The sequence below is a fragment of the Nonomuraea montanisoli genome, from assembly GCF_013363975.1.
Lineage (GTDB): Bacteria > Actinomycetota > Actinomycetes > Streptosporangiales > Streptosporangiaceae > Nonomuraea > Nonomuraea montanisoli.
The window spans coordinates 338,695-395,808 of sequence record NZ_JABWGN010000005.1; the positions used below are offsets into that span (position 1 = coordinate 338,695).

Here is a 57,114-nt window from a genome sequence, read left to right on the forward strand (position 1 = left end):
CAGGCCGAGCAGCACGGTCTCGGCCTGGTCGTCACGGGTGTGCCCGAGCAGCACGGCCCGCGCCCCGAGCCGGTCGGCCGCCTCGGCCAGCGCCCGGTAACGGGCGTCGCGGGCCGCCGCCTCCGGTCCCCCCTCGGTGCCCACCTCGACGGTCAGGACCTCGGCCATGTCCAGCCCCAGGGGCGCGGCCAGGGCGGCGACCTGCTCGGCCCGCTCGGCCGAACCGGGCTGGAGCTGGTGGTCGACCGTGAGCAGCCCCGCCTTCAGTCCGGCGCGGGGCGCCACGAAGCCGAGCGCCGCCGCCAGGGCCAGGGAGTCGGCGCCGCCGCTGCACGCGACGAGCACCGGCCCTTCCGGCGCGGGGCCGCCCGGCGCGGAGCCGCGTGGGGCAGGTTCACCAGGCGCGGGGCCGCCCGGCGCAGGTTCGCCCTGCGCCGGTTCTCGCTGCACCTGCTCGCTCGACGCCGCGGCGGCCAGCGCCTCGCGCACGGCCCGCCGGACGTCTGCCACGGCCGGATGCGGACCCACGGGCGGCGACTCCGATCAGGCCGGCAGCGCCGGGGCGCCGATGACGCGGCGGATCCAGGCGTCCGGGTCGGAGATCTCACCCGTCGTCGGCAGCGTCTCCGCCGACGTCCAGACCCGGTTGAACCCGTCCATGCCGACCTTGCCCACCACCGTGCGCACGAAGGCCGACCCCTCGGCGTACTGCTTCATCTTCAGCTCGATGCCGAGCAGGCGGCGGATGGTGCGGTCGAGCTTGGACCCGCCCTCGCGGCGCTGGGCGAACTTGGCCCGGATGTCGGCGACCGTGGGCACCACGGACGGGCCCACGGCGTCCATCACGTAGTCGCCGTGCCCCTCCACCAGCGTCATCACGGCCGTCAGGCGGTCGAGGATCTCCTTCTGGGCCGGCGTCTGGATGACGTCGATGAGGTTGCCCTCGCCGCCCCGCACCACGTCGGCCACGGTGTCGGCGGCGCCGCGCAGCCGTTCGATGATCGTGCCGAGGTCGAGGTCGGAGGCGAGCAGGAACTCGGTCATCTGCGAGCGGATGTACTCGCGCAGCCACGGCACGCCGGTGAACTGCACCCGGTGGGTCTCCTCGTGCAGGCACACCCACAGGCGGAAGTCGTGCGGGTCGACGTTCATCTCCCGCTCGGCGTGGACGATGTTGGGGGCCACCAGCGTCAGGCGGCCCGCCGGCTCGCGGCCCGACGGGTCCGGCGGCAGGAACAGCTCGTACTGGCCGAGCACGCGCGAGGCGAGGAAGGCGAGCACGGCGCCCACCTCGACGCCGGTGATGCGCGAGCCCACGGCGGTCACGATCGGCGGCGGCGGGTTGGCGCCGCTGCCGATGCGCTGGGTCAGCGGCTCCAGCACGACGCGGAAGCCCTCGACGTTGGCCCTGATCCAGCCGGGCCGGTCGACGACCGTCGCCGGCTGGGGCGCGGTGTCCGTGTGAATCTTGGTGAACTCGCGCACGTGGCCCTCGGCCTCGCGAGAGAGCGCGCGGAGCTCGGTGACGGCCTGTCTGGCCTCTTCACGGCTCACTTGGGGACCGGAGCGCACCAGGCGCGTGCCGGTCGAGACGGCCAGATCCCAGTCGATCACCTGCATACCGTCCACCGTACGTTGTTCGATCCGTACCCGCGAAGAAGCGCCGGTGTCTGGACTGAGGAGAGAGGGAGCGAAGCGACCGAACGACGAAGGAAGACACCGGACCCGAGCGACTGAGCCGCGATCCGCAGGATCGCCATCAAACACGCGAAGAAGCGCCGGTGCCTGGACTGAGGAGTGAGCTCAGGAGCGGGCGACCAGGGCGGCCAGTTTGTCGAGGACGGGTTCGGCGTTGAGGGGGACGCGGTCGGCCATGAAGGCGAACGTGACGAGGCGGCCGTCCTTGGTGGTGGCGAGCCCCGCCAGCGTGTTGACGTTGTTGAGCGTGCCGGTCTTGGCGCGGACCAGCCCCACCTGTCCCCTGCTGGCGGCGGAGGTGAAGCGGCGGCCGTTGCCGAGCGTGCCGGAGAAGCCGGCGACGGGCATGCCGGAGGCCACCGCCCTCAGCTCCGGGTGGGCGGCGCTGCTCGCGGTGGCGATGACGCGGGCCAGCGCGTCGGGGCTGATGCGGTTGAACGGCGACAGCCCGCTGCCGTCGCGGATCTGGACCCCGCCCGGGAAGCCGAGCCGCTTGAGCACCTGCAGGGTCGCCGCGGCGCCGCCCTCGAAGGAGGCGGGCTGCCCTTCCTTGACCGCCACCTGGCGGGCCAGCGCCTCGGCCAGGTCGTCGTCGCTGAACGTCAGCGTGTGCTCGACCAGGGCGTAGACGGGCGGCGACTCGACGCGGGCCAGCTCGGCCGCGCCCGCCGGGGCCTTGGCGGGCCGCGCGGAGCCCGACACGCCGATCCCCTGGCGGCCGAGGAGCCGGGCGAACGCGGCGGCGGCGAAGCGCGGCGGGTCGGTGACGCGCGGCGTGGACTGGCTGGGGTAGCGGCGCCCCTCGTCGATCACGAGCGAGGACACCGGGGCGACCTCGCCGTCGGGTATGTAGTTCGGCTTCCAGCAGGAGCACACCCGCTCGCCGGTGTAGAGGGTGGCGTCGTACGAGAGCGTGACCTTGGTGACGCCCTTGGCCTTCAGGGCCGCGGCGGTGCGCGAGGCGAGCGTGGCCAGCGACGCCGGCTTGGGATAGGCGCCGGGCTTGGCCGACGGGCCGGCCAGCGTGGGGTCACCGCCGCCGACCAGCACGACCGCGCCCGGCGTGGCGCCCTGGACGACGCGGGTGGCGAAGCGGGTGTCGGGGCCGAGCGAGGCCAGGGCGGCGGTGCTGGTGACCAGTTTCGTGGTGGAGGCGGGGGTGATGCCGGTGTCGGCGCCGGCGGCGAAGATCCGCTCTCCGGTGGCCGCGTCCAGGACGACGGCGCCCACCCGGGCCCCCAGCTCTTTGTCACCCAGGGCGTCGGTGAGCTGACGGGTCAAAGTACTCTTAGTCGGGAGAGGTCCGTCTCCGGCCCTCGCCGCAAGCCCGGGCAGAACCGGGCCGGCGGTGACCACGGGGGCCGCGGGAGACCCCTCGGGAGACGCCGTCGGCTCGTCCGGTGACGACTGCCTTGTCAGGGCGTCCAGGTCCAGGCCGCTCGTCACCACGTAGACGCCGGTGACGATCGTGAGGATCTGGAGCAGGGCGAGCGTGGTCAGCATCACCCACCGCTCGTGCCGCGCCACGTCCCTGACCTCTCTCCTGGTGTTCGCCTACGAGACATTAACGCCCACCCGGGGGTGCCGGGGGGTATGAGCGGAGGAACCGCGGTGGAGTTCGACGTTGTCGTTGAGATTCCCAAGGGACAACGGAACAAGTACGAAGTGGACCACGAGACCGGGAAGATCAGGCTTGACCGGCTCCTGTTCACCTCCACGCAGTACCCCGCCGACTACGGCTTCATCGAGAACACCCTCGGCGAGGACGGCGACCCCCTCGACGCGCTGGTGCTGCTCCAGGAGCCGACGTTCCCGGGCTGCTACATCACCTGCCGCGCGGTCGGCATGTTCCGGATGACCGACGAGAAGGGCGGTGACGACAAGGTCCTCTGCGTCCCGTCCACCGACCCGCGCATGGAGCACATCCGCGACATCCACCACGTGCCGGAGTTCGACCGGCTGGAGATCCAGCACTTCTTCGAGGTCTACAAGGACCTGGAGCCCGGCAAGTCCGTCGAGGGCGCCAACTGGGTGGGCCGCATGGAGGCCGAGGTCGAGATCAAGCGCTCCTTCGACCGGGCGCGCGAAGAGGGCCACGCCCACTGACCTCCCGGTCACCCTCACGACACACCTCTCAGGCCGGCCTGGTGGCGCCCACCAGGTCGGGCCGCCACATCGAGGCCACGCGCACCACGTCTCCGGTCTGGGGCGCGTGCACCATCATGCCGTCGCCCACGTAGATCCCCACGTGGTGGATGGTGCCGGGGTCCTCGCTCTCGTACCCGAAGAACAGCAGGTCGCCACGGCGTAGCTGGTCATACGGGATGTGCGGGCCGGAGGTCCACTGGGTGCCCGTCCAGTGGTCGAGCTGCACTCCCACCTGCTCCCAGGCCCGCATGGTCAGGCCGGAGCAGTCGTAGCTCGACGGCCCGGCCGCGGCCCACACGTACGGCTTGCCGAGCTGGGTGAGCGCCCAGTTGGCGGCCAGGTCGCCTCCGGCCGAGCCCTTGGCGACCAGGCCGGCGGCCCCGAGACCGGCGAGCCGGGCCTGACGGGCCGCCTCGCGCTCCCTGGCCAGCCGGTCGGCCCTGCTTCGCGCGGCGTTCACCCGGTGCTCCAGCGCGTGGAGCTCCCTGCGCAGGCCCCTGGTCTGCTCCCGCTGCCTGGCGACGGCCTGCTCGGCCGCGGCCTTGGCCCGCTCCGCCCGTTCCGACGCCTCCCGCTGCGCGGCGTAGGCGTCGGCCGCCTGCGCGCGCAGGATGCCGGCGACGGCCTGACTGTCGCGCATCTGGGAGAGGATGAGGGCGCGCTCGCCGCTCATGTGCTCCAGCACGCTCGCCCGGTGCAGGTAGCCGTCGGCGTCGCCGGTGTCGTTCATCATGAACAGGTACGGCTTGCTCAGGTCGAAGCCGCCGTAGCTCTCCACGACGAGCGCCGCGACCTTCGACCGCGCCGACTCGACCTGCGCGTCGGCCGACGCCAGCCGTGCCCGCGCCTGGTCGTACTCCTGGCTCGCCTGCCGCATCCGGACCATCTCGCCGTTGTACGCCTCGACCAGCCGCTCGACGCTGGCGGTGAGCTCGTCCAGACGGGCGCGTGCCTCGACCAGCGCGGCGCTGGCGACGCCGAGCTCCTTGGTGCGCTGCCGTACGGCGCGGCGGGCGCGCGAGACCTCACGTGTGGACGGCGGCCGCCTCGCGACGACCGACGGCGCACCGAAGGCGCTGAAAGCGTCCTGGCGGGGGGACGCGTGGACGGGGGCGGACGCGGAGTTGGCCGGCGGACACAGGGCGACGACCAGGCAGGCGGCGAGGCCCACCCTCACGGAGCGCATGCTTCCCCCTCCTCGATGGTGGCATTACGCACCACCTTTCCCAGAGGTCACTCTGCGCACACGTGAGGCTCACCGAGCGTGTTCACTCAAGGCGGAACAGGCGTTGGATCCAAGGTCGTACACCAAGGGGCGGCGGAAAGGCGTCGCGCGGATACGTGAAGACCGACGTCGGCGCCTGGTAGCGGGCGCGCAGGTCGGCGGCGTTGCACCAGTCGGCCCCCACCCGCGCGGCCGCCCAGGCCGCGGCGATGGCCGGGCGCGCCTCGGGATGCCGGTCGTAGGTCTGGTACAGCGTCATGGTCGCGTCGGCCGCCAGGAAGCCGTCGCCCCGGTACGCGGCCCCGGCCAGGTAGGACGCGGTGATCCGGCCGCCGTGGGGGCTGGCCAGGGCCCACGTCCAGTTGGCCACGACCAGCGCGAGCACCGGTTCGGGCACCGCGGCGGCCGCCGCGTACATGCGCGCCTGCCGCGGCCCGGTCAGCCGCAGCGGGATCCAGAACCAGTCGAGCTCGCCGGGCGGCAGGTCGGCGGCCAGCCAGTGCAGCAGGGCCAGGCCCCGGGCGGTGCGCAGGCGGCAGAGCTCCAGGACATGGCGGAACATGCGCGGCCCGCGGTCGATCCACGTGGGCCAGGTGATCCGGTGGCTCCTGGTCACGGCCTCGGCCAGCTCCGCGCGGACGGGCAGCGGGCACACCCGGCAGCCGAGGTGCGGGTCGTCGCGGAGCTGGTATGCCTGCATCGGCGGGGTCAGGCGGTCGCCGAGGAGGACGGCGTGGGGGGCTGCTCGGGGGTCGGGACGGGCGTGGCGGGCGGGGGCGGGGTGGGGGCGGGGACGGGAGTCGGGCGGGGATCGTCCGGCGGGCTGGACACGTGGCTCGGGGAGGGATGGCCGGAGGGGTCGCCGGTGGGCTTGCCCGTGGGTTTTCCGGTGGGCTTCCCGGTGGGCGCGGCGGTCGGCTTGCCGGTGGGGCAGGGCGTGGGGGCCGGGCCGTGGCTCTGGTGCTCCCTGCCGCCCGGGTCGGCCGGGGTGCCGGGGGGCGGCGGGGTGACGGGGCCGGGCGGCGTGACAGGAGCGCCCGGGTCGCGGGTCGGGCGGGCCGGCGACGACGAGGGCGCCGCGGGAGCGCCGGTGGCGCCCGTGCTGGCCGGCAGGGAGCCCTGGGTGGGGACGATCCCCGCGGTCGGCGGCGGCTCGACCGGCGTGATCGAGTGGAACATCCCGTACGGGAACGTCGCCCGGGAGTCCACGATCGGCTCGACGATGGGCTTGACGTCGACGGGCTGACCGTCCGGCGCGGGGGGCCACGGCATGCGGGCGCCGGGCGGCCCGGCCGTCGCGGGGAACGCCGCCGGGGTGCCGCCTCCCTTGTGCAGGTCGCCTTGGAACTGGTGGAAGACGGTCGCTATCGCCACCATGGACGCGACCGCCGCCAGTGTGCCCGCCAGCGCCTGAGGCCAGCGACGAGGCCGCCTGTCACCCGGTTCGGGAAACCCGTCGTGACCGAGCGCCCCCGATCGTCTCGCGACGTAACGCCGGTACGGCAGCAGCTCGGGGTCGGCGAAGCAGCTCAGCACCCTGACCCGCAGCGCGGCGGGCAGCGGGACCGGCGGCACCAGGTCGAAGACCTTGGACTCCGACACCGGCCGGTCGCGGTGCGGCGCGCAGGTCTCGCACCGGGACAGGTGCCGGACGAGCTCCTCGCGCATCAGCGGTGTCAGCTCTCCGGCGAAGCCGCTCAGGATGCGGGCCCTCGTGGGGCAGTCGTAGGGCCCCTTGCGGGCCAGCACCTCGGCCGTGATCGCGTCGCGCAGGCGCTCGCGGGCCTGCGCGCGGGCCGCCTCGACCTGGCGCGGGCGGGCGCCGAGCACCGCCGCCACCTCCGGGACGGTCAGTCCGTGCCGGGTCGTCAGCTCCAGCACCGCCCGGTCGGCGACGGGCAGGCCGCGCACCGCGTTGGCCGCCATGACGCGCAGGTCGGCGTCGGCGGGGTCAGCGGGCGGCTCGGCCGCGAAGGGCGACCCGGCCGGGAAGGGGGACCCGGCCGGGAAGGTCGGCTGGGCCGGGAAGGACCACTCGCTCCGGAAGGGCGGCTCGGCCGGGTGAGACGACTCGTCGGCCGGCCAGCCGGGGCCGGTGACGGGCGCCTCGGGCGCGTCCGCCGGCTCTCCGGCGTCGGGGCGGACGGCGGCCAGCCGCCGGCGCAGGCACTCGGCGTGGGCGAGCGCGTAGAGCCACGTCCTCAGGCGCCCGGGATCGGAAAGGGAACCGGCGTGCTCGGCCGCCGCGATCAGGGTGTCGCGAAGGGCCACCTGGGCGCTGTCGGCGTGCGGAAGAAGGGACCAGCAGTATCTATAGATGCCCTCGGCGTACGCGTCATAGAGCGCGGCGAGGGCATCCGGGTCGCCGGCGCGGAGCGCTTCGACCAGGACGCGGTCATTCATATGACCGAATGTAATGGATTAGTAACTTGTAGTTCTACCGTTTCGGAGCCTACGGCGTGGCTCGTTCACCTTGCCGGGCGGAACCGTTCCGCAATAAACCACCCAAACCCATTTATCGGCTAATTTAGAGAATATTTCGCATTACTCGGCGGGCCGCGTCCTGGGAGGAACGGACGCGGCCCCGATCACTCCTTGTGCTCGGTCAGCGCCGAGCTGCCCCGGTCCACCGCGAACGGCGGCATGGACGGCTTGATCGTGTGCAGCGGCACCGCGCCGCCCAGCGCCAGCTCCTCGTACGGCCGCGCCGTCGAGCCCCACGTGCGGGCCGTCACCTCGGCGTCGGTCGGCTTCGCCTTGCCCGGCAGCCCCTCCACGGTCAGCACGAAACGCGGCGTCCGGCCCGGCTTGACGTCGTCCACGAACGTGCTGCCTCCCCCGAGCAGCTTGCCGTCCCGGTCGCGGACCAGCGCGTTGACCACCAGGCTGCCCGCCGGCAGCCGGTACGGGTTGCCGACGTAGCCGGTGACCACGACGGAGCCGTCCTTCTGCGGCAGCGTCTGCACCCGCGTGATCGGGAACGGCCGGAATGCCGACGGGACGCGGGCGGCGGTCCGCCACTGGGCGGGCCGGTACTCGATGGACACCTTCGCCGGCTTGTGCTCGGCGTTGGCGTGGCCGGTGAAGGCCAGCTCCCCGCCGGGCGGCACGGCGTCGAGCGGCTGGTCCATCCTGACCACCTCATGCCCGCCGGCGTCACGGCCGACGATCGTGGCCACCACGTGCTCGCCGAAGTGCCACGGGTTGTCGTTGGCGAGGACCCCCGCCCAGTTGACGACGTACCCGTCGGACGACTTCGTGACGTGCGACACCTGCTCCTTGAGCGTGAGCGGCTTGAGCTTGGGTTCTGACGGCACCTCGGTGGAGCACCCGGTGAGGCAGATCGCCCCGAGTGCGAGGAGGCTGACGGTTCGGCTACGCGGGATCACTTTGCCGTGATAGCCGCTTCATGGGTACGGCTGGCAGAGGACACGCGCCGCCCGTACCCAATCTTTAACGCGCGCGCACGACCCTGGTCTCGTCCCACACCGGGTGTGGCGACTCGTAGACGGTGCCGTCGGAGCCGAAAACGAGGAAGCGGTCGAAGTCGGCGGCGAACCAGCGGTCGTGGGTGACCGCGACGACCGTGCCGTCGAAGGCGTCGAGGCCCTGCTGGAGCGCCTCGGCGCTGGCCAGGTCGAGGTTGTCGGTCGGCTCGTCGAGCAGCAGCAGCGTGGCGCCGGACAGCTCCAGCAGCAGGATCTGCAGCCGCGCCTGCTGGCCGCCGGACAGCGTGTCGAAGCGCTGCTCGGCGACCAGGCCGGCCAGCTCGTAGCGGGCCAGCGCCTTCATGGCCTGGCTCTTGTCGCGGGCGTGCTCGGTCATGACGATCTCGACCGGGGTGCGGCCGAGCAGGTCGGGGCGGGCGTGGGTCTGCGCGAAGTGGCCGGGCACGACCCGGGCGCCGAGGCGGGCCGTGCCGTCGTGGCGCACCGACTCTCCGGCGATCAGCCGCAGGAAGTGGGACTTGCCCGAGCCGTTGGAGCCGAGGACCGCGACGCGCTCGCCGTACCAGACCTCCAGGTCGAACGGCCGCATCAGGCCGGTCAGCTCCAGCCCCTCGCAGATGACGGCGCGCTTGCCGGTGCGGCCGCCCTTGAGCCGCATGCTGATGTTCTGGTCGGCGGGCGGCACCTCCGGCGGGCCGGCCTCGACGAACTTGCGCAGCCGCGTCTGCGCCGCGTGGTAGGCGGCGGCCATGCCGTCGTTGTAGCGGGCCTTGTTCTTCAGCATGTTGACCAGGGCCTTGAGCTTGGCGTGCTCCTCGTCCCAGCGCCTGCGCAGCTCGTCGAGGCGCTCGTTGCGGGCCCTGCGCGCCTCGGCGTAGCTGGTGAAGCCGCCGCCGTGGATCCAGATGTTGCCGGCCTCGACGGTGACGATGCGGTCGGCGGCGTTGGCGAGGAGCTGGCGGTCGTGGCTGATCAGCAGGACCGTCTTGGGCGTCTCCCTGAGCTGCCGCTCCAGCCACTCCTTGCCGGGCACGTCGAGGTAGTTGTCGGGCTCGTCGAGCAGCAGCGTCTGGTCGGGGCCGCGCAGCAGCGCCTCCAGGACGAGCCGCTTCTGCTCGCCGCCCGACAGGGTGGACACGTCGCGGTACTTCACGTTGTCGTACGGCACGCCGAGCGCGGCGACCGTGCAGGTGTCCCAGAGGACCTCGATGTCGTAGCCGCCCGCGTCGGTGTAGTCGGTGATGGCCTGGGCGTAGCGGAGCTGTGTCTTCTCGTCGTCGCGCTCCATCATGACCAGCTCGGCCGCCTCCAGCCGCTCGGCGGCCTTGCGCACGGCCGGCGGGGCGACGCTCAGCAGCAGGTCGTGGACGGTGCTGCCGTCGCGCACGCTGCCCACGAACTGGCGCATCACGCCGAGCCCGCCGGAGCTGGCCACGCTGCCCTCGACGGGCTGGAGGTCGCCGGCGATCAGCCGCAGCAGCGTGGTCTTGCCGGCGCCGTTGGGGCCGACGAGAGCGGCCTTGACCCCCTCGCCGATGCGGAAGGACACGTCGTTGAGCAGCGGCCGCCCGTCGGGCAGCACGTACGTCAGATGCCCGATCTCCACATGCCCCATGACCCGTGTCCCTTTCCCGATTCGCCCCGCGCAGGGTATCCGGGCGCGGGCGATCCGGTCATTCCGTTTTCAGTCCGAGCCTTCGGCCGGGCAGTACGACGGCCCGGAGGCCGTGGCCCTGCTGACCGCTCACCTGGACCGGCTCCTCACCTGGCGGCGGGAGGGCAGATCACGCCCGCCACCACCTCGATCGCGGCGGCCACCAGAAGAGGCAGGGCGGGATGCACGCCGAGCAGCAGCGCCCCCAGCGCGGCGCCGGTGAAGGTGGCGGCGACCGTCGCGAAGCGCCGCTCCGCGGTCGCGAGCGACGACACCATGAACAGCCCCGCCAGCGCCCGGGTCACCACCGTCGTCGGCAGGTCGTGGGCCGCCACGCGCAGCACGGTGGCGTTGCGCGAGCCCATCGCCAGGGCGAGCGCGACGATCACGGCGAAGCGGTGCGGATCGTGATGCAGGCGGTCGCCCAGCAGCAGCGCGAGCACGGCCGCGACCAGGATGAGCACGCCCTCTCCGGCGATCGCGAACGTCAGCCACCGCGGCCCGCGCCACCGCACGAGCACGCCGTGCGCCCAGTGACCGCCGATGGCCCCGCCCGCGAACGCCGCCAGGGCGATGACCGGCCCGGCCGGCCGGATCTCCCCGTTGAACACGCCGAACCCGGCGAACAGCACGTTGCCCGTCATCACCGCCGTGAACACGCGGCCGAGCCCCAGGAAGCTCACGGCCTCGACCACGCCCGTGACCCCCGTGAGCAGGACCAGGATCACCGTCAGCCGCTCGGGCCGGCTCCCCTTCGCGAAGGGCATCTCCCCTTCATATCCGCCGCCCGGTCGGGGGCGAAGCCGCCGCACCGCCGAGGCCCGCGACCAGGACGCACACGACCGCCACCAGGTACGGCCGGCGCGCCAGGTCCATCAGGCAGGTCGTCGGGAACGTGAAGCCGTGGACCGCCGATCTTCACCGCAGGGGTGGACAGCAAGTGATCTAATGACTAGAACTGTAGGAATCGCCCCCCTAAGGACGTGCCATGACGCGATTCCGTGCTGCCCTCATCCCCCTGGCCGCCACGCTCCTCGGCCTCACCGCACTGCCCTCCCAGGCCGTCGCCGCACCCCCGAAACCGGTGCCCAGCATCTCCGCCGAGCGGTCCGCCGCGCCGCTCACCAGCCCGTCCGCCTGCGCGCCGACGGTCAAGGGCGCCTCGACCGACGCCCGGCTGACCAGCCTGTTCACCGCGTACGGCAACGACAACAGCCGGCTCGACGACTGGACCGGCGCCGACGGCACCTACTCGCTGCGCCTGCCCGACGGGCGCGAGCTGTGGGTCTTCTCCGACACGTTCCTCGGCCGGATCAACCCCGACGGCTCCCGGCCGCCGGTGGTCGAGGAGGGCGGCACCACCGTCTTCCTCAACAACACCTTCGCCGTCGAGCGCGCCGGCCGGCTGGCCACGATCCACGGCGGCACCGCCGCCAAGCCGGCCGCCGTGATGCCGCCGCGCGACAAGAACCACTGGTACTGGGCCGGTGACGCCACGCTGGCCGGCGGCCTCGTCGAGGTGACCTACCAGGAGTACGAGCGCTACGGCACCGGCGCGTGGGACTGGCGCTGGCACCGCAACGTGGTGGCCAGGTTCGCCCCCGGCCGCCTGGACCGCCCGGTCAGCGTCCACGACCTGCCCTCCGCGCACGGCGTCTCCTGGGCCTCGGCCACCCTCAAGGACGGCGGCTACACCTACGTCTACGGCGTGGAGGACCTCGGCTCGCCGAAGTACATGCACATCGCCCGGGTCAAGGGGCAGAGCCTGCTCGGCGACTGGGAGTACCTGAAGGCCGACAACACCTGGTCGCCGGACGAGGCCGACTCGGCCCGGATCATGAGCGGCGTGGCCAACGAGTACAGCGTCACCAAGGTCGGCGACGGCTACGTGCTCATCACCCACGACACGACCGAGGTGCTGAGCGCCAACATCGTGGCCTACTCCTCGTGCTCGCCGTTCGGGCCGTTCACCGGCAAGCAGCACGTCTACACGACGCCCGAGACGAACGGGAACATCTTCACCTACAACGCCCACGCCCACCCCGAGGTGTCGGGTAAGGGACTGGTCGTGTCGTACAACGTCAACAGCTTCGTGAACACCGACCACTACCGGGACTCGTCGATCTACCGGCCTCGCTTCATCGACGTGAGCTTCGGGTGAGGCGCAACTGGGCGGCGCGCCTGCGGTCCGTCACCATCGACGGGCTGCGGGCGGTCGTGCTCGAGAACGAGCCGCTCCGCGTGACCGTGGTGCCCGACAGGGGCGGTGACGTGGTGGAGTTCCTGCACAAGCCCACCGACACCGACTTCGTCTGGCTCTCGCCGCAGGGCCTGCGCGACCCGGCTCACCATCTCCAGGGTGCCGCCGACGACGTCGCCCAGTTCGTCGACCACTACGAAGGCGGCTGGCAGGAGATCTTCCCCAGCGGCGGCGCCCCCAGCGAGTACCGGGGGGCGCGGCTGGCCCAGCACGGCGAGGTCGCCGGGCTGCCCTGGGACTGCGAGGTCACGGCCGACTCGGAGGAGGAGGTCGCGGTACGGCTGAGCGTGCGGACCCGGCGCCTGCCGTACCGGGTGGACAAGACCTTCCGGCTGCGGGCGGGCACGGCCGCGCTGGAGGTCGAGAGCACCGTGAGCAACGAGTCCGACCTGGAGCTGCACGCGATGTGGGGACAGCACATCGTGTTCGGCCGGCCGTTCCTGCGGCCGGGCGCGCGGATCCGGCTGCCGGAGGGGGTCACCGTGATCCCGCACGAGAGCGCCGTCAACCCGCGCGGCCGCCGCGTGCGGGCCGGAGGGCCGTGGACCTGGCCGGTCGTGCCGGCCGACGGCGGCGGCGAGACGGACCTGAGCGTGGTGCCGGAGCCCGGGACGCCCGGCGACGTCGTCTACCTGACGGGGTTCAGCGAGGGCTGGTACGAGATCACCGGCGAGGTGGGCATGCGCGTCGAGTGGGACGCGCGGGTGCTGCCGTACCTGTGGATGTGGCAGGAGCTCGGCGCCTGGGAGGACTATCCCTGGTGGGGCCGCCTGTACACGGTGGGGCTTGAGCCGTTCGCCGGCATGCCGACCAACGGGCTGGCGGAGGCCGTGGCCAACGGCACCGCGCTCGCCCTGGGGCCGCGCGCGACGAGGACGCTGACGATGCGGGCGGAGGTCCTGGCATGAGTGAGTTCAGCGGGAAGGTCGCGCTGGTCACCGGCGGGTCGATGGGCATCGGCCGCGCGGTGGTGGACCGGCTGGCCGACGGAGGCGCGTCGGTGGTGTTCTGCGGCGCCGACGAGGGCGCGGCGCTCGACAGCGAGCACGTGACGGGCGTCGTCGCCGACGTGCGGCGCGCCGGCGACATGCGCGACCTGGTGGACCTCGCGGTCGCGAAGTACGGCGGGCTGGACGTCGTGGTGACGTGCGCGGGCGTGCAGAGGTACGGCACGGTCGAGGACACCCCCGAGGACGTCTGGGACGAGGTCATGGACATCAACCTCAAGGGCGTCTACCTCACCTGCAAGGCGGCCGTGCCCCGGCTGCGGGCGCGCGGCGGCGGCTCGATCGTGGTGATGTCGTCGGTGCAGGCGTTCGCCTCGCAGGCGCAGGTGGCCGCCTACACCGCCAGCAAGGCCGCCCTGAACGGCCTGACCCGGGCGATGGCGCTGGACCACGCCGCCGACGGCATCCGGGTCAACGTGGTGTGCCCCGGCTCGGTCGACACGCCCATGCTGCGCTGGGCGGCCGACCTGTGGCGCGGGCCGCTGTCGCAGGAGGAGCAGGTGGCCCAGTGGGGCCGCGCCCATCCGCTGGGCCGCGTGGCGCGGCCCGAGGAGGTGGCCGAGCTGGTGGCCTTCCTCGCCGGCCCCCGGTCGTCGTTCATCACCGGCGCGGAGCACCGCGTCGACGGCGGCCTGCTGGCGCGGAACCCGGCCGCCCTACCCGACTGACCACGCCCGCGCGCCGCCGCCCCAGCGCGCGGGCGTCAGCGTTCTAAGACCTCGGCGGCCCGGTCGAGGCGGGCGCGCAGGTCGTCGCGCAGGTCCGCGAATCGGCCCGGCTCGGCGGCGATGACGGCCCGCTGCGCCGCGGCGTCGGCGGCGAACCACGCGGGCACCAGCCCCGAGGACCACTTGCAGGCCGTGTCGGCCGTCGCGGTCCGCTTCTCGCGGGCCGTGACGGCGGCCGAGCGCAGGTCCCAGCGGGGGTCGGCGATGGCCGCCTCCGGCGACGGGTACGGGTGCCCGGCGCGTTCCATGCACGTCTTCCAGCGGGCGACGGCCTCGACGACGGCCGGATGCCCGGCGGTCTCCGCGACCGTCCGCGCGTCCTGGAGCGCCAGCCACTGCCAGTCGGCTTCAGGGCTGGTACGGCGGGCCTGCTCGGCCGTGGCGCGCTCGTCGCAGCCCGGACGGCCGGGCGTGCCGTCGAGGGCGCGGCGGGCGGACCGGCCGAGGGTTACGTCCCAGCTCCGGCCCTGGCTCGACGGTCTGGACGGCGGCAGGTGGTAGCCGTTGCGGCGGGCCGGCTCTGGGTCCGCGACGCCGTAGCGGCGGCTGTTGCCGGGGTCGCCCGCGGCGTAGGCGGCGGCGTCCGGGCGCGGCGGGGAGACGGCGTGCCCGCGGCGGTGCATGCAGCGGGCGAGCAGCGCGGCGCGGGCGCGGGCCATCAGCGCGCGCTGGCCCGGCGTGGGGCGGTAGGCGTCGAAGGGCAGCACCAGGTCGGCCACCCGCGTCGGCGGCGGCACGGCGAGCGACGACGGGGCGAGCGACGGCGGGGCGAGTGACGGCGGGGTCGCCGGCGGCGGGGCGGCGGTGCAGGCCACGGCGGCGCAGGCGCTCGTCAGCAGCGCGCCGAGGACCGCCGGGCCGCGCGTGGGTCCGCGGCGGCCGGTCTCCGGAGGCCCGATCCGGAAACCGGCCCCGCCGCATGTGGTCAGGCGCACCAGATGCTGAGGGAGCTCGCGGTGTTGTTGCCGACTGTGCTGTTCGCGAGGAACGGGTCGGCGCGACCGGCCGCGAACGTGCTGTGTGCGCCGGTGAAGAGGGGGTTCTGCCAGAGGACGGCCTCGCAGCCGCTGCGGTTCTTGACCGAGCTGGCGTCGTTGTTCACGATCCTGGACGACTCGATCGCCGTGTCGCCCTGGAGCCACAGGTCGTCGCCGAGGTAGGCGTCGTTCTCGGTGAAGTCGTGCCACAGGTCGCGCGGGTAGGCCCCGCTGTAGTTGTAGCCGTAGTACGCGTACAGGCACACCGCGCCCCGGTCGCAGCCGCCGTCCGGCCCTGCCAGCGCGGATGCCGCCGGCAGGGCGAGGCTGAGCGACGCGGCCGCGGCGCAGGCGCCAGCCACGCGGATGATCGTCCTCACTGCTGCCTCCCCGACGAGGACCGTCCTTGATCGGTAACCTAGCGTGTCGTTCCACATACGGACCGGTATGACATGCCGAGTCGGGTAAGAGGCAGCGGTGCGGGCGGTCGGCTACAGGGTGACCTCCTGGGAGACGGTCGGGTCGGCGAAGCGCTCGTTGGGCACCCGGGCGTACCATCCGGGCCGTCCCGGGTCGCGGTCGTAGGGGTAGCCGCCCAGCTCGCGGTAGAGCTCGGCGTACCGGGCCACCTTGTCCTTGTCCAGCCGCACGCCCAGCCCGGGGGCGGTGGGCACCGCGATGGCGCCGCCCTCGTACGGCAGCGGGCCGCCCTCGATGACGTCGTCGCGGAGCTGGTGGTAGTGGGCGTCGGCCGCGTACGTGAGGTTGGGCAGCACCGCGCCGAGGTGCAGCATGGTCGCGAGCTGGACCCCCAGCTCGCCGGAGGAGTGCACGGCGATGCCGAGCTGGAACGTCTCGCACACCCCCGCCGCCTTCACGCACGGCCGGATGCCGCCCCAGAACGTGGTGTCGAGCAGGACGACGTCGGCGGCCCGGCGCAGCACGTTGGAGGCGAGCTGCTCGAAGTTGACGACGACGGTGTTGGTCGCGAGCGGCACCCGGACCTGCTCGCGCACGGCCCGCAGCCCCTCCAGGCCCCAGACCGGGTCCTCCAGGTAGTCGTTGTTGAGGTTCTCGATGGCCCGGCCGAAGCGCAGCCCCTCGGCCAGCGACAGCACCGCGTTGGGGTCGTAGCGCAGCCGGTCGCCGGGGAACTCCTCCGCGAGCGCCCGGTAGCACTCCAGCTCGTGGTCCGGCGGGAACACGCCGCCCTTGAGCTTGTGGACGGTGAACCCGTGCGCCTCACGCAGGCCGCGGGCGTGCCCGACGAGCTGGTCGGGGGTGCGGATCTCGGGATGCCCCTCGGCGGCGTACCGGAAGAACAGGTACGACGCGAACGGCACCTCGTCGCGGACCCGGCCGCCGAGCAGGTCGCACACGGGCACGCCGAGGCGTTGCCCGATCACGTCGAGGCAGGCGAACTCGATGGCCGCGAGGAGCTGGGTGCGGTTGTTGTAGAGCGACGCCGTCGGGTTGGCGATCTTGAATCGAAGCGCTTCGAGCTGGAACGGGTCGTGGCCCTTCAGGTACGGCAGGAGCGCCCGGAAGGCCGCCTCGGCGCTCTCGCCGCCCCCGCCCATCTCCCCCAGCCCGACGAACCCCTCGTCGGTCTCGACCTCGACGAGGGTCCGGACGAAGCGTCCCCAGTGGGCGCCGTTGCTGTGCCGCAGCGGCGCCTCCAGCGGGACGGCGACCGTGGTGGCCCGGATGTCAACGATCTTCACGCGCACGTCCCCCAGACCGCGGCGACCCCGCACGCGGGCAGCCGTACCTTGACCGATTCGCCCGCCACCTCGGCGGGTTCACGCCCGCGCTCCAGCCCCGCGCTGACCTCGGCCGAGCGCAGGCCGGGCACCGTGAGCGTGACCTCGACCGGCTCGGCGGCCAGCGACTGGAGCCGGACGACCCGCTCCGCGCCGGCCTGCCCGATCGAGGTGACCAGCACGTCGGGGTGGTCCACCGACGCGTACGTGCGGGCGGCGTCGCCGCACGGCCCGGTGACCAGCACGCCCGCGAACGGCTCGGTCAGCCCGGAGGCCGCGAGCGCGCCCAGCCGCCGCCCGTCGGCGCCGGCCTGCGACATGACCGCGTAGCGGAACGTGGTCTCGCCCTGCTGCTGCGACGGGAAGTTGGTGTCCCAGATGTTGTTGAGCGCCCAGGAGTACACCGTGCCGTCCTCCTGCTCCAGCGTCGGCGGGAACGGCGCGTACGGCATGTGGATGGTGCCGAGCTGCACCAGCGGCGCCTCCAGGGTGGCCCAGGCGACGGTCAGCTCGGGGTCGTCGAAGGCGATCCAGTGGCGGATGGGCAGCATGTACGCGGCCGAGCCGGGCACCTGGGGCACGTCGCGCCCGCCGACGCCGCCGGTCAGCTCCCACGCGGTCGCCGGGCCGGCGGCGAACGGGAAGGCCAGGAAGACCGCCTCCTTCGCCGGGGTGCCCTGCTTGGCGAGCTGGTAGGTCAGGTCCAGGCGGGGCACGCCGCGGTGCAGCTCGATCGTGGTGCGCAGCCAGTCGACGCCCTTGCCCTGGAGCTCGACGACCAGCCGCTCGGTCACGGCGGTGCGCTGCGCCTTGACGATCGTGGCGCCCCGGCCGATCGCCCGGTCGCCGAGCAGGGTGCGGTCGTGCGCGCCCACGTGCCCGGACAGGTGGTTGAAATGCGGGGCGGTGGCGTAGCTGTCGTAGACGTACTGGCCGAACCCGGCCGCCGCGTCGCGGTTGACCAGCTCCCGGCCGGCGACCTTGTCGAAGATCGAGCCGATGTAGCCCTCGCGGACGTCGTACGTCACCCGGTAGAACTCGTTCTCGATGACCCCGCCCAGGTCGGCCTCGGCCGGCTCGGCGGCCTGGCTCCCGGCCGTGACCACGTCGATCCGGGCGTAGCCGTTGCCGGGGACGTCGGGCACCACGGCGTGCAGGTGCCGTCCGATGGGCCGGGTCGGCCAGTCCTCGGGATGGACGTACTCCTCGTGGTGGGCGAGCGTGTCGCCGGTCCGCGCGTCCACCAGCGCGATCGGCACGTCGGCGGCCACCACGTCGCGCGGCAGGAACGCGCGCACCAGGTCGGTGCGGGCCCGCGTCGCGGGGTTGAACACCGCGAACGACGCCAGCGTGCCCTCGGGCAGGTCGCCCTCCTCCGCCAGCGCGGCGCCGAAGCGGCGCACGGCGGCGTGCAGCAGGTCGGCCGCGTCGTCCTGCGCGTCGTAGGCGCCCGACGACTTGCGGGTCCACTGCAGGCCGCCCGAGTCGCCGGCCTCCTCGGCGTCCTCCCACGGGTTGGCGGCGCCCCAGGTGTGCTCGTTGAACAGCGCCACCTTGTCGTACGCCTCGTCGATGCGGTCGGTGGCGTCGGCCCCGGCGAGCGTGTGCAGGGTCTCGGCGGCCCGCAGCGCGGACTGCGCCCGCCGCACGTAGCCGAGCGGGCGCGCGCCCGAGCCGAGCCCGTCGGCCCACCAGTCGGTCCAGTCGCCCTCGTGGACGGCCAGCCGGTCGTGGTAGTGCTCCTCGACGTGCTCGAAGAAGTCGCTGTTGGCCGCCGAGCGCAGGCGCGGCCAGGCCCACCGCTCGTTCCAGGTGCGGGCGATCGCCGCGGGCACGATGGACGGGCCGGCGTTGTCGGCGTGCGCGCCCTGCACGCGCATGTGCAGCACGTCCAGCTCGTACGGCTCGCGCGGCGCGTCGGGCCCCTGCCAGCCGAACGTGCCCGGCCCGTACGGGTAGCCCCGGGTGGCCAGGGCGGCCAGGTAGCGCGGCAGCAGGTCGTCGGCCAGCTCGTAGGAGTCGGTCAGCCCGACCGTGTTGCCCTCCATGTACGCCATGCCGTGGGGGGTGTCGGTGAACCAGACCAGCAGCTCGTTGCCGCTGGGCGCCCGCCAGCGGAACGGCCGGGTCAGCTTGTCGCCGCCGTGCAGGTACGGCACGGACCGGCCGGCCCAGTTGTGAGCCGCGGCCAGGTAGCGGACCCCGGCCGCGTTGAGCGCGTCGACCAGGCCGACCACGGCGCCGGGCACGTCCGTGTGCATGGCCGAGCGCGTGGCGAAGCCGTACCTGTCCTGGAGCTCGGAGGTGAAGCGGAGCTGCCGGTAGAGCTCCTCGGTCGAGCACGCCTCGGTGTGGAGCTGGAACGGCAGGGCCGTCACCTCGATGACGCCCGCGCGGGCCGCCGCGGCGAACGCCTCGACCTGCTCGGCGGGCCGGTTCTCCAGCCACTTCAGCGCCGGCATCGACGACTCGACCGTCCAGCGGAACTTCGCGTCGTCCGGCCAGGACGCGGTCTCGTCGGCCAGGCGGACCGCGGCGTCGAGGTATTCGAGGTGGTGGCGCAGCACCGTGCCCTGCGGGTCGGTGTAGCCGATGTCGAGGTGGGAGTGGTGGACGACGAACACGCTCCACTTGCGCTGCGGCGTCACCGTGATCCGCGCCGAGCCGACGAGTCCTTCGTCGTCACGCGACTCCAGCGTGAACGCGCGCGGCGCCGACACCTCGGGCACGAGCAGCGTGACGTCGGAGCCGGTGGCGCTGTCGACTCCGACCAGCACGTGCGTCAGCGGGCGCGTGCTCGACACCCGGACCGCCTGGCGGCCGTCGTGCGTGAACAGCGGCAGCACCGCGACCCGCACCTCCAGCCCCCGCAGCTCGATGACGGGGGTCGAGGTGTCGTTGCGCAGCGCCTGCCTGATCCCGTCGTAGTCGGGGGAGCCCAGGCTCCGCTGCAGCAACCGGCTGGTCAATTCAGACACTCCCTAGGGACAGGCCTCGGGCGAAGAGGCGCTGGGTGGCGAGGAACAGCAGGACCGTCGGCAGCGAGCACATCAGGCCCGCGGCCAGCCCCACGGGCACGGGGGTGCCCGCGTAGACGTCGGTCATCAGACCGGCGAGCGCGGTCATCACGGGCCGCACGCTCTCGGTCGTGGTCAGGGTCAGGCCGAACAGCAGGTCGTTCCAGATGAAGGTGAACTCCAGGATGAACACGGCCGCGAGCGCGCTGGTCGAGATCGGCAGGTAGACACGCCAGAAGATGCGGAAGGTCGACGCGCCGTCCATCCGGGCCGCCTCGAAGATCGAGAACGCCACCCCGCTGTAGAAGTTGCGCAGCACGAACGCGGCCAGCGGGACGTTGACGGCCGTGTAGACGAGCAGCATGCCGGCCCTGGTGTCGTACAGGCCGGCGTCGCTGTAGCCGACGAAGAGCGGCACCAGCAGCATCTGCGACGGGAACACCGTGCCGCCGAAGATGAGCAGGAACCACCAGAAGCCGTGACGCAACCGCAGCACCACGATGGTGTACCCGGCCATGGCCCCGATGACGACGCCGAGCAGCGGCGACACCACGCTGTAGAGCGCGGTGCTGGCCAGGCTGGAGCCCAGGTCGGCCTTGTCCAGCGCGGCGGCGAAGTTGGCGAACAGCGCGAAGTCGCCCGACGGCGCCCAGGCGGTGGCCGGGTCGTACGACGCCGCCGGGCGCGCGGCGTTGACCAGCAGCAGGTACGTCGGGTACATCCAGACCAGGCCCAGCACCACGAGCACGGCCCGCCTGATCATGAGGCGACCTGCCTTTTGAGGTAGAGGTAGGAGGCCAGGCCGGTGACGACGGTCAGCATGACCGCCACCGCGGAGCCGTAGCCGTAGTCGCTGGCCACGAACGTCTCCTTGTACATGGTCACCGCGAGCGTCTCGGAGTTGCGGCCGGGCCCGCCCTGGGTCATCACCCAGACGATGTCGAACGTCTTCAGGCTCGCCACCAGCGCCAGGCCCACGACGACCGCGGTCAGCGGGCGCATCAGCGGCCAGGTGATGTGCCGGAACAGCCGCCACCCCGAGGCGCCGTCCAGCCGGGCGGCCTCGATCGGCTCCTTGGGGATCGACTGCAGGCCCACGACGAACAGCAGCGTGTTGACGCCGAGCTGCTGCCAGGTCCACACCAGCAGCATGGCCAGCGTGTTGACCGGCGCGTCCTGCAGGAACGCGGTGTCGACGCCGAGCAGCGCGTTGGCGATGCCGCCGTGGGACAGGATCGGGCTCCACACCAGGGCGAGCCCGGCGCCGCTGAGCGCGTACGGGAGCATGAACGGCACCCGGTACCACGCGCCGCCCTTGATGTCGTGCGACAGGACGGCCACCAGCAGGCCGAGGCCCACCGGCAGCACCATCGTGCCGACGACCCAGAGCAGCGTGTTGCGCAGGGAGGTCAGCAGCGCGGGGTCGTCGAAGAGCTTGCCGAAGTTGGCCAGGCCCGCCCACTCGGGCGGGGCCAGGCCGTCGTAACGGGTCAGGCTCAGGTACGCGGTCCACACGAACGGGGCGTAGAGCAGCCCCGCGACCAGCAGGGCCGCGGGAGCGACGTACCCATACCTGAAACGCCCGAGGATGGGAGCACTGCGTCTCATGGCCTCACTCCGTGAGGCGGGCTCGGTCGCTCGAACCCGTCGCCTTCCCTCGTCGCTCTGGTCGCTGCGCTCCCGCCGCTCCTCAGTCCAGGCGACGGCGCTCCCTCGCTCACTGGTGAGTGCTCCAGTACTCGTCGGCCTCCTTCTGGATCGTCGCCAGCACGTCCTTGTAGGTGCCGGGCTCGGTGACGAACTTGCCGAAGCCGTCGAGGGCGGCCGTCAGGACGGGTGGCGGGGTGGCCTCGAAGTAGCGGTTGACCAGGCGATACTTGCCGCTGCCCGCGTCCTTGGTGATCTGGCCGAGCGCCTCGTCCTTGATCTCGACCTTGGGGTTGGCGCTCACGTCGCCGCGGCTGGTGGCCCACTTCTCCTGGGCCTCGGCGGTGGTCCACCACTTGAGGTACTTCGTGCTGGCGTCCGGGTCGGCGGCCTTGGTGAGGGAGCACAGCGGGCCGCTCTCGAAGATCACTGAGGTCTTGGGGAGGGCGGGGTTGACGTTGGGGATCACGAAGAAGCCGTAGTCGGAGCCGGCCTTCATGTTCCGCTGGGTCATGCTGGTGTTGAACCAGGTGCCGAACGAGATCATCGCGGCCTTGCCGTTCTTCATCACGTCCCCCGGATCCGTCTTGTCACCCGGGTTCACGAAATATCCGGCGTCGATGAGCTCCTTCCACTTCTCCATCACCTGGACCACGCCCGGATCGGTGTACTTGGCCTTGCCGGTGGACAGCCGGTCGTACAGGTCGGGGTCGGAGCCGGCCATGAGCTGCTCGAACCAGACGAAGGAGAACAGCACGCTGGTGTGGTAGAAGGGCGTGACGCCGGCCTTCTTGAGCGTGGCGGCGGCCTTGACCAGCTCGTCCCAGGTCCTCGGGGGCTTCAGGCCGTGCTGGTCGAAGAGCTTCTTGTTGTAGAACATCCCCCAGTAGGCGACGTTCATCGGCACGCAGTACTGCTTGCCGTCGATCGTGTAGTACGGCGCGAGGTCCTGCGACAGGTCGCCGGCCTTGATCGCCTCCTGCCAGATGGCCGTGGTGTCGGCCACCTGCTTCTGCTTGACGACCTCCTCCAGCATCCCCCCGGTCTGCCAGGTGAACAGGTCCGGCTTGACGTTGGTGCGGAACGACGCCTTGATGAACGCCTGGTACTGCGCCGAGTCGGTGTAACCCGTCGGCTTCATGCCCAGGCCGATCTTCTGCTTGGACAGCGCGCCCATCTCGTCGAAGTACTTGGTCCAGGCGCCCTTGTCGTTGTAGAGCGTCAGCTCGGTCTTCTTCTGCGGGGTTCCGCCGCCGGTGCCGCCACAGGCGGCGAGGAAGAGGGCTGCCACGCCGAGCGTGGCCATGCCTGACCGGATCATGCCCCGGCCTCCTTGTTTCACTTGGGGGGGTTGTGCAACCTCTGCTCAACTACGGTCTTGACGTCCACCAGGTGAGCCCGCATGCGCTCCTGCGCCGCCGCCGCGTCGCCCGCGACGATGGCCTCCAGGATCGCCCGGTGCTCCTCGTAGTCCCGGCGACGGTCGTCGAAGAGCTGCAGGATCGCCCGCTGCTCGGCCCCGTGGACCGTGAGCAGCGAGTCCACGATCTCGTGCAGCACGCTGTTGCCGGCCAGCCGCGCGGTGGCCCGGTGGAAGGTCATGTTGGTCTCGTGCAGCTCCGCGTCCTCGCCGCGCAGGTGCCGGGCGGCCTCGTCCAGTACCTGCTCCAGCGCCGCGAGCTCGGCGCCCGCGGCACGCTGCGCCGCCATGGCCGCGAGCGGGGGCTCGATGACCACGCGGGCGCCGAGCAGCTCCAGGAGCTGCTCGCCGTCCATCTCGCGCATGTTGGGGTTGGGCAGCACGACACGCTCGATGTCGGCTCCGACGTAGATGCCGGAACCGTGCCGCATCTCGATGGCCCCGGTGGCCTCGAGCCTGCGAAGCGCCTCGCGCAGTGTCGGGGTGGTGACGGCGAAACGCTGGGACAGCTCCCTGGTGGAGGGCAGCCGGTCGCCCGGCCGGAGCCCACCGGCACGGATGAGCTCCAGCATGCGCTCGGTCAGAGCGTCGGACAGGGTTGGCCGCACAACCTCGGACATATCAAGTGATCTAATCACTTAACGGGCTTCGCGTCTATGAGGGCTTCATGTCTTTGAGGAGAGTATTTTTCCGGCCATGAAGCGTCTCGGGCGAGTCCTGGCGTGGGTGGTGGCCGTCCTCCTCATGCTGTCCGTCGCCGGCGTGGGCGCGGCCGGGTGGTACTACTCCGGCCTGGTGATCGAGCCCTCGCACGGGTCGTCGTACCCCGTGGAGGTGGTGGCGTACACCGGCGACCTGGTGACGCTGCGGGGCGGTGACGACACCGCGGCGCCCGGCACGTACGGGCTCACCTGGGACGGCGGCAACGCCACGCTCGGCGCGGTGGTCTCCACCGGCGGCGGGAACGTGGCGCGGCGGGTGGAGAAGGTGCGGCGCGGCACGCTGCGGCCCGGCGTGCACGCCTACCTCGACCGGTGGATGTGGGGGCACGAGGACCCCGGCACGGCGCTCGGCCTGCCGTACCGGAAGGTGAGCGTGCCCGGCGAGCTGGGCGACCTGCCCGCCTGGCGCACCGAGGGCTCCTCCACGACCTGGGTGATCGCCGTGCACGGCCGCAACGCGAACGCGTCGGAGGCGCTGCGGTTCGTGCCGCTCTTCCACAGCCTGGGGATGCCGGTGCTCGGGATCAGCTACCGCAACGACGAGGGGGCGCCCGCCGGCGACGGCCTGTTCCACCTCGGCGCGACCGAGTGGCGGGACGTGACCGCGGCCGTCTCCTACGCGCGCGGCCAGGGGGCGACCGGGGTGCTGCTCCACGGGTTCTCCATGGGCGGCGGCATCGTGCCGATGACCGTGCGCCGGATGCCCGGAGAGCCGGTCAAGGGGCTGATCCTCGACAGTCCCGTGCTCGACTGGAACGCGCCCATCGACCTCGGCGCCGACCAGCGCGGGGTGCCGCGGTGGCTGGCCTCGGTGGGCAAGTTCGTGGTCGAGCGCCGCACGGGCGCCTCCCTCGACGACCTCGACCACGTGCGGCACGCGCGGGAGTTCCGCGTGCCGGTGCTGCTGTTCGTGGACGACGCCGACGCGTCGGTGCCGGTCGGACCGGCGCTGCGGTTCGCCGCGGCGCGGCCCGACCTGGTGACGCTCGTACGGACCCGGGGCGGCGGCCACGTCGGCTCGTGGAACACCGACCCGGGCCGCTACGAGCGGGCGTTACGCGACTTCGCGACCAGGGTCACCCGCTGACCTCCGCGTCACTGGCCGAGCAGGCTCTTCATCTGGGCGATCTGGGCGCGGCGGGACTCGCGCACCCGTCCGGCCCAGCTCCTGGCCGCCGGGTTCGCCCCGCGCGCCACCTCGGTCTCGGCCATCTGGATGGCGTCGTCCTGGTGGGCAATGAGCAGGTTGAGGAAGTCCCGGTCGAACGTCCGCGACCTGGCCAGCGCGGCGATCCGCGCGCGGTCGGTCTCCGGCATCCCGCCGTGGTGGTCGTGCGCCCCGGAGGGTGCGGTGAGCGGCTGCTCCCAGGCGTACAACCAGCGCAGCATCATCTCGACCTCGTCCTGCTGCGTGGCCGCGACGGCCGCGGCCAGGGTCCGCACCTCGGGCGAGCGGCCCCGGGCGGCGCCCAGTTTCGCGATCTCGATGCCCTGCCGGTGGTGCGGCACCATCATCTGCGTGAACATCACGTCCTGGGCGTTCACCGGGTCGGCCGCGGGCCCCGGGGTCCCGCGGGCGCCGCAGCCCGGCAGCGCGAGCAGCAGGGCTGCCATCAGGGCGAACGCCGGGGCGGTCCGCCTCATGACGGGAGGTCAGATCCGCTTCCAGAGGGCGGGCACGTTCGGCGGCTCCCAGCCGGCGAGCGCGGTGTGCCCCTGGAGGCACTGGTAGCTCTGGCCGCCGTGGGTCACCTTGTCGCCGGCCTTGTAGGCGGTGCCCGCCTTCCACGTGCCGCCGGGCTGGGCGGTGGGCGTCTGCGTGGGCGTCTGCGTTGGTGTCGAAGTCGGGGTTCTGGTGGGCGTCGGCTCCGTCGTCGGCGCCGGGCCGCCGCCGCCGAAGTCCACGTCCGAGCAGGTGTAGAACGCCTCGTTGCTGCCGGCCACGCGCTGCCAGATCGAGTACAGGATGTGCCGGCCCGAGCGCTGCGGCAGGGTGATCGTCCAGTTGGTGAACGTGGTCGGATTCTGGTTGTTGAACGTCTTGAGCGGAACGAGGTCGGACCACTTGAGGGGCATGGTCGGGTTCCAGCCCTCGCGGGTGATGGAGAACTCGAAGTTGCTGTTCGCATGGGGCGCGGTCGCGTGGTAGGTCACGGTGAAGCTGCCCGGCCGCACCTTGGTGGCCGGCCAGTCGGCGCGCGGGAGGTCGAGGCCGCGGTACTTCTCGCGGCCCGCGCTGCACAGCTTGCCGTCCGGGATGAGCTGGCGGTGCCGGCCGCCGGCCTCCAGGAGCGAGACCTCGTTCCAGTCGTAGAACGCCTGCGTGCCGCTGGCGGCCACGGCGGCCTTGCAGGCGGCCGACTTCGGCGTCTCGGGACCCTCGTTCTTGCAGACGTAGACGCGGCTCGGCGGGTTGGACAGCGTGCCGTGGGCATCGGCCGCGGAGGCGGGCAGCAGGACCAGCGCTCCGGTGACGGCCGATGCGGCGGCGATCGTACTCTTGCGCACCTGTGACCTCCCTGGGACGAGAATTAATAAGGAAAGCTTCTTAAGAGTTGACCATTACAGTCAGCCCCGCAAGCGGTTCGGGACAAGTCCCCTTCCTCAGGTACGCGCGCAACGCGGAAGCGGATCGGCCGCATCGCCTCCTAATCTCGCCGTCCATGAGCCACGACATCACGCCGTTCCGCATCGACGTCCCGCAGGCCGACCTCGACGAGCTGGCGCGCCGGCTCGACGCGGCCCGCTGGCCCGAGGAGCTGCCCGGTGCCGGATGGGACTACGGCGTCGCCTCCGGCTACCTGGAGGAGCTGGCCGGGCACTGGCGCGACGGGTACGACTGGCGCGCGCAGGAGCGCCGGCTCAACGAGCTGCCGCAGTTCACCACCGAGATCGACGGGCAGAACATCCACTTCGCCCACGTACGATCCCCCGAGCCGGACGCCGTGCCGCTGCTCGTCACCCACGGCTGGCCGAGCACCGTCGCCGACTTCCTGGACATCGTCCGCCCGCTGACGGAGCCCGGCGAAGCCGGCGTGCCCGTCTTCCACCTGGTGCTGCCCTCGCTGCCCGGATTCGGCTTCTCCGGCCCCACCCGGGAGCGGGGCTGGGACGTCACCCGGATCGCCCGCGCCTGGGCCGAGCTGATGCGCCGCCTCGGCTACGACCGCTATCTCGTGCAGGGCGGCGACTTCGGGTCCCTGATCTCCCCCGAGGTCGCCCGGGTGGCGCCGGAGCACGTCACGGGCGTCCACCTCAACGCCGTGGTCACCGCCTCCACCCCGCCTCCCGGAACCCCCGGGCTCACCCCGGAGGAGCTGGCCAAGGCCAGGGCCACCGCCGAGAAGTGGCGCGAGCGGTCCGGCTACGCCACCATCCAGTCGACCCGGCCGCAGACCCTCGCCTACGCCCTCACCGACTCGCCCCTCGGCCTGCTGGCCTGGAACCTCGAATGGTTCGTCGACTACGACCCCGCCCGCGCCGTGCAGACCCCGGTCGAGCGCGACGCGATCCTCACGAACGTCACCACGTTCTGGCTGACCCGGACCGCCGGGTCGTCGATGCGCCTCTACAGGGAGGCGCGGACGGCCTTCGGCGGCGGCCCGCGCGTCGAGGCGCCGACCGCCGTCGCGCTCTTCCCCGGCGACAGCACCATCCGCACGCTCGCCGAGCGGCAGTACGCGATCGTCAGGTGGACCGAGTACGACCGGGGCGGGCACTTCGCCTCCCTGCAGGCGCCGGATCTCCTGGTCGAGGACGTCCGCGCCTTCGCGGCGGTCGCTCAGTAGCCCACGGCCGTCAGCTCGCGGTGGTGCCGGGGGTCGTCCACCTCGTCGACCAGCGCCACCGCCAGGTCGGCGTACGCGAACAGCCGCTGACCCGCGTCGGACAGGACCGCCGAGCCGCCGATCCGGTACCGCCCGGTGCGCGGGGCGTCGGCGTCCAGCATGGTGGGCGGCGGGGCGAGCACCACCCAGTCCAGTGCGGGGTCCGCCTCGCGCAGCGCCTCCACCGCGGCGAGGTGGCCGAGCGAGAACGCCCGGTGCTCCGCCGGGAAGCCGGGCGCGTCGTGGACGAGCACGCCGGGGGCGCTCTCCAGCGTGGTGCCGATGCCGATCGCCACCAGCCGCTTCACCCCGGCCCGGCCCAGGCCGTCGACCAGCGCGGCGGTCGCGACCGGCAGGAACTCCACCGACGGCAGGTCGAGCCGGATCGCGGCGTTCACGGCCGCGTCGTGACCCGCCGCCAGCCGCGCGACGTCCTCGCCACTGGTGACGTCGCCGGCGACCACCGTCACACGGTCGCCGCCGAGGTCGGGATGGCGGGCCGGGTCGCGGACCACCGCGGTGACCCGATGGCCTCGTCCGGCCGCCTCGGCCACCGTGGCGCGCCCCGCGCGGCCACCGGCGCCGAACACAACGATCTCGCTCATGGGACAGCTCCGTTCGCACGGGCCGATGGGGTCATCGGCGCTGTGCGGACGCTAACGGCCGCCCCCTTGGTTCCCGCAACGATAGTTACGTACGCTCGGCAGAGTGACAGACGCCCTTGATCCGGACATGTTCGCCCAGTGCGCGAACGTCACGCCGCTGATCCAGATCGGCGACAAGTGGACCGGCAAGATCATCCGGTGCCTGGAGGGCGGCCCCCGCCGCTTCTCCGAGCTGCGAGGACCGCTGCGCGGCATCACCCCCAAGGTGCTCACCGAGACGCTGCGGGCGATGGAGCGCGACGGGCTGCTCACGCGCACCGCCTACGCCGAGATCCCGCCGCGCGTCGAGTACGAGCTGACCCCGTTCGGCCGCACCCTGCTGGAGCCGATGGCGGCGATGTGCACCTGGGCGCAGGAGCACATGGCGACCCTCCTCGACGCCCGCGATCGCCATCTGGCCTGACCATCCTCACAGGCGGGCGAGTTCGGCGTTCGTTAACGTTCTGCTTACTCTGCGTGGCAGTCAGGTTTGTCCGGGTTTTGTGACACTTGCCTCCGTCTGGGGCCCCGAAAAAGACCACCAAACGGCGCATCGCCCCAGCTCGAAGCGCTTTCCCGCGCAGAGAGATCATGTCGCGACTTTGTGTAGTGACCTGACTGTTATATCAACGCTTTGCTAGCTGCGCGGGTTGCATGGATATTCTGCGCCTTGCGTGTCGCCCTCACGTCAAGTGATTTTGCGGCGACATGACGGCTTTCTCTGCGGGGGCCCCTCCACCTCGGATCTCGACCCCCGTGCACGGTGTACGGAGGGAAATGGGCAAGTTCCTGCTCCGCCGGCTGGCAACCAATGTGATCCTTATTGCTCTGGCGGCCAGCCTGGCGTACATGCTCGCCGCCACGACGATGAATCCTCGTGGCGCATACGAGGGTCGGCAACCACCGGTCGCCGAAGAGGTCATCGACGCCACCCTGGACGCCTACAACCTCAATGACAAGACGCCGGTCTTCGAGCGCTATCTGACCTGGGCCGGCGGCGTCGTGACCGGCGACTTCGGCAAGACGTGGAACGGCGGCTCGGTCAACGAGGAGATGGGCCGCCGGATCATGGTGAGCCTGCGGCTGCTGCTCATCGGCACGCTGCTCGGCTTCGCGCTGGGCGTCGCGGTCGGGGCCTACTCGGCCGTCCGGCAGTACCGGTTCAGCGACCGGGCCATCGGCGTCAGCTCGTTCGTGGTCATGGCGGTCCCGGTGTTCCTGCTGGCCACGCTGCTCGCGATCGCCACCTACAACCTGAACCGGGGGCTCGGCTTCACGCTGATCGAGTACACCGGCGAGTACAACCCGCGGCTGTCGGGCTGGGACCAGTTCCTCAACCGGCTGAACCACCTGATCCTGCCGACCATCTCGCTCACGCTCGGCTCGATCGCCTTCTACAGCCGCATCCAGCGCAACATGATGCTCGACGTGCTGAACCAGGACTTCGTCCGCACCGCCATGGCCAAGGGCCTGCGGCGCCGGACGGCGCTGTTCAAGCACGCGCTGCGCACGGCGCTGATCCCGTCGGCCACCTACTTCGCGTTCGCGTTCGGCACCATGCTCACCGGTGCGATCTTCACCGAGAAGATCTTCTCCTGGCACGGCATGGGCGCCTGGCTCGTCGACGCGATCAACCAGAACGACGTCAACTCGGTCGCCGCGGTGAGCCTGTTCACCGCCGTCTGCGTGCTGTTCGCCGCCTTCCTGTCGGACCTGCTGGTGGCGTCCCTCGATCCTCGGGTGCGGGTGAGCTAGGTGCGTTCCAAGGTCGTACTCGGGCGGCTCCTGCGCAACCGGCAGGCCCGCTATGGCGGCATCGCCCTCATCCTGCTCATCGCGCTGGCCTACATCGGCCCGTACCTCGGCGCGTACGACTGGACGGACAAGGACTTCCTGGCCTTCCTGTCGCCGCCCGACGCCGACCACTGGTGGGGCACCACCTCGATCGGCCAGGACATGTACGCGGTGACGCTGCGCGGCATGCAGAAGTCGATCGTCATCGGCCTGCTGGTGGCGCTCTTCGCCACCGGCCTGGCCGCGCTGGTCGGCGCCTTCGCCGGATATTTCGGCGGCTGGGTGGACAAGGTGTTGATGTGGGGCGTGGACCTGCTCCTCGTCCTGCCCAGCTTCCTCATCATCGCGATCATCTCTCCCCGGCTGCGGGGCGCCTCGTGGCTGTGGTTCGTGGTGCTGCTCGCGGCGTTCGCCTGGATGATCACCTCCCGGGTCGTGCGCAGCATGACGCTCTCGCTGCGCGAGCGGGAGTACGTCCAGGCCGCGCTGTACATGGGCATCCCTCGCTGGAAGATCATCCTGCGGCACATCGTCCCCAACCTGTCCTCCCTGCTGATCATCGACGCCACGCTCAACGTCAGCGGCGCCGTCATCGGTGAGGCCGCCCTGTCGTTCTTCGGCTTCGGCATCCAGCCGCCCGACGTCTCGCTCGGCACCCTCATCGCCGAAGGCGCCCGGAACGCCACCGGCTACCCCTGGCTGTTCGCCTTCCCCGCCGGCCTGCTGGTGCTCCTCGTGCTGGCCATCAACCTGATCGGCGACGGACTGCGCGACGCGCTCGATCCCGGGAGCAACACATGAGCATCTTGGAGGTCCGCGACCTCACCGTCACCTTCCCCGGCGGGATCCAGGCCGTCCGGGGCGTCAGCTACGACGTCGCCCAGGGCGAGGTGCTCGGCATCGTCGGCGAGTCCGGCTCCGGCAAGTCCGTGACCTCGCTGGCCATCATGGGTCTGCTCCCGCAGAACGCCGTGGTCAGCGGCTCGGTCAAGCTGCACGGCCAGGAGCTGCTGGGCATGGAGGAGGGTGAGCTCACCCGGGTCCGCGGCAAGGCGATCAGCATGATCTTCCAGGACCCGCTGTCGGCGTTCACCCCCGTCTACACGATCGGCGACCAGATCGCCGAGGCCGTCCGCGTCCACCAGAAGGTCGGCAAGGACAAGGCCGCCAAGCGCGCCGTCGAGCTGCTCGACCTGGTCGGCATCCCGCACCCGGACGTGCGGGCCAAGGCGTTCCCGCACGAGTTCTCCGGCGGCATGCGCCAGCGCGCGATGATCGCGATGGCCATCGCCAACGACCCCGACCTGCTCATCTGCGACGAGCCCACCACCGCCCTGGACGTCACCATCCAGGCGCAGGTCCTGGAGGTGCTCAAGACCGCCCAGGCCGAGACCGGCGCCGGCATCGTGATGATCACCCATGACCTGGGCGTCATCGCGGGCATGGCCGACCGGGTGCTCGTCATGTACGCGGGCCGGCCGGTCGAGCAGGGCGTGGTGGACGACATCTACTACCGGCCGCGCATGCCGTACACGATGGGTCTGCTGGCCTCGATCCCCCGGGTCGACGGCGAGCAGGACACACTCGTCCCCATCGAGGGCAACCCGCCGTCACCGGCGGCGCTGCCACCCGGCTGCCCGTTCGCGCCGCGCTGCCCCATGCACATCGACGCGTGCGACGACGAGGAGCCGCCGCTCACCCAGATCGGCGGTGGGCGGCACGTGGCCTGCATCCGCTCGCGCGAGATCGAGCACAAGGGCATGACCGGCGCCGACGTCTTCCCCGTGCCGGTCATCCCGCCGAGCGACGTGGCCCGCGTCCCGCGCGAGGAGCGCGAGACCGTGCTGGAGCTCGACAGCCTCGTCCGGCACTACCCGCTGATGAAGGGAGCGGTGTTCAAGCGGCGCGTGGGCACCGTCCACGCCGTCGACGGCATCACCTTCGACATCGCCGAGGGCGAGACGCTGGCCCTCGTCGGCGAGTCGGGCTGCGGAAAGACGACCACGCTCCAGCAGATCATGCAGCTCACGCCGCCGCAGAGCGGCCGGGTCGTCGTGCTGGGCAAGGACAGCTCCCAGCTCGACAAGGCCGCCCGCAAGGCGCTGCGCGGCGACCTGCAGATCGTCTTCCAGGACCCGATGGCGGCGCTCGACCCGCGCATGCCGGTCGGCGACATCATCGCCGAGCCGCTGCGCGCCCACGGGCGCAAGAACGTGTCCCAGCGCGTGGCCGAGCTGCTCACGCTGGTCGGGCTGGCGCCCGAGCACGCCGAGCGCTACCCGCAGCAGTTCTCCGGCGGCCAGCGGCAGCGCATCGGCATCGCCCGCGCCCTCGCGCTGGAGCCCAAGCTCATCGTGCTGGACGAGCCGGTCTCCGCGCTCGACGTCTCCATCCAGGCCGGCGTCATCAACCTGCTGGAGGAGCTGAAGAACCAGCTCGGGCTGTCGTACCTGTTCGTGGCGCACGACCTGGCCGTGGTACGGCACCTCGCCGACCGGGTCGCGGTCATGTACCTGGGGCGGATCGCCGAGATCGGCGCCGTCGAGAACGTCTACGACCGGCCCGCCCACCCCTACACGCAGGCGCTGCTCTCGGCGATCCCGCTGCCCGATCCGGAGATGGAGCGCAGCCGCAAGCGGATCCTGCTCGAAGGCGACCTGCCCAGTCCGGCCGATCCCCCGTCGGGATGCCGGTTCCGTACCCGCTGCCCCAAGTTCGCCCGCCTGAGCGAGGCGGACAAGCAGCGGTGTGTGAACGAAGAGCCCTCGGTTGCCAGGCTCGCGCGCGCCAAGGATCACGGCGCCGCCTGCCACTACGCGGAGGAGATCGAGGTCATCACGGCCTCGGAAAACCAGGAGGAACAGTGAAGGTTGGATACCGGGCGGCGGCGGGAATCGCACTCCTCGCCATGGCCGTCGCGGCCTGCGGCGGCGGTGGCGGCGAGGGCAAGAAGCCGAGCGCCGAGCAGTCCCAGCAGGCGCAGAAGCAGATGTCCGAGACCCCGGCCATCAGCATCAACCCGGTCGCCTACGAGCAGGTCAAGGACGGCGGCACCCTGACCCTCGCGGTCGGCCAGTGGCCGACCCAGTGGAACGGCAGCCACGTCGACGGCAACCAGGCCGACACGGCGGACATGCTCGACCCGATCATGCCGCAGCCGATGGTGTCCGACTCCGAGGCGAACTTCACGCCGAACCCGGACTACCTGAGCGACGTGAAGATGGACATGTCCTCCGGCAAGCAGGTCGTCACCTGGACCTTCAACGAGAAGGCCACGTGGTCCGACGGCACCCCGATGGGGTGGAAGGACGCCGAGGCCATGTGGAAGGCCAACAGCGGCAAGGACAAGAAGTTCAAGCCGGCCTCCACCGACGGCTGGGACCGGATCGAGTCGGTCACCAAGGGCTCCTCGGACAAGGTCGCCGTCATGACCTTCGCCAAGCAGTACCCGGACTGGAAGGGCCTGTTCTCGCGCTCGCCGCACTTCTACCCCGCCTCGGCGAACGAGACGCCGGAGGCGTTCGAGAAGAACTACCTGCAGAAGATCCCGATCACCGCCGGGCCCTTCAAGGTGGAGAAGATCGACGAGGCCACCAAGACCCTCACCGTCGTGCGTGACGACAAGTGGTGGGGCAAGAAGGCCAAGCTCGACAAGATCATCTTCCGTACCATCGAGACGCCCGCCGCGCAGGTCAACGCCTTCGCCAACGGCGAGCTCGACGGCGTGGAGGTCCCGCCGGGCAGCCCCGCCGACCTCAAGCGGGCCAAGGAAGTCCCGAACGTGGACATCCGCAAGGCGCTCAGCCCGAACTGGCGGCACATCACGGTCAACAACCAGAGCGCGTTCCTGAAGGACAAGTCGGTCCGCCAGGCCGTCGAGTACGCGATCAACCGTGACGTGATCACGCAGTCCGACCTGAAGGACATGGACTGGCCGCTGCAGACGCTCGGCAACCACGTCTACATGAACAACCACAAGGGCTACGCCGACAACTCCGGCGACCTCGGCAAGTACAACCTGCCCAAGGCCAAGGAGCTGCTCGACGCGGCCGGCTGGAAGCAGGAGGGCGACTACCGCAAGAAGGACGGCAAGGAGTTCGCGCTGAGCTTCACCGTCCCGGCGGGCCTGCCGTACGCCAAGACCGAGGGCGAGCTCACCCAGGCCATGCTCAAGGAGGCCGGGATCAAGCTGACGATCCGCCCGGTCCCCGATGACAAGTTCTTCACGGACTACATCATCAAGGGCGACTTCGACCTGGTTCCGTTCTCGTGGATCGGCACGCCGCTGCCGATGGGCTCCCTGCCGCAGATCTACAAGACCGGCTCCGAGAGCAACTTCCCGAAGGGCAGCGACCCGGCGCTCGACGCCGCGATCGACGCCGCGGTCAGCGAGATGGACCCGGCCAAGGCCGTCGAGAAGGCCAACGCCGCCGACAAGCTGATCTGGGACATGGTGCACACGATCCCGCTGTACCAGCGCCCCGACATCCAGGCGACCAAGAAGACGCTGGCGAACTGGGGCGCCAAGGGCTACCAGTCGCTGGACTACGCGATCGTCGGCTTCACCGGCTGATCCCCGTCTCCCTGATCCTCGTCTCCTGACGGGATCGCCGACGACCCCCGGCCCGCTTCGGCGGCCGGGGGTCGTCCCGCTTCGGCGGCCGGGGGTCGTCCCGTTTCCGCCTCGCCCGTGAGGGCCGTGCGCCAGCGCTCGGCCACACCGGCTACGTCCTGGCCGGCATGATCACCGAGCGGGTGACCGGCGAGACGTTCGCCGAGCAGGTCGCGCGCCGCGTCGTCCGCCCGCTCGGCCTGACCGGGACGTACGTGCCCGGCGACGAGGCGGAGATCCGCGGCCCGCACGCCCGCCACTACTCCACGAACCACGTTCCCGGCGCCGACGCCGAGGTCCACGACGTCACCGAGATGAACGCCTCCGCCGCCTGGGCCGCCGGTGGCATGGTCTCGCACGCCGCCGACCTCGACCGCTTCTTCACCGCCCTGCTCCAGGACCGGCTGCTGCCGCGGGCCCAGCACGAGGAGATGTTCGCCACCGCGCCCACCCCCGAGGGCAAGTGGATCCCCGGCGCCCCCACCTACGGCCTCGGCATGTCCTCGCTGCGACTGCCCGGCGGCCGGACGGTCTGGGGCATGGGCGGCGCCATCAACGGGTCGTTCTCCTTCGCGTACGGCACGCGCGACGGGGAGCGCCTGGTCGTCCAGAACGTCAACGGCGACTGGAACGACCCGATCGGCCTGTTCATGGAGGTGCTGGAGGCCGAGTTCGGCCCAGCCGACTGACCAGCTCGTCGGCTCCCGCGCCGCCCGAGGAGCGGCCCCTGACGAGCCGTCACCTCGACCGGAGCAGTTCGAGCGTGACCCCGGTGTGGTGGGCCGCGATCTCCTCCATGAACCGGCGGTCGGGGAAGTCCCCGTCCAGCAGCCGCAGCGGCCCGGCCACCAGCGACAGGTGCTGCGCGAGCCGGTAGAGCTCCGTCCTGCGCTCGTCGAGCCCGTCGACGCGCAGGTCCTCGTACTGCTCGCCGAACCGTATCCGCAGGAACACGTGCTCCCACTCGACGTCGAAGAACATGGTCCCCTCGATGTCGATGAGCACCGGCTCGTCCCGCTCGTCCACCAGGACGTGATCCGGGCCGAGCTCGCCGTGGATCAGCCCGTGCCGCGGCCGCGGCTCGATGCCGTCGGCCAGTTCCTCCAGCGCGGCCCGGCACCGTTCTCGTACCTCCGCGATGCTCCCGACACGCGCGGCGGCCTCACCCAGGTCGAGGAGCGCGCGATCGAGCACCACATCCACGCACGACCCGCCCTCAGCCGGCTCCGGACCGTCGAGCACGTCGGCGACCTTGCCGATGCGCGGACTCGTTCGCCGCCGCATCAGCTCAAGCGCTTCGCCGAGCCTGGCCAGGATCGCCTTCGCTCCTTCCGGGTCGTCCGCGAGGCGCTTCTCCAGCGTCCCGCCGCGCACGTCCTCGGCGAACGCGAAGTCGTACGGCCGGCGGGACCGGGTGCCGTCGGCGAAGTGGAGCCGGGGCACGCGCACGCCCGCCGCCTCCAGGCACGCGCCGCTCGTCTCGAAGAACCGCAGGCCGGAGGCATGCGAGAACGGCCCCGCGTCACTGGAGGCGGCGGGCTCCTTGAGGGTGGTGCCCCAGTAGTCCTCGTCGGGAGACCAGACGTACAGGACGGTGCTGAACCCGTCATCGAACAGGACCCGGTAAACCCCCTTCTTGCTGCCCCCGCGCAGCCGCTCGACCTCCACCACCCGACGCCCCCTCCCGAAGACGGGGGCGGCCAACTCGGCGACCTCTCCGCGTCCCAGGAAGTTCCGGCCTTGCGCAGACACCATGCGTCGTAGGGTCGCAGCCGCGGCGTACCGGCGGCAAAGGGATTCCATGTCGTCTCACGCCTGTGGGCGGCGGGCGCGGACGACGTGGACGGTGCGGGCGACGACGACGGCGATCGCGGCCAGCGCGGCGGTGGCGGCCCAGACGTAGAGCGCGAGCCAGACGTACGTGATCATGTCCAGCGTGCCGATCCTGTTCATCAGGAGGCCGATCAGGTCGGCGAGGCCGGCGAAGAGGGCGATCGGCAGCACGTACGGGATCAGGCGGGCGACGATCCGCCACACGGGGCGACCCGCGCGGCGGCGGGCCCAGCGGCGAGCGCGCAGGCCCCCGAGGACGCCCAGTCCGAGGTTGAGCAGGGACAGGCCGGCCAGCCACGGATCGGCGGACATGGTGAAGGGCGCGGCGCCGGCGTCGGGGCGGCCCTCGATGATGTCGATCAGCCCGTCGCTGATGAGGAGCGCGTCGTCGCCGGAGATCATCCCGGTGTTGGTGACGACGGCGATGCCGTACCGGCTCCCGGGCAACAGGGTCTGGGCCGAGTTGTGGGTGAGCAGCCAGCCGGTGTGCCGGAGCTCGGGCGCTCCGCCGGCGGTCTTCCCGGTCTGCCAGCCCATGCCGTACGTGCTGCCGCCCACGCCGGACGGCGTCTGGGCGGTCCTGACGGTGCGCTCGGGGACGGCATGGCTGGAGCCGTTCTGCGCGATGAGCCATCTGGCCAGGTCGTCGGCGGTGCTGACGACCCCGAAGGAGCCGTTGAGGAACCACTTCGGGTGCGCGCGCTCCACCACCTGGCCGTACGCGCGGATGTAGCCGGCGCCCCCGCCGGGGAGGTCGCGGGTGGTGTTCACGGTGGTGGTGGACGTCATGCCGAGCGGGCGGAACACGCTTGCGGCCAGGTAGTCGCCGAACGGCATCCCGGTCACCACCTCGGCCAGCCGGGCCGCGACGGCGTAGTTGGGGTTGTGGTAGGCCATCCTGGTGCCCGGGTCGGTGGCGAGCGGGGCGGTCCGCAGCATCGCGACGGCGTCCTTGAGGGTGTCCGGCGCGGGGAGGGTCAGCTCGGGGAAGGTCCGGTCGCTCATGCCCGAGGTCTGCTGGAGGAGTTGCCGCACCGTGATCCTCCCCGCGCGGGGGTCGGCCATGGCGAACTCCGGCAGGTAGCTCCGGACGGGGGCGTCCAGGCTGATCTTGTGCTGGTCGGCGAGGCGCAGCACCCCCAGGGCGGTGAACGACTTGGACAGCGAGGCGAGCGGCATCGGTGTGTCCTTGGTGATCGCCCGGCCGTCGGCCGTGTGGCCGTAGCCCGCGACATGGACGACCCGATCGTCCTTGGTGACCGCGACCAGGGCGCCGGGCAGGCCGGTCCGCTCGGCGTAGTCGCGCACGTAGGCGTCGATGGTGGTGGCGGTCAGCTCGCCGCCCTTCGGCGCGTTCGACGCACGCTTCGGAGAGGCGGTCGCGGCAGTGGCTCCTGTCAGCAACAACGCACCTGTCAGAACGGCGATGGCGGCGCTCTTTCCGGTCTTCATCATGGTTCCTCAAGCTGTTCGTTCGTCGGCATACGAACGCTAGAAGCCGGTGAGGCGGCCGGGCAGCGCCCGATCGGCAGGCTCTCACCCTGACTTTCGTCAGGTGCCGGAGGTGCGCATGGGTGTCGAGGTGGAGATCGTCCGTGACGCGGGTCAGGAGCTCGTGGATGCCTTCGGCGGCCCGGCCGCGCGCCGCTTCCACGCATTCGCCGCCCACCCCTGCACGGCGGCCTCCGGCTGGAGGAGGCCGCCGCCTCGGCAAGATCGAGCAGCACCGGTACGTCCACGCCTGCCGCGAGGCGCAGCCGTACGGGCGGGTGATCGCCGACAACGAAAGCCCTGTCGTCGCCCACTGCGATGATGACCTGGCAGTGCCGACAGGACGGGAGCAGGACATGGTCGAGCGGGCCGCGCGGCGGATCGTCGAGAAGATCGTCGCGAGTGCGCCGGCGGGCTGGACGCGGGCGGTGCTCGCCAGCACCGCGGGCCGAGGCGGCGCCTCGGTGTCCGGCGGTTACGCCGTCCCCGGCGTGCCCCTGTGGCGCAACTCGCTGCCCCACGTCTTCATGGAGCTGGAAGGTCTGACGGAGGCGATAGGGGAGGTCCGGGGCTGGGAGCGCACCAGCCTGGAGATCGTGTGCCGGCCGTCCGGGGAGTACGAGCTGGTCGCGATCGCGGACGCGATCACCAGCCTGCGCGGCCGGGGCGGCGGTTTCCAGGCCGTCCTGGACCCCGACTACCGGCTCCCCCAGCCCGGTTCCGGGCAGGAGGAGGGCACGGCTGCCCCCGCGGGCGATCCTGAGCTGGCGGTGGCACGGTTCCGCGCGTACATGGAGCGGCGCGCCGCGATCCTGGGAAGGCCCGAGCAACTGCCGCCGCCCGTGTCCGCCGACGCACTCGACGCCGCCGAACGCCGCATCGGCCGGCCCCTGCCCGCCGACCTGCGGGCGCTGTACCTGATCGCCGACGGCGACCGCAGCGGCTACGAGCACCGCTACCTGCTCGGGGGCAACGCCTGGCTGCCGCTGAAGCATCTGGTCGCCGTCCACGCCGACCAGCGGGAACCGGTCTGGTCCGGCTGGGAGCTGGAGTGGTACTCGGTCATCTTCGACGCCGACCCGCCCGGCACTGTCCGGCGCTGCGGCGGGCACCCGGCCTGGCTGCCCTTCGGCACCGGGGAGGACGGCAACTACCTGGCGGTGGACCTGTCCCCGGCTCGGAACGGGCGCCCCGGCCAGGTCATCCGCATCGGCCGCGACTATGACGACTGCCCGGCCTACGTCGCCGACTCGGTGACCTCGCTGCTCGGCCGCCACCTGGAGCTGCTGGAGCGGGGGGCGTACGAGGTGAGCGACGGCCACATCGACCTGCTGGAGCCCGCCCGCCGCCTCGGCCCTGAGCGGATCAGCGGCGAGATCCCCGGCGAGATCCCGCCCGGCCTTCAGGCCATCCACATCAACGACGCCGAGAGCCCGGTCGATCTGGCCCCCCTCGCCGCCGGCCGGCGGGGCCGCGGCGCCGGAGCGGCGGCCGGGCCGAACCTGCGGATGCTGCACCTCAACCGGTGCGCCACGGCCGACCTGGCGCCGGTTCGCGCGCTGCCGGTCGAGTCCCTGCGCGTGACCCTGGACGGCGGCGACCTGACCCCGCTCGAAGGCCACCCCGACCTGACTTCCCTGTGCCTGGGGACCGCCGCCCCGATCGACCTCGCCCCGCTGCGCACCGTCCCGAACCTGCGCGCGCTGGACCTCTCCCAGGCGGTCGTCCGCGACCTGACCGTGCTGGCAGACCTGCCCGACCTGCGCTATCTGGCCCTCAGCGCCCGGCAGTGGACCAGCCTGCTGGACGAGGGGAAGGCGCCGCCCACCCTCGCCGCCGCCCGCCTGGCCGACGACCACGCCCCGCTCGACGACGCCCTGACCTGGGCGGCCCGCCTCGGCCTGGACACCGAAGCCGTACTCCGCACCTCCGGCACCTTCCTCACTTGACGGTCAGGACGCCGGGGCGGCCAGCTCCTGGAGCACGGCGCAGGCCGATGAGCTGCCCGCTCCGAGAGCACCACGGCAGGACGGGCGACGACGCTGGACCGCGTGCGAACGCCCCTTGGAGATGCGCCCCGGAAGATCGCCCTTTCAGCTCCGGACGTGCGCCCCCCTGTAGGGTGCGACGTCTCCTCCGCGATGCCCGCGGTCAAACGAAGGCTCCGTTTCGCCGCGAGGACACCGCGAACGCGATCTCGGGGGACACCAAGAAGCCCCCCGAGATCTCTCGGAGGGCTTCTGATCTGAGCCGCCTTGGGGATTCGAACCCCAGACCCCTTCATTACGAGTGAAGTGCTCTGGCCGACTGAGCTAAGGCGGCGTGCCGTGCGGCGTGACCGAGTCTACAGGAGCCCAAGGGGTTCTCGCTCCAGCCGACCCCGATCTTCCCGCGCTCACGGGCATGTGGTGCCGTTCTTCGGAGGCTCGCCGGTGATGAGGTAGCGGTCCACGGCCGTGTCCACGCAGGTGTCGCCGCTGTTGTAGGCCGTGTGCCCGTCGCCGTCGTACGAGAGCAGGACCCCCGACTCCAGCTCGCCGGCGAGGGAGCGGGCCCAGGCGTACGGGGTGGCCGGGTCGCGGGTGGTGCCGACGACGAGGATCGGCGGCGCGCCCTTCGCGGCGAGCGGGCGGTTCTGGAACGTGGGGCGAGCCGGCCAGTAGGCGCACGGCAGGGAGCTCCACGCGATGTACGGGCCGAAGCGGGGCGCCGTGCGGGACAGGTCCGCGGCGGCCCGCTCGTACGAGGGAACGTCCTTCGGGTAGGCGCCGTCGACGCAGTTGACGGCCATGTTGGCCTCGGTCTGGTTGGAGTAGCCGTCGGCTCCGCGGTCCACGAGCGTGTCGGCGTTCTGCAGCAGCATCGTCCCGTCACCCTGGAACGCCTGGGCCAGCGCCTCGGTGAGCATGGGCCAGCCGCCGCGGTCGTAGAGCGGCGTCAGGGCGCCGAGCAGGGCCAGCGGCTCGGTGACCGCGCGGTCCCCCGCGTCTCCTCCGGCTCCGGCGGGCAGCGGGTGGCGGTCCGTACGGCGGAGCAGCGCCGTGAGCTCCTCCAGGGCGCCGTCGGCGTCGCGGCTGCGGAACGGGCAGTCGCCGCGGGCGAGGCAGTCGTCCACGTACGCCCGGAACGCCACCTCGAACCCGGCCGCCTGGTCCGCGTTGAACCGGAACCTCGGCAGGGCCGGATCGACGGCCCCGTCGAGCACGAGCGCCCGCACCCGCCCCGGGAACAGGTCCGCGTAGACCGCCCCCAGGAACGTGCCGTAGGACTTGCCGAGAAAGGTCAGTCCCCGGTCGCCCAGCGCCTCGCGCAGCGCGTCCATGTCGCGGGCCGCGTCGACCGTGCCCACGTGCTGGAGCAGCTTGCCCGCGTGCGCCGCGCAGCCCTGGGCGAACTCGCGTGACCCGCGCTCCAGCGCCGCCCGCTCGGCCGCGTCGTCCGGGGTGGCGTCCAGCGCCAGGAACGCGTCGAGGCGCCGGTCGTCCAGGCATTCGACCGGCGCGGACTCTCCCACGCCGCGCGGGTCGAACCCGACGATGTCGAACCGGGCCCGCACGCCCGGGCTCACCACCGACTGCGCCGCCCGCGCGTACCCCACGCCGGAGCCGCCGGGGCCGCCCGGGTTGAGGAGGAGTGACCCGATACGGTCGCCGGTGGCGGGCAGCCGGATGACGCTGATCCGGATCCGCTCACCGTCCTGGACGTCGTGGTCGAGCGGCACCGCCAGCTTCGCGCACTGGAACCCGTCCCCGCAGTCCGACCAGGAGAGAGCTCCGGGCGCGGGGAGCGGCCGTTCGTCGCGGGCGCAGCCGGTGGCCAGCAGCGCGACCGCGACGAGGACGGACAGGGCACGGGACCACATGGGTGGGGATCTTACGCCTCGTCGCTCCGCCTCCCGCAGGAACCCATGGGCGCCTGTGGACACACCGCTGGATGCCGGTGGGCACCTGTGGACAACGCCCTGCGGGCCCCTGATGCCGCAGGGCTCTTCCTCATGGGCGGACGCCGCCCGGGAGAGACCGGACGGTCAGGAGGACGGGATGTCGCCGGGCTTGTCGACGATGCCGGAGGCCAGGACCCACAGGGAGGTCTTATGGGACTCGGTCACGGCCATCGCCCCGAGGTAGTCGTAGTCGTCGGCGTCCAGGATGGTGTAGTTCTTGCCGGCCTTCCCCAGGTCCAGGACTACGCCGATGCCCTTGCGCCCTTCAGGGGTGACCACGTTCTCCTCGATCGTGACGTTCGGGATCCTGGCCATCGCCCGGTACATCGCCGCCGCCTTGGCCGGCGGGATCAGCGGCCCGTACTCCAGGTACCACTGGATCGCCCCGTACGCCTGCGCGTCCCCCCTGACGTCCGCCGGGCACTCGCTCCCGCAGACCGAGAGGCCGGAAGGCGCCCGCTCCAGGCCGCGCAGGTGCTTCAGCAGCGCGTCCGGGTCGTCAGGGAAGGCGTCGAGCTCCTGCTGCGTCTTGAGCGGGTACGTCGGACCCTTCTCGTGACCCATCTTGATCTTGCCGCCGTTCTCGCGCAGGGCGTCCTGGGTCCCGTCCATCCGCACCCAGTGCTCGAACGTGGGTCCTGGCGTCTCCGGCTGGCTCACCTTCTCATAGATCCACTGGTCCGGCCGGACCTCCACCATCTTGGACTTCTCGGCCACGAGCGCGATGTTCTCCAGCACGGAGGCCGCGCTCGGCCGCTGCGGGCGGGTCTGGTGGGCGGACGCCTGGATCCGCCGGGACGGCGCGACGCCGGTGCGGTCCGGCCCCGTCACGGCGGTGGTCACGACCCCGGCGACCACGGCCATGCCGAGCGCGCCGGCCAGAGCCATCCCCCAGCGAACGCGGGGCCTCGACACCCTGGGACGAACCGGGTCCTGAGCGTCCGATCCGGTCCGGATCTCGGCGAGCAGCCGGTTCTCCTCGGCCCGCAGCCCGGTCTCCAGCGGCACCTCGTCGCGCAGCCGGTTGAGCATGGACATCTCGTTCATGAGCTGAACTCCTCGGTCACAGCGGTCGGGTCGATGTCGCCGAGAGCCCGGCGCAGCTTCTTACGGGCCCGGTTCACCCGGGAACGCACGGTTCCCACGGCCACGCCGAGCGACTGGGCGGCCTGCTCATAGGTCAGCTCGCCCCAGGTGACCAGCAGCAACGCGTCCCGGTGCCCGGTCGGCAGGCCCGCGAGGGCCGCGGCCAGCCGGCTGCGCGCCCCGCCGACCGTCACCCGCTGGTCGATCCGGTCGGTGAACGGCTCCATGACGGGGTCCACGCCGGTACGGCTCAGCGCCTTGTACTGGCCGATCTCGTGACGGCGGTGCCGGCCGATCAGGTTCGTCGCGATGCCGTACAGCCACGGCCGGGCGTCCGCGCGGGTCAGGTCATAGGTCGCGCGCTGCTGGAACGCGGCCACGAACGTCTCCGCCACCACGTCCTCGGCCGCCTCGACGCCCAGCCGGCGGACGACGTACCGCTTGATCGCGGGGGCGTGGCGGGTGAACAGGGCGGCGAAGTGCTCGGGGTCGTGCCGGGACCGCGCGATCACGGAGGCGTCGTCGGACGGCTCCGGCCCCGGCCCCGGCCCCGGCCGCGGCTCCGGCCGCGGCTCCGGCCGCGGCTCCGGCCTCGACCCCGGCTCCGACCTCGGCCCCCGTCTCGGGATCACCGCGGCATCACGGGCCGATGCGGGCGCCCGGTCAGGCGTCAGCCGGCTCTGTTGTCGCATCTGGTTGCCTTTCGGTGTCGGCAATGACTCCTGTGATTGCCGTGGGACCGAGGCGTGGTTCCCAGTCGACGCCGATCTTCTGCGGAAATTTCCGGCCTTTTCGGACGGGACGCCCGCCGTCCGACGATCCGGCGCCGCGCCTCAGGGCTTGGCGGGCGGCACCGTCCTGGCCCATTCGGCCCATTCGGCCCAGCCGGCCAGGGCCTCGTACACCCGGACACCGGCCTCGACGGCCACGCGCATCGACTGCGTCTGCGGGCTGTGACCGTATTCGCCGCGGTCCTTCGCCTCGGCGTAGGTCTGGTAGCGCCGGGCCATCGCGGCGAAGAACTCCTGCTCCCGGACCAGGTGATCGCCGAGCTGCTCGGGCGTCATCAGCCAGAAGAAGAACGAGCGCAGCAGCGGTTCCAGCCGCATGGTGTGGTCGACCTCGGCCTCGGCCAGCCAGGTCCGGACGGCCGCCAGCCCGTCCTCGGTGATCCGGTAGGCCTTGCGACCCCGCGGCCCGTAGCTGTCCACCTCGATGAGGCCGTCCGTGGTCAGCCTGCCCAGCTCGGCGTAGATCTTGGGGTGCTGCGCGGGCCACACCGGGCCGAGCACCTCCTCGAACCTCCTGGTCAGGTCGTAGCCGCTGGCGGGCCCCTCCGCGAGCAACCCGAGCAGCCCGTATCGCAGCGACATCCGCCGCCTCCCTTCCTCGTGTCCCTAGGTACATGTCCTGTAGAACATGTAAGGAATCCACCATGAGATCTGTTCTCATCACCGGGGCCAACGGCGGGGGCGGCCGGGCACTGTCCGAACGGCTGGCCGCGCGCGGGTTCGCCGTCCACGCCTGTGGCCGCGGCGCGGAGCTGGACATGGACGTCACCGAGCCCTCCGGCGTGGAGCGCGTGGCCGAGCAGGTCGCGGCCGACGTCGGCGGCGACGGCCTGCACGCTGTGATCAACAGGTGATCGTGCAGGGCCCGCTGGAGCTGGTCCCCGAGGCCGAGCTGCGCCGTCAGTTCGAGGTCAACGTGTACGGGCCGGCCAACGTCATGCGGGCCTTCCTGCCGCTGGTGCGCAAGGGCAAGGGCCGGATCGTCAACATCAGCGCGCCGACCGCGCGCACGGCGATCCCCTTCCTCGCCCCCATCTCGGCGAGCAAGGCGGCGCTCGAGTCACTGTCCGACGCCGCCAGGGTCGAGCTGGCGCCCTGGGACATCCCCGTGGTCCTCATCCAGCCGGGCGCGATGGCCACTGCCATCTTCGACAAGGCGGGCGCGGCCGCCAGGACCGCGCTCGCCGAGGCCCCCGCCGAGCGCAGGACGCTGTACGGCAAGCAGCTCGAGGCCCTGGACAAGATGCTGGCCGGTCAACGGCTCAGCCCGGTGACCGCGGTCGTCGACGCCATCGTGCGCGCGGTCGAGGCCAGGCGCCCACGCCCCCGCTACGTGGTGGGCGCCGACGCCCGTGCCCTGGTCATGCTGTCGCGCCTGCCCACCCGGCTCCGCGACAAGCTGCTGACCAGGACCCTGGGGCTGGCATGAAGCGCATCGTGCTGACCGGGGCCACCTCCGGCATCGGCCGCGAGGTCGCCGTCCAGCTCGCGGCCCAGGGACATCACCTGATCCTGTCCGGGCGCGACGGGCGCCGCGGCGAGGAGCTCGCACGCACGCTGGACAACGCCAGGTTCGTCCAGGCCGACCTGTCCACCCGCGACGGGGTCGCCAGGCTCGCCGCCTCGGTCGACGCCGTCGACGTGCTCGTCAACAACGCCGGGGTCATGGCGCCGCAGCGGCAGGTCACGCCCGAGGGCATCGAGCTGAACTTCGCCGTGCACCACCTGGCCCCCTACTCACTGACGGGGGCGCCGGCGACCGAGGACCTCAGAGTCGTCAACGTCAACTCCGAGGATCATCGCGCGCCCATGATGGGCACCGGGCCCGTCGAGCTCGACTTCGACGACCTGCAGAGCGAGCGCTCCTACGATCCGTTCCTCGCCTACAGCCGGTCCAAGCTGGCGAATCTGCTCTTCACCTACGAGCTGCAACGACGCAGGCCCGACATGACCGTCGTCGCCCTGCACCCCGGCCTGGTGAAGACCAATCTGGGACGCCAGTTCCCGCGCCTGCGGGTCGCCCTGGGTCACCGCCATGGGGCTCTCCGCCCGGCGTGGCGCCGAACCGGTCTCCGCCCTGGCCACCGACGCGGACGTGCGAGCGGGCCAGTACTACAACCGGCACGACCCGGTCAGATCCTCGGCGGCCTCCTACGACACCACCACGGCCCGGCGGCTGTGGGAGACCACCGAACGGCTGCGCGGCCCCTTCGGCGTCCTCTAGAGCACGTCCCGCACGACCTCTCCCTTCAGCGCGTCGTACGTACGCCGCGCTCAGTGTGTCGTACGTACGCCGCGCGAATATGCGTCGCGTGTCCAGGCCGCCGCCGTGCAGACTGCTCCATGAGGTCCAGCGGCGGTGACGTCGCGGCGGGCGACCTCGTCGCGGTTCCTGAAGGGGTGGTCGGCATGGGTACGAGGTTGCGGACGTTGTCCACAGGCGGCCGTGAGTTCGTGTGGAAGGCCGACATCCGGCACGTGGCCGGCTCGGGGGACTGCCACCGGTGCGCCCGGCTGCGGGTGTGGGGCTCCGGGAAGAACGGCCGCGCCCTGCAGGCCGACCTGCTGTCCAACGGCCTCGGACCGTGGGGGGCGTGCGTGACCGACACTGCCTACCCGCTTCCGTCCGACGTACGGGCGGTCATCGAACGCGGCCTGGCGGCCGGCTGGGACCCGGACGCCCGGGGCGGGACGTTCCTGCTGACCGAGCGCGAGCACGCGGCGGACTGGGAACTGCCCGCCTTCCTGCTGACCGACCGCCTCCAGGACCCTGAGGCGCCGGACCCGACCGCCCGCGTGCTGCGCGTTTTCGAACGCAAGAGGCGTGCCGGGGAGAAGGAGTGACGGCCTTCTGCCCACCGTGAGGCAGCACCAGGGCGGTGGGCGACGCGGAGGCCGGCCTGGTGTCGCGTGCCAGGAGACGGCCTCAGGTCGCATGTCGAGGAACGGTTCCAGGTCGCATGCCGGGAAGCGGCCTCAGGTCATATGCCGGGGAACGGTTCCAGGTCGCATGCCGGGGAGCGGCCTCAGGTCGTATGTCGGGGTACGGTTTCAGGTCGTCGTCATGCCTCCGGCTGCTGCCGAGGTGCTCCGGGCGGCGTGTCGGAGCCGTACATCTTGTCGTGCTGCTGGCGGGGCGAGCAGACCGACGCCGACGGGCAGGCGCAGCGGCGCCCGCCGTCGTCGAGCCTGACCGTCACCGTGTCGGACGGGACGTTGTGCCCCACCACGCTCCCCTCGCCCTGCGGGGTGCTGACGCGGCTGCCGACCCGGGGCATCCGGTAGCGGGTCTCCATGTACAGCGGGTGCTCGTACTTCAGGCAGCACATCAACCGGCCGCAGGCCCCCGCGATGCGCAACGGGTTGACCGGGAGGTCCTGGTCCTTGGCCATGCGCACCGACACCGGCTCGAAGTCCTTCAGGAACGTGGCGCAGCACAGGTCGCGGCCGCAGGGACCGATGCCGCCCTGCAACCGGGCCTCGTCGCGGGGGCCGATCTGCCGGAGCTCCACCCTGGCCCGCAGGTTGCGGGCCAGGTCGCGGACGAGGGCGCGGAAGTCGACGCGGTGCGGGGCCGAGAAGTAGACCGTGAAGACGTTGTCCGCGTCGAGGTAGTCGACGCCCACCACCTTCATCGGCAACGCGTGCCGCTTGATCAGCCGCTTGGCCACGCTGCGCGCCTCGGCTCGCCGGCGTTTGTTGGTCTCGTCACGGCTGAGCTGCTCCTCCTCGGCGATGCCCGCGCACACCGGCAGCCCGTCGATGTCCTCGCTCACGTACTGCGGCGCCCACACGCACTCGGCAACCTCGGGACCCGCGTCGGTGGGCACCAGCACCTTGTCGCCCACCTTGGGACTGTGCGGGCCCGGGTCGAGGTAGTAGAGCCTCCCGTAGCGTGTGAAGCTCACGGCCATGATCATGCCCATGGGCTGCGGCTCGCCTCCTGTCGGCCTCGGGGGTCTTGCGGCCTACGGTTGCCACACTACGTGCGCGGGCCCGCTCGTGGTGAGGGGTGTCAGCTGCAGACGTTCGTCCGTTCGACCCCGTGGTCGGCGAGGAGGGTGGCCTTGAGAGCAACACATCTCATCTCGATCACCTGCGAGACACCAGGGCGAGCGCGCAGCTCGGACGCCACCTTGGCGGAATCGACGCCGGGCCCGAGGAAGATTCTGAACGATTCGGGCATGTCTGCCACCTTCGCCGCGGACACAAGGGCCTTGTTTCCGGAGTACAGCTTCTTGAAGTTCGCGTACGCCTCGGCACGACTTTGGAAGTCGACCTTGCGGACTTCGGGCATCGCTCTGATCTGCTTCTCCAGACTCTTCCGGTCATCGACGGTGACGGCCTTGCCGCGCTTGGAAGTCTTCCTCGCCGCATATCTGTCACAGGCCGGCCCCACCGATGAGGCATTGCAGAGGAACGCTGCGATGTCCTCCCTGTTCTTGAGGCCGGCCGGGCCCAGGCCGACCATGGTGACGTTGGCGGCCAGGGCGACGCCCGGCATCTTCTGCGCCACCACCGCCACGGCCTTCGGATCGCTGCCACGATCCACCGTGATGCGGTAGGACTCCGGCAGTTCGTCCTCTTTGACGTCGCCGAGGACGTCAGGGGAGTCGGCGAACGCCGCGCGGAAGCGCTCGTGGGCGGCCCGCCGATCCTCGAAGTGAACCGACGCGACACCAGGAATCCGGGGCAGCGACTCTGCCAGAGCCGCCTTCTGCTCCTCCGTGGCGGCGCGCCCTTGGCATACCTTGTTGTCCGGTTCCCGGCCCGTGCACAGGAACACCGACAAGTCGGCTTGAGCAGGCGCCTGAGGCTGGGAGGCCGCCATGGTCGCCCCGTCGTCGGCACCCGAGCCCGTGACACCCATGACGCCCACGACCGTCGCCGCCCCCGCGACCACGACCGCCGCGGCCCCGACCAGCCCGAGCCTCATGTTCACGCCGAACCGTCGTCGATCCGGCACCATCAGCGGCCGCAGCGCGCCGACCTCCACCGTCGCCCCCACTTCACCGAGCGCCTCGCGCAGACGGTCTTCCACAGGGCTGTTCACAATGTCTCCCCAAGTGCTCGGCCGAGGGCCGCGAGCCCTCGTGCGATGGTGGACCTCGCCGTGCCGCCGCTGATCCCCATGGTGTCGGCGATCTCCTGGTCGGTGAGGTCGAAGTAGTAGCGCAACGTCAGCGCCTCGCGCTGCCTCGGCGGCAGCGCGCTCAGGGCGATGAGCACCTGGCGACGCTCCTCGCCCACCAGGGCGGCGCTCTCCGCCGACCAGACAGGCGGTTCGTACGGCACGGCACGCCGGAACACGGTGGCACGCCTGCGCAGCACCGAACGGCACCCGTTGAGCACCGCCGACCTGACGTAGACCAGCGCCTTGTCGGGGTCGCGCAGCCGGGACCGCCCGGCATGGGTGCGCGCGAACGCGTCCTGGACGACGTCTTCGGCGGTCGCCTGGTCACCGACCATGATCAGTGCCAGGCGCACGAGACCGACGTGATGCTCGGCGAAGATCGTCGCCACATCAACGCGATCCCGGGTCAGGGCCTCCCGTTGGGAGAGCAGTTCGACTTCCACATCACAGAGACGCATGGGTTTCTCGTTTGCTGCTCGGCTCGCCGATCCAGTTGGGACTTCCGGTGAACGGGCTGCCGAGGATTCCGAACAGGGCCATCCCTATGGTGGGGGCTGAGGAAGATCTCTAGCGCGGGTCAAGGCCCCTTCCTGGAGTGCAGGCTGAGGGCGATCTCTCGTTTGGGGTTGCGATCTTTCCGTGGAGGCGAGGGGCTCGAACACCGAAGAAGACGGCCGACTGTGCGCTCGTCACGGCGCCCAGCCCGTGAGTCTTCACGACCGGCCATGACGGACGGCAACTCACGACGGCGGGTGGGGGAACTTGGCTGTGCCGTAACCCCAAGAACCAAGACAGCACCCGCCGGCCCCTGACGGACGGGCCCCCACGACGGCGGGTAGGGCGATGCGCGGACGTCAGCCGCAGAGGTCTGGCGAGAGTCCGTGCCCCGCAGCCAGCTCGGCGCCCATGCCCAAACACCTCATGTCGATCGTCTCGGACACACCCGGTCGCTTCTCCAGGACGGCGGCCACCTTGGACGAGTCGGCATCGGATTTGAGCTGGATCCAGAACGACTCCGGCATGTCACTCTTCTCCGTGGCGGCCAGGAGAGCCTCGTTGTCGGCGAAAGACTTCTTGAAGTTCGCGTACGCCTCGGCCTGGTCCTCGAAGCGCACCCTCTTGACCTCGGGCATCGCCTTGATCTCGCGCCCCAGCTCGTTCCTGTCCTCGGCGGTGATGCCCCTGCCTCGCTTCGAGGTCCTGCTCTTCTCGTACTTCTCGCACGACGAAGACTCCAGGGACGAGGCGCCGCAGAGGAAGACCGCGACGTCGTCCGCGTCCTTGTCGCGGCCCGGGTTGTAGCCGTCGGTCATGGTCCGATCGGAGACCCGCGCCACTCCGGGCATCCTCTTCGCCGCCCCTACAACCTTCGCCAGCTTCGTACCCTTTCGCACCCTTATCCGGTAGGACTCCGGCACATCCTCCGCCCGCACCTTCGCGACGATGTCCGGCTGGTCGGCGAACGCCTTGCGGAAGCGCTTGTAGGCGGTCCTACAGTCCTCGAAGGTCACCTTGGCGACTCCAGGCACCTCCCGCAGGGACGCGGCCAGAGCCCTCTTCTGCCGCTCGGTGGTGGGGCGCCCGTGGCAGAAGTCGTGGTCCTTCTCCCGTCCCGTGCAGAGAAACACCGACACGTCGGCCCGTTCGAAGACCTGTGTCCAAGAAGCCGCCACAGTCACGCTCTCGTCGGTGCTGGACGCCACGGCGCCCCCGGCGGTCCCCATTCCCGCGGTCACGACCACCGTCGCGGCCACCGCCAGCCTCATGCCCGCCCGGCGCAGGCGGTGGTTCAGGGGGTTGCTCACCATGCCTCCAAGGGCGCCGCATGCGCACCGGCCCGTGCGCGTAATCCGTCGTCGCACACCGTCCGCGCACACCCGGACGCCCGCGCCGGCGCCCCATACTGAGCGACGGTCGGGCAGCGGTGGGTGCCATACCGGACTTGCACCGCACAATCATGGCATCGCTCCATGGTGAGCCTGTCCGGACGCCAACCGAAGCAGACGGCCGGGGCGCTGACCGAAGAAGACGGCCGACTGTGCGCTCGTCACGGCGCCCAGCCCGTGAGCCTTCACGACCGGCCATGACGGGCGGCAACCCACGACGGCGGGTGGGGCAACTTGGCTGTGCCGTAACCCAGAACCAAAAAACAACACCCGCCCTCACGACCGGCCATGACGGACGGCAACCCACGACGGCGGGTGGGGCAACTTGGCTGTGCCGTAACCCAGAACCAAAAAACAACACCCCGCCCTCACGGCCGGCCATGACGGACGGCAACCCACGACGGCGGGTGGGGCAACTTGGCTGTGCCGTAACCCAGAGCCAGAAACAGGCCCTCACGACCGGCCATGAGGACTGGCCACCCACGACGGCGCGAGTCGGTCTACGCTCCGCGGAGGGACAGCATTATTGCCTCTACGGCGATCTGGGGGTTGACGCTGGCTTCGAGGCGTTCGCGGCAGCGCATGATCGCGTCGATGCGCCGCAGTGTCTCCTCCGGCGTGGACTCCCGCGCCATGCGGTCCAGGTCGAAGCGGATGTCGTCGTTGGCCAGTTCCACCGCCGCCCCGAACTGCATGGCCAGCACGTCGCGGTAGAACGAGACCAGCTCCAGCAGCGCTGCGTCCAGCGAGTCGCGCTTGATGCGCGTGGCCCGCGACTTCTGCCGGTCCTCCAGCTCCTTCAGCGCCCCGGCGCCGCCCCGCACCAGGCCCCGGTTGAGCCCCTTGCCCGTGGACCCCTCGCCGTACAGGCGGCGCAGCTCGGCCGTCTCCGCCTCGTTGAGCGTCGCGGTGGCCGCCGCGGCCTCCTCCTCCGCGGTCTTCACCAGGCGCTCCGCCGCCGCCACGCACTCCCCCACGCCCGTGAGCGAGCGGGGGATGCCGAGGACGGCCTCGCGTCTCCTGCGGACGCTCTCGTCCAGGGCGAGGGCGCGGGCCCGGCTGATGTGGCCCTGGGCGGCGCGGGCCGCGAACCGGGCTGTCTCCCACGGCACGCTCTCCCGCGTCGCCAGCACGTGCGCGACCGCCTCGGTGCCGGGCGTGGTCAGCGTGATGACGCGGCAGCGCGACCGGATGGTGATCATCATGTCGTCGGGCGCCGGGGCGCAGAGCAGCCACACCGTACGCGGCGGCGGCTCCTCGATGGCCTTGAGCAGGGCGTTCGCCGCCGACTCGGTGGCCCGGTCGGCGTCCTCGAACAGGATCACCCGCCACCTGCCCTGCGTGGGAGCGCCGGCGGCGCGCAGGATCAGCTCCCTGGTCTGCTTCACGCTGTACGACAGGCCGGCGGGGCGCACCGACTCCAGGTCGGGGTGGGAGCCGATCAGCACCTGGTGGCACTGGTCGCAGTGACCGCAGCCGCCGTCGGGGCAGAGCAGCGCCGCGGCGAACGCGCGCGCCGCGTCCTCCCGGCCGGAGCCGGGCGGGCCGGTGAACAGCCACGCGTGCGTCATGCCGGCGCCGCGCCCGCCGTCGACCACCTCGCGCGCGGCAGCGGCGGCCCGCGACAGGATGGCGACGGCCTGGTCCTGCCCGACGAGATCGGCGAAAACTGTCACGGACAAAGGCTAGTCGCGGATGGCCGGCATCGTGCCCGTGGCGTCCTCGGCCTCCTGGGGCACCGGGTCGGGCAGGATCTCGTGAACGCGGTCCTGGATGGCGCGGGTGATCTGCTCCGGCGTGAGCGTGCCGTCGACGACCAGGTAGCGCTCGGGGTTCGCGGCGGCCAGCGCGCGGAACTCCTTGCGCACCCGCTCGTGGAACTCCAGCGGCTCGGACTCGATGCGGTCGGCGGCGCCGCCCAGCCGGGTCAGCCCGATCGAGGGCGGCGTGTCGATGAGCACGGTCAGGTGCGGCAGCAGGCCGCCCGTGGCCCAGGAGTTGACCTTGGCCACGTCCTCCGGGGCGAGCGCCCGCCCCGCGCCCTGGTAGGCCAGCGACGAGTCGACGTAGCGGTCGCAGACCACGATCGCGCCCCGCCGCAGCGCCGGCCGGATGACCTTCTCCACGTGCTCGGAGCGGTCGGCCGCGTACATCAGCGCCTCGGCGCGCGGCGACAGGCCGCGCTCGGCCGCGTCGAGCAGGATGGCGCGCAGCCGCATGCCGACCTTGGTGGAGCCCGGCTCGCGGGTCTGCACGACGTCGTAGCCCTGGTCGCGCAGCCAGATCGCGATCATGCGGGACTGGGTCGTCTTGCCCGAGCCCTCTCCGCCCTCGAACGCGATGAACAGGCCCGGCATGTCCTCGCCCCCCTCGGGCCGGAACCGCTCGCCGCGCACCGCCGCGATCAGGTCGTCGGACAGCGGCACGCCCTTGCGGTCGTCCATGTGGCGCAGCGCGAGGAAGCCGACGACCACGGCCAGCGCCCCGCCCAGCAGCAGCACCAGGTTGGACCCGTCGAAGCGGTAGGACAGCTCCCCCGCGTCGAAGCGGTGCTCACCGAACAGGGCCGCCAGCGGGTTGGCCACGGCGACCACGAGCAGCAGCGTCACCCGTGCCGTGGACTGCAGGAACGAGAACGTGCGGCCGCGCATCGCGTCCTGGACCTCGAGCCCGATCAGCGTGTAGCCGATGATCCAGGCGATGCCCGCGCACGCCCCCAGCACCACGGTCAGCATGACCACGATCGCGAGGTTGTGGATCAGCGCGATCGCGACCAGCACCAGGCCCGCGACGGTGATGGCCAGGCCGAACAGCCGCCGCCTGGACAGCTCGCTCAGCAGCCGGAGCCCGAAGAACATGCCCAGCGCCATGCCGACGAAGACCGCGCCGAACACCACGCCGTAGGCCGCGTCGCCGCCGCCGAGCGCGATCACGTAGATCTTCGCCACGCCCACGACCGCGCCCCCGGCCGCGAACGCGCCGAGCATGCCGATGATCAGCCCGCGCACCAGCCGGTCGCCGCCGACGAACCGCCAGCCCTCGACGACCTGCTTGAGCACCGACGGGGTGGAGATCGCGCCGTCGCGCTTCGGGATGTCGCGCAGCGTGAAGATCAGGAACGCCGACACGAGGTAGGCCAGGGCGTTGAGCGCCAGGGCCACGCTGGTCGGGTCGAGGCCGGACAGCGACGGCACGAGGCTGCGTAGCGTGTCGCCCGCCACCGACAGCGCCGCGAACAGCAGGGCCGCGACGGGCGCGCTGCCGTAGGTGACCAGCAGGTTGAGCCGGTTGGCCGCCTCGAGCTGATCCTTGGGCACCAGGTTGGGGACGGTGGCGTCCTTGGCCGGCACCCAGAACAGGTTGACGCACTCCACGAGCAGCGTCGCGACGATGATCCACTGGTAGCTGCCGATGATCGGGATCGACAGCACCACGGCGAAGCGCGCCAGGTCGGAGGCGAACATCGTCAGCCGCCGGTCGAACCGGTCGGCGAAGGCTCCGGCCAGCGGGCCGAGGAGCACGGCGGGCAGCATCTTGGCGATGAACACGCCGCCCACGGCCAGCGACTGGACGCGGTAGTCGTCGCCCCGGGTGAGATTGCCGGCCAGGGCGGTCAGGGCCAGGATGTTGAGCCAGTCGCCCAGGCTGCACACCGACATGGCCGTCCACAGCCGGCGGAACGGTGCGTTTGCCAGCACGTTGGTGGGTCGGCGTCGGCCAGGGACGGTCATGATGTCAGCGTATCCAGGTGCTCGCCGGGACTGGGAAGGCATGCGACGGACCGGGCGCGCCCGGCTGTCCGCCGCCTGAGAGTATTACGTCGGCAGGCCGGCGCGCAGGTTTCACACCGCGAATGGGCCCCGAGACGACCACGCAGGTTCCACACCGCACCCGCGCCCCGGAGAGGACCACGGCCCCCGAGACGACCCCGGCCGTGCTCCTCCGTCTGCTCACGTGCGGCCCGCCACGGCCACGGCTACGGGTCCGGCTCGCCCCGGGCCTGCCGAACCAGCGGCAGCCAGGCCGAGCGCACGGCGGCGGGCAGGGGCAGCTCGTCCCAGAGCTCGACGAGCAGCACCCCGTCGACGTGCGCCAGCAGGTCATCGGGTCCGCCTGCCCCGAGCAGCGCGGCGTACGCCTCCCGCCGCTGCGCGCGGTCGGCCAGCTCGTACGTCCGCTCCCGCACGGTCACCGTGGCGAGCGCCCGCGCCGGCGGTAACCTCGGCAGCCGGTTGGGCACGTGGAACGGCCTGCCGTCGTCGGCGACGCCGCGCGCGAACTCGACCTTGGGCTCCAGGGCGAGCCGGAACCCGGCGGCGTCGAGGATGCGCCCCGCCGTCTCCAGCGTCGGCGACTTGCGGCCGTGCTCGTACGCCGACAGCGTCGTGCGCGACGTGCCGCTGGCGCTGGCCAGGGCCGCCTGCTTCATGCTCGCGGCATGCCTGGCCTGCTTGAACAGCCAGCCGCCGCGCTGCGCCCAGAACGTGACGTCGGGGACGCCGCCCCGCTCGTACATGCTCCCGGCCGGTGAAGACGTCATCGCCACCTCCCGCGTATCCCGTCGGATACTACGCCAGGCGGGCTCCGGTGACCAGGGGATCGCGGAAAGTCACGATCGCAGCTCCAGCAGCGTGATCTCCGGAGGCGCGCCGACCCGGACCGGCGGGCCCCAGAACCCGGCGCCCCGCGTCACGTACACCTGCACGCCGTCCACCGTCGCGAGCCCCGACACGACCGGCTGCTGCAACGGCACGAGCAGGTTGAACGGCGCGATCTGGCCGCCGTGCGTGTGGCCGGAGAGCTGGAGGTCCACCCCGTACCGGGCGGCGTCGGCGACCTGCACGGGCTGGTGGGCGAGCAGCACGGTGGACCGGCTGGTGTCACGTCCGCCCAGGGCCTTGGCGAAGTCGGGGCCGTCGTCCATGGTGGCGCCGTTGACGTCGTTGACGCCGGCGAGGTCGAGCACGCCGCCCTGATGGCGGATCTCGACCCGCTCGTTGCGCAGCGACCGCACGCCGAGCTGGCCCAGCTCCTCGATCCACTCGCCCGGGCCCTTGGACGTGTAGTACTCGTGGTTGCCCGTCACGAAGAAGGCCCCGTACCGGGACTCCAGGTCGCGCAGCGGCCGGGCCAGCGGGCCCAGCTCGGCCACCGTGCCGTCGACCAGGTCACCGACGATCGTCACCACGTCCGGCTTCAGGGAGTTGATCATCCGGACGATCCGCTCGGTGTGCGCGCGTCCGGTGAGCGGTCCGAGGTGGATGTCGCTCACCACAGCGAACCGCAGGCCGCTCAGCCGCTGGTCGAGGTGGGGCAGCGTGACCTTGACCGGCTCGATCACGGGATCGCCCAGCGCGGTGCGCACGCCGTACCCGACGGTGCCGATCGCGCTCACGCCCGCGACGGCGGCGGTGGCCCGCCCGAGGAACAGCCGCCGGCTCATCTCGGCCGCCGCCGACGCCGGCACAGCGCCCGCAACCGCAGCCGGCACGGTGCCCGCAACCGCCGCCGTCCCCGACGCCGGAGCGGCACCCGCCGCCGTCCCCGACGCCGGAACGGCGCCCGCCGCACCGCCGTCACCGTCGGCCCGATCGTCACCGCCCGCACCGTCACGGTCCGGCACCGCGACCGCGTCCCCGGCCCCGGCCCCGGCCCCGGCGGTGACCGTCTCCAGGATCCGCGCCTCGGCGCCCGCCCGCCGTCCGCCCCGGCGCACGACCGCCCACGCGACCGCCCGCGGCACCTCCAGCACCAGCAGAAACACCAGCAGGTAGAACATGATCGCCAGCCACAGGTAGCCCGGCCAGGCCAGCCAGTGCCCCGCCTCCACCCGCGAGCCGACGAACGTGACCACGACCAGAACCCCGAGCCCGGCGAGACCCCAGGTCAGGGCACGGCGCAGCCGCCCCGGCCGGGTGGTGGAGCGCACCAGCCGGTGCCACAGGTACAGGTGAACGGCGCCGACCGCCGCGACCATCGTGAAGACGAAGCCCAAGACCACGCCGTCATGCTACGAGCCGCGCCGCCCGGCGCGGCGCCCCGCCCTGAGAGGCCTCTCAGCGAGAGGCCCCGCCCGGCCTCTCAGGGGTCAGGACTTGCTCGCGGGCTTCTTCGCCGCCGTCGTCTTGGCGGTCGTGCTCTTGGCCGTCGAGCTCTTCGCGGTGGAGCTCTTGGCCGCGGCCGGCTTCTTGGCGGCGGGCTTGCGCGCCGCCGTCTTCTTCGGCGCGGGCGCCCGTTCGCGCCGCTCGGCCAGCAGCTCGGCGGCCCGCTCGATGGTGATGTCCTCGACGGTGTCGCCCTTGCGCAGGGACGCGTTGGTCTCGCCGTCGGTGACGTACGGCCCGAACCGCCCCTCCTT

Annotated in this window: 50 protein-coding genes, 1 tRNA gene and 1 pseudogene (2 of these 52 cut by a window edge); 16 read left to right on the forward strand and 36 right to left on the reverse strand. The window is 71.8% G+C overall.

All coding sequences use genetic code 11. From position 1 onward, the window contains the following. From tilS to dacB, 3 genes are all read right to left on the reverse strand, one after another. Window positions 1–528: the beginning of a tRNA lysidine(34) synthetase TilS gene (gene tilS, locus HTZ77_RS14200; RefSeq protein WP_175590020.1), read on the reverse strand. The gene continues 570 nt to the left of window position 1, outside the view; only the first 528 of its 1,098 coding nucleotides appear in the window; its start codon is at window positions 526–528; its stop codon lies off the left edge, out of view. 15 nt (window positions 529–543) lie between these two features. Beyond that, window positions 544–1,620, reverse strand: coding sequence for a zinc-dependent metalloprotease (locus HTZ77_RS14205; protein ID WP_175590021.1), 1,077 nt, complete (start codon window positions 1,618–1,620; stop codon window positions 544–546). A gap of 183 nt (window positions 1,621–1,803) precedes the next feature. Further along, a complete protein-coding gene (gene dacB / locus HTZ77_RS14210; RefSeq protein ID WP_328808587.1) occupies window positions 1,804–3,225 on the reverse strand; it encodes a D-alanyl-D-alanine carboxypeptidase/D-alanyl-D-alanine endopeptidase in 1,422 nt (473 codons plus the stop codon). Window positions 3,226–3,309: 84 nt separating this feature from the next. Between dacB and HTZ77_RS14215 the strand changes: the two genes are divergently transcribed. Next, window positions 3,310–3,804: an inorganic diphosphatase gene (locus HTZ77_RS14215; RefSeq protein WP_175590022.1), complete on the forward strand. Its 495-nt coding sequence runs from the start codon at window positions 3,310–3,312 to the stop codon at window positions 3,802–3,804. A 28-nt stretch (window positions 3,805–3,832) separates the two neighbouring features. Here HTZ77_RS14215 and HTZ77_RS14220 read toward each other — a convergent pair whose 3' ends face one another. The 6 genes from HTZ77_RS14220 to HTZ77_RS14245 form a co-directional block, all read right to left on the reverse strand. Further along, window positions 3,833–5,032: a C40 family peptidase gene (locus tag HTZ77_RS14220; protein ID WP_175590023.1), complete on the reverse strand. Its 1,200-nt coding sequence runs from the start codon at window positions 5,030–5,032 to the stop codon at window positions 3,833–3,835. Between the two features lie 82 nt (window positions 5,033–5,114). After that, a complete protein-coding gene (locus HTZ77_RS14225; protein ID WP_175590024.1) occupies window positions 5,115–5,771 on the reverse strand; it encodes a hypothetical protein in 657 nt (218 codons plus the stop codon). An 8-nt stretch (window positions 5,772–5,779) separates the two neighbouring features. Then, a complete protein-coding gene (locus HTZ77_RS14230; protein ID WP_175590025.1) occupies window positions 5,780–7,474 on the reverse strand; it encodes a sigma factor-like helix-turn-helix DNA-binding protein in 1,695 nt (564 codons plus the stop codon). A 185-nt stretch (window positions 7,475–7,659) separates the two neighbouring features. Beyond that, the gene (locus HTZ77_RS14235) at window positions 7,660–8,460 is read right to left on the reverse strand and encodes a hypothetical protein (protein ID WP_175590026.1); all 801 of its coding nucleotides are present in this window, start codon (window positions 8,458–8,460) and stop codon (window positions 7,660–7,662) included. Between the two features lie 64 nt (window positions 8,461–8,524). After that, the gene (locus tag HTZ77_RS14240) at window positions 8,525–10,135 is read right to left on the reverse strand and encodes an ABC-F family ATP-binding cassette domain-containing protein (RefSeq protein ID WP_175590027.1); all 1,611 of its coding nucleotides are present in this window, start codon (window positions 10,133–10,135) and stop codon (window positions 8,525–8,527) included. A 146-nt stretch (window positions 10,136–10,281) separates the two neighbouring features. Then, window positions 10,282–10,941: a DUF1275 family protein gene (locus tag HTZ77_RS14245; protein ID WP_175590028.1), complete on the reverse strand. Its 660-nt coding sequence runs from the start codon at window positions 10,939–10,941 to the stop codon at window positions 10,282–10,284. A gap of 221 nt (window positions 10,942–11,162) precedes the next feature. On the opposite strand from HTZ77_RS14245, the gene HTZ77_RS14250 reads away from it, so the two are divergent. The 3 genes from HTZ77_RS14250 to HTZ77_RS14260 are packed head-to-tail and all read left to right on the forward strand — an operon-like array spanning window position 11,163 to window position 14,109. Next, entirely contained in the window at window positions 11,163–12,335 is a 1,173-nt protein-coding gene (locus HTZ77_RS14250) for a DUF4185 domain-containing protein (protein WP_175590029.1), read from the forward strand. Further along, entirely contained in the window at window positions 12,332–13,342 is a 1,011-nt protein-coding gene (locus tag HTZ77_RS14255; RefSeq protein ID WP_175590030.1) for a DUF4432 family protein, read from the forward strand. Before HTZ77_RS14250 ends, HTZ77_RS14255 begins: the two co-directional genes overlap by 4 nt. Continuing rightward, a complete protein-coding gene (locus HTZ77_RS14260; protein ID WP_175590031.1) occupies window positions 13,339–14,109 on the forward strand; it encodes an SDR family NAD(P)-dependent oxidoreductase in 771 nt (256 codons plus the stop codon). Before HTZ77_RS14255 ends, HTZ77_RS14260 begins: the two co-directional genes overlap by 4 nt. 35 nt (window positions 14,110–14,144) lie before the next feature. Here the strand turns inward: HTZ77_RS14260 and HTZ77_RS14265 are convergent, their stop codons facing one another. The 8 genes from HTZ77_RS14265 to HTZ77_RS14300 all read right to left on the reverse strand — a co-directional run bounded on the left by HTZ77_RS14265 (window position 14,145) and on the right by HTZ77_RS14300 (window position 23,613). Beyond that, window positions 14,145–15,104 (reverse strand): hypothetical protein, encoded by a 960-nt coding sequence (locus tag HTZ77_RS14265; protein WP_175590032.1) that lies wholly within the window; start codon window positions 15,102–15,104, stop codon window positions 14,145–14,147. After that, a complete protein-coding gene (locus HTZ77_RS14270) occupies window positions 15,095–15,526 on the reverse strand; it encodes a peptidase inhibitor family I36 protein (RefSeq protein WP_175590033.1) in 432 nt (143 codons plus the stop codon). The genes HTZ77_RS14265 and HTZ77_RS14270 overlap by 10 nt, the downstream gene beginning before the upstream one ends. Before the next feature lie 111 nt (window positions 15,527–15,637). Continuing rightward, entirely contained in the window at window positions 15,638–16,870 is a 1,233-nt protein-coding gene (locus HTZ77_RS14275; RefSeq protein WP_175590034.1) for an enolase C-terminal domain-like protein, read from the reverse strand. After that, window positions 16,867–19,878 carry a glycoside hydrolase family 38 N-terminal domain-containing protein gene (locus tag HTZ77_RS14280; protein ID WP_175590035.1) on the reverse strand — a complete coding sequence of 1,004 codons (3,012 nt, stop codon included), beginning with the start codon at window positions 19,876–19,878 and terminating at the stop codon, window positions 16,867–16,869. The genes HTZ77_RS14275 and HTZ77_RS14280 overlap by 4 nt, the downstream gene beginning before the upstream one ends. A gap of 1 nt (window position 19,879) precedes the next feature. Further along, on the reverse strand, window positions 19,880–20,689 hold the full coding sequence (locus HTZ77_RS14285; protein ID WP_175590036.1) for a carbohydrate ABC transporter permease: 810 nt from the start codon (window positions 20,687–20,689) through the stop codon (window positions 19,880–19,882). Next, entirely contained in the window at window positions 20,686–21,534 is an 849-nt protein-coding gene (locus tag HTZ77_RS14290; protein ID WP_175590037.1) for a carbohydrate ABC transporter permease, read from the reverse strand. The genes HTZ77_RS14285 and HTZ77_RS14290 overlap by 4 nt, the downstream gene beginning before the upstream one ends. 109 nt (window positions 21,535–21,643) lie before the next feature. Next, a complete protein-coding gene (locus tag HTZ77_RS14295; protein WP_175590038.1) occupies window positions 21,644–22,894 on the reverse strand; it encodes an ABC transporter substrate-binding protein in 1,251 nt (416 codons plus the stop codon). A gap of 17 nt (window positions 22,895–22,911) precedes the next feature. Next, entirely contained in the window at window positions 22,912–23,613 is a 702-nt protein-coding gene (locus HTZ77_RS14300) for a FadR/GntR family transcriptional regulator (RefSeq protein WP_175590039.1), read from the reverse strand. Between the two features lie 76 nt (window positions 23,614–23,689). On the opposite strand from HTZ77_RS14300, the gene HTZ77_RS14305 reads away from it, so the two are divergent. Continuing rightward, window positions 23,690–24,802, forward strand: a complete 1,113-nt coding sequence (locus HTZ77_RS14305; RefSeq protein ID WP_175590040.1) for an alpha/beta hydrolase — start codon at window positions 23,690–23,692, stop codon at window positions 24,800–24,802. A gap of 8 nt (window positions 24,803–24,810) precedes the next feature. Here the strand turns inward: HTZ77_RS14305 and HTZ77_RS14310 are convergent, their stop codons facing one another. Together HTZ77_RS14310 and HTZ77_RS47465 are read right to left on the reverse strand one after the other, a co-directional pair. Continuing rightward, window positions 24,811–25,359, reverse strand: coding sequence for a DUF305 domain-containing protein (locus HTZ77_RS14310; RefSeq protein ID WP_175590041.1), 549 nt, complete (start codon window positions 25,357–25,359; stop codon window positions 24,811–24,813). 9 nt (window positions 25,360–25,368) lie between these two features. Further along, a complete protein-coding gene (locus HTZ77_RS47465) occupies window positions 25,369–26,223 on the reverse strand; it encodes a lytic polysaccharide monooxygenase (protein ID WP_175590042.1) in 855 nt (284 codons plus the stop codon). Between the two features lie 155 nt (window positions 26,224–26,378). Here HTZ77_RS47465 and HTZ77_RS14320 point away from each other — a divergent pair, with 155 nt between their 5' ends. After that, on the forward strand, window positions 26,379–27,503 hold the full coding sequence (locus HTZ77_RS14320) for an epoxide hydrolase family protein (RefSeq protein WP_175590043.1): 1,125 nt from the start codon (window positions 26,379–26,381) through the stop codon (window positions 27,501–27,503). On the opposite strand, the gene HTZ77_RS14325 is transcribed toward HTZ77_RS14320, so the two are convergent. Continuing rightward, entirely contained in the window at window positions 27,497–28,147 is a 651-nt protein-coding gene (locus tag HTZ77_RS14325; RefSeq protein ID WP_175590044.1) for an NAD(P)-dependent oxidoreductase, read from the reverse strand. The two genes, HTZ77_RS14320 and HTZ77_RS14325, sit on opposite strands and share 7 nt — an antisense overlap. 103 nt (window positions 28,148–28,250) lie before the next feature. Between HTZ77_RS14325 and HTZ77_RS14330 the strand changes: the two genes are divergently transcribed. The 6 genes and pseudogenes from HTZ77_RS14330 to HTZ77_RS14355 form a co-directional block, all read left to right on the forward strand. Further along, window positions 28,251–28,610, forward strand: a complete 360-nt coding sequence (locus HTZ77_RS14330; RefSeq protein WP_328808589.1) for a winged helix-turn-helix transcriptional regulator — start codon at window positions 28,251–28,253, stop codon at window positions 28,608–28,610. 353 nt (window positions 28,611–28,963) lie between these two features. Continuing rightward, window positions 28,964–29,941 (forward strand): ABC transporter permease, encoded by a 978-nt coding sequence (locus HTZ77_RS14335; RefSeq protein ID WP_175590045.1) that lies wholly within the window; start codon window positions 28,964–28,966, stop codon window positions 29,939–29,941. After that, the gene (locus HTZ77_RS14340; protein WP_175590046.1) at window positions 29,942–30,781 is read left to right on the forward strand and encodes an ABC transporter permease; all 840 of its coding nucleotides are present in this window, start codon (window positions 29,942–29,944) and stop codon (window positions 30,779–30,781) included. It abuts the gene before it with no gap. Then, window positions 30,778–32,847, forward strand: a complete 2,070-nt coding sequence (locus HTZ77_RS14345; protein WP_175590047.1) for an ABC transporter ATP-binding protein — start codon at window positions 30,778–30,780, stop codon at window positions 32,845–32,847. Before HTZ77_RS14340 ends, HTZ77_RS14345 begins: the two co-directional genes overlap by 4 nt. Further along, window positions 32,844–34,553, forward strand: a complete 1,710-nt coding sequence (locus HTZ77_RS14350) for an ABC transporter family substrate-binding protein (protein ID WP_175590048.1) — start codon at window positions 32,844–32,846, stop codon at window positions 34,551–34,553. Before HTZ77_RS14345 ends, HTZ77_RS14350 begins: the two co-directional genes overlap by 4 nt. A 155-nt stretch (window positions 34,554–34,708) precedes the next feature. Continuing rightward, window positions 34,709–35,281 (forward strand): annotated as a pseudogene (locus HTZ77_RS14355) (serine hydrolase domain-containing protein); the annotation flags it as partial. 49 nt (window positions 35,282–35,330) lie between these two features. Here HTZ77_RS14355 and HTZ77_RS14360 read toward each other — a convergent pair. Then, the gene (locus HTZ77_RS14360; RefSeq protein WP_175590050.1) at window positions 35,331–36,347 is read right to left on the reverse strand and encodes a phosphotransferase family protein; all 1,017 of its coding nucleotides are present in this window, start codon (window positions 36,345–36,347) and stop codon (window positions 35,331–35,333) included. A gap of 54 nt (window positions 36,348–36,401) precedes the next feature. Beyond that, on the reverse strand, window positions 36,402–37,880 hold the full coding sequence (locus HTZ77_RS14365; RefSeq protein WP_175590051.1) for a serine hydrolase domain-containing protein: 1,479 nt from the start codon (window positions 37,878–37,880) through the stop codon (window positions 36,402–36,404). Between the two features lie 140 nt (window positions 37,881–38,020). Here HTZ77_RS14365 and HTZ77_RS48190 point away from each other — a divergent pair, with 140 nt between their 5' ends. Beyond that, a complete protein-coding gene (locus HTZ77_RS48190) occupies window positions 38,021–39,865 on the forward strand; it encodes an SMI1/KNR4 family protein (protein WP_205302614.1) in 1,845 nt (614 codons plus the stop codon). 299 nt (window positions 39,866–40,164) lie between these two features. Here the strand turns inward: HTZ77_RS48190 and HTZ77_RS14375 are convergent. The 5 genes from HTZ77_RS14375 to HTZ77_RS14395 form a co-directional block, all read right to left on the reverse strand. Beyond that, window positions 40,165–40,238, reverse strand: a tRNA-Thr gene (locus tag HTZ77_RS14375). A gap of 73 nt (window positions 40,239–40,311) precedes the next feature. Next, window positions 40,312–41,778: an alpha/beta hydrolase gene (locus HTZ77_RS14380; protein ID WP_175590052.1), complete on the reverse strand. Its 1,467-nt coding sequence runs from the start codon at window positions 41,776–41,778 to the stop codon at window positions 40,312–40,314. Window positions 41,779–41,943: 165 nt separating this feature from the next. Further along, window positions 41,944–42,906 carry a CU044_5270 family protein gene (locus tag HTZ77_RS14385; RefSeq protein ID WP_175590053.1) on the reverse strand — a complete coding sequence of 321 codons (963 nt, stop codon included), beginning with the start codon at window positions 42,904–42,906 and terminating at the stop codon, window positions 41,944–41,946. Beyond that, a complete protein-coding gene (locus HTZ77_RS14390; RefSeq protein WP_328808590.1) occupies window positions 42,903–43,457 on the reverse strand; it encodes an RNA polymerase sigma factor in 555 nt (184 codons plus the stop codon). Before HTZ77_RS14390 ends, HTZ77_RS14385 begins: the two co-directional genes overlap by 4 nt. 321 nt (window positions 43,458–43,778) lie before the next feature. Further along, window positions 43,779–44,318, reverse strand: a complete 540-nt coding sequence (locus tag HTZ77_RS14395) for a helix-turn-helix transcriptional regulator (RefSeq protein WP_175590055.1) — start codon at window positions 44,316–44,318, stop codon at window positions 43,779–43,781. 62 nt (window positions 44,319–44,380) lie between these two features. Between HTZ77_RS14395 and HTZ77_RS14400 the strand changes: the two genes are divergently transcribed. From HTZ77_RS14400 to HTZ77_RS14410, 3 genes are read left to right on the forward strand one after another with little or no spacing between them, the layout of a single operon-like run. Next, complete coding sequence (locus HTZ77_RS14400) at window positions 44,381–44,590, forward strand: sugar nucleotide-binding protein (protein ID WP_175590056.1); 210 nt, start codon at window positions 44,381–44,383, stop codon at window positions 44,588–44,590. Further along, complete coding sequence (locus HTZ77_RS14405) at window positions 44,587–45,165, forward strand: SDR family NAD(P)-dependent oxidoreductase (protein WP_175590057.1); 579 nt, start codon at window positions 44,587–44,589, stop codon at window positions 45,163–45,165. The genes HTZ77_RS14400 and HTZ77_RS14405 overlap by 4 nt, the downstream gene beginning before the upstream one ends. After that, complete coding sequence (locus HTZ77_RS14410; protein ID WP_175590058.1) at window positions 45,162–46,580, forward strand: SDR family NAD(P)-dependent oxidoreductase; 1,419 nt, start codon at window positions 45,162–45,164, stop codon at window positions 46,578–46,580. The genes HTZ77_RS14405 and HTZ77_RS14410 overlap by 4 nt, the downstream gene beginning before the upstream one ends. A 218-nt stretch (window positions 46,581–46,798) precedes the next feature. On the opposite strand, the gene HTZ77_RS14415 is transcribed toward HTZ77_RS14410, so the two are convergent. The 9 genes from HTZ77_RS14415 to topA all read right to left on the reverse strand — a co-directional run. Then, complete coding sequence (locus HTZ77_RS14415) at window positions 46,799–47,656, reverse strand: PSP1 domain-containing protein (RefSeq protein WP_205302682.1); 858 nt, start codon at window positions 47,654–47,656, stop codon at window positions 46,799–46,801. A gap of 95 nt (window positions 47,657–47,751) precedes the next feature. Further along, window positions 47,752–48,789: a permease-like cell division protein FtsX gene (locus HTZ77_RS14420; protein WP_175590060.1), complete on the reverse strand. Its 1,038-nt coding sequence runs from the start codon at window positions 48,787–48,789 to the stop codon at window positions 47,752–47,754. Further along, on the reverse strand, window positions 48,786–49,313 hold the full coding sequence (locus HTZ77_RS14425; RefSeq protein WP_328808591.1) for a SigE family RNA polymerase sigma factor: 528 nt from the start codon (window positions 49,311–49,313) through the stop codon (window positions 48,786–48,788). The genes HTZ77_RS14420 and HTZ77_RS14425 overlap by 4 nt, the downstream gene beginning before the upstream one ends. A gap of 411 nt (window positions 49,314–49,724) precedes the next feature. After that, window positions 49,725–50,678 carry a permease-like cell division protein FtsX gene (locus tag HTZ77_RS14430; protein ID WP_175590062.1) on the reverse strand — a complete coding sequence of 318 codons (954 nt, stop codon included), beginning with the start codon at window positions 50,676–50,678 and terminating at the stop codon, window positions 49,725–49,727. Between the two features lie 578 nt (window positions 50,679–51,256). After that, window positions 51,257–52,432, reverse strand: a complete 1,176-nt coding sequence (locus HTZ77_RS14435; protein WP_175590063.1) for a DNA polymerase III subunit delta' — start codon at window positions 52,430–52,432, stop codon at window positions 51,257–51,259. A gap of 9 nt (window positions 52,433–52,441) precedes the next feature. Beyond that, the gene (gene tmk / locus HTZ77_RS14440; protein ID WP_175590064.1) at window positions 52,442–54,487 is read right to left on the reverse strand and encodes a dTMP kinase; all 2,046 of its coding nucleotides are present in this window, start codon (window positions 54,485–54,487) and stop codon (window positions 52,442–52,444) included. Window positions 54,488–54,732: 245 nt separating this feature from the next. Then, window positions 54,733–55,296 (reverse strand): helix-turn-helix transcriptional regulator, encoded by a 564-nt coding sequence (locus HTZ77_RS14445; protein ID WP_235994663.1) that lies wholly within the window; start codon window positions 55,294–55,296, stop codon window positions 54,733–54,735. A gap of 69 nt (window positions 55,297–55,365) precedes the next feature. Beyond that, window positions 55,366–56,757: a metallophosphoesterase gene (locus HTZ77_RS14450; protein WP_328808592.1), complete on the reverse strand. Its 1,392-nt coding sequence runs from the start codon at window positions 56,755–56,757 to the stop codon at window positions 55,366–55,368. Window positions 56,758–56,844: 87 nt separating this feature from the next. Further along, on the reverse strand, window positions 56,845–57,114 hold the 3' portion of the coding sequence (topA, locus tag HTZ77_RS14455) for a type I DNA topoisomerase (protein ID WP_175590065.1). Its footprint extends 2,484 nt past the window's final position; only the last 270 of its 2,754 coding nucleotides appear in the window; its start codon lies beyond the right edge, outside the window; its stop codon occupies window positions 56,845–56,847.

Bases quoted from the DNA above. Each gene is read 5' to 3' on its own strand.
- HTZ77_RS14205 (WP_175590021.1), bottom strand. From the start codon at position 1,620: ATGCAGGTGATCGACTGGGATCTGGCCGTCTCGACCGGCACGCGCCTG.
- HTZ77_RS14220 (WP_175590023.1), bottom strand. From the start codon at position 5,032: ATGCGCTCCGTGAGGGTGGGCCTCGCCGCCTGCCTGGTCGTCGCCCTG.
- HTZ77_RS14225 (WP_175590024.1), bottom strand. From the start codon at position 5,771: ATGCAGGCATACCAGCTCCGCGACGACCCGCACCTCGGCTGCCGGGTG.
- HTZ77_RS14230 (WP_175590025.1), bottom strand. From the start codon at position 7,474: ATGAATGACCGCGTCCTGGTCGAAGCGCTCCGCGCCGGCGACCCGGAT.
- HTZ77_RS14240 (WP_175590027.1), bottom strand. From the start codon at position 10,135: ATGGGGCATGTGGAGATCGGGCATCTGACGTACGTGCTGCCCGACGGG.
- HTZ77_RS14245 (WP_175590028.1), bottom strand. From the start codon at position 10,941: ATGCCCTTCGCGAAGGGGAGCCGGCCCGAGCGGCTGACGGTGATCCTG.
- HTZ77_RS14250 (WP_175590029.1), top strand. From the start codon at position 11,163: ATGACGCGATTCCGTGCTGCCCTCATCCCCCTGGCCGCCACGCTCCTC.
- HTZ77_RS14260 (WP_175590031.1), top strand. From the start codon at position 13,339: ATGAGTGAGTTCAGCGGGAAGGTCGCGCTGGTCACCGGCGGGTCGATG.
- HTZ77_RS14285 (WP_175590036.1), bottom strand. From the start codon at position 20,689: ATGATCAGGCGGGCCGTGCTCGTGGTGCTGGGCCTGGTCTGGATGTAC.
- HTZ77_RS14290 (WP_175590037.1), bottom strand. From the start codon at position 21,534: ATGAGACGCAGTGCTCCCATCCTCGGGCGTTTCAGGTATGGGTACGTC.
- HTZ77_RS14295 (WP_175590038.1), bottom strand. From the start codon at position 22,894: ATGATCCGGTCAGGCATGGCCACGCTCGGCGTGGCAGCCCTCTTCCTC.
- HTZ77_RS14300 (WP_175590039.1), bottom strand. From the start codon at position 23,613: ATGTCCGAGGTTGTGCGGCCAACCCTGTCCGACGCTCTGACCGAGCGC.
- HTZ77_RS14305 (WP_175590040.1), top strand. From the start codon at position 23,690: ATGAAGCGTCTCGGGCGAGTCCTGGCGTGGGTGGTGGCCGTCCTCCTC.
- HTZ77_RS14310 (WP_175590041.1), bottom strand. From the start codon at position 25,359: ATGAGGCGGACCGCCCCGGCGTTCGCCCTGATGGCAGCCCTGCTGCTC.
- HTZ77_RS14320 (WP_175590043.1), top strand. From the start codon at position 26,379: ATGAGCCACGACATCACGCCGTTCCGCATCGACGTCCCGCAGGCCGAC.
- HTZ77_RS14325 (WP_175590044.1), bottom strand. From the start codon at position 28,147: ATGAGCGAGATCGTTGTGTTCGGCGCCGGTGGCCGCGCGGGGCGCGCC.
- HTZ77_RS14335 (WP_175590045.1), top strand. From the start codon at position 28,964: ATGGGCAAGTTCCTGCTCCGCCGGCTGGCAACCAATGTGATCCTTATT.
- HTZ77_RS14345 (WP_175590047.1), top strand. From the start codon at position 30,778: ATGAGCATCTTGGAGGTCCGCGACCTCACCGTCACCTTCCCCGGCGGG.
- HTZ77_RS14360 (WP_175590050.1), bottom strand. From the start codon at position 36,347: ATGGTGTCTGCGCAAGGCCGGAACTTCCTGGGACGCGGAGAGGTCGCC.
- HTZ77_RS14365 (WP_175590051.1), bottom strand. From the start codon at position 37,880: ATGATGAAGACCGGAAAGAGCGCCGCCATCGCCGTTCTGACAGGTGCG.
- HTZ77_RS14380 (WP_175590052.1), bottom strand. From the start codon at position 41,778: ATGTGGTCCCGTGCCCTGTCCGTCCTCGTCGCGGTCGCGCTGCTGGCC.
- HTZ77_RS14385 (WP_175590053.1), bottom strand. From the start codon at position 42,906: ATGAACGAGATGTCCATGCTCAACCGGCTGCGCGACGAGGTGCCGCTG.
- HTZ77_RS14395 (WP_175590055.1), bottom strand. From the start codon at position 44,318: ATGTCGCTGCGATACGGGCTGCTCGGGTTGCTCGCGGAGGGGCCCGCC.
- HTZ77_RS14400 (WP_175590056.1), top strand. From the start codon at position 44,381: ATGAGATCTGTTCTCATCACCGGGGCCAACGGCGGGGGCGGCCGGGCA.
- HTZ77_RS14410 (WP_175590058.1), top strand. From the start codon at position 45,162: ATGAAGCGCATCGTGCTGACCGGGGCCACCTCCGGCATCGGCCGCGAG.
- HTZ77_RS14415 (WP_205302682.1), bottom strand. From the start codon at position 47,656: ATGATCATGGCCGTGAGCTTCACACGCTACGGGAGGCTCTACTACCTC.
- HTZ77_RS14430 (WP_175590062.1), bottom strand. From the start codon at position 50,678: ATGGTGAGCAACCCCCTGAACCACCGCCTGCGCCGGGCGGGCATGAGG.
- tmk (WP_175590064.1), bottom strand. From the start codon at position 54,487: ATGACCGTCCCTGGCCGACGCCGACCCACCAACGTGCTGGCAAACGCA.
- HTZ77_RS14445 (WP_235994663.1), bottom strand. From the start codon at position 55,296: ATGACGTCTTCACCGGCCGGGAGCATGTACGAGCGGGGCGGCGTCCCC.